58 protein-coding genes (2 of these 58 running past the window's edge) are annotated in these 56649 nt (G+C 63.5%); 40 read left to right on the forward strand and 18 right to left on the reverse strand.

Features of this window, described 5'->3' with window-relative positions; genetic code table 11:
• The 3 genes from mmsB to chvE form a co-directional block, all read right to left on the reverse strand.
• A protein-coding gene (gene mmsB / locus ACSQ3E_RS04320; protein WP_310322116.1) for a multiple monosaccharide ABC transporter permease crosses the window boundary here: on the reverse strand, positions 1–927 show its 5' portion. It extends 288 nt beyond the left edge of the window; 927 of the gene's 1215 nt are visible here — the first part of the coding sequence; the start codon lies at positions 925–927; its stop codon lies off the left edge, out of view.
• Positions 924–2462, reverse strand: coding sequence for a multiple monosaccharide ABC transporter ATP-binding protein (mmsA, locus tag ACSQ3E_RS04325; RefSeq protein WP_436121744.1), 1539 nt, complete (start codon positions 2460–2462; stop codon positions 924–926). The genes mmsB and mmsA overlap by 4 nt, the downstream gene beginning before the upstream one ends.
• A gap of 227 nt (positions 2463–2689) precedes the next feature.
• Positions 2690–3706 carry a multiple monosaccharide ABC transporter substrate-binding protein gene (gene chvE / locus ACSQ3E_RS04330; RefSeq protein ID WP_436121973.1) on the reverse strand — a complete coding sequence of 339 codons (1017 nt, stop codon included), beginning with the start codon at positions 3704–3706 and terminating at the stop codon, positions 2690–2692.
• A 337-nt stretch (positions 3707–4043) separates the two neighbouring features.
• Between chvE and ACSQ3E_RS04335 the strand changes: the two genes are divergently transcribed.
• Positions 4044–5030, forward strand: a complete 987-nt coding sequence (locus ACSQ3E_RS04335; RefSeq protein WP_436121745.1) for a LysR family transcriptional regulator — start codon at positions 4044–4046, stop codon at positions 5028–5030.
• A gap of 107 nt (positions 5031–5137) precedes the next feature.
• Here the strand turns inward: ACSQ3E_RS04335 and ACSQ3E_RS04340 are convergent, their stop codons facing one another.
• The 8 genes from ACSQ3E_RS04340 to ACSQ3E_RS04375 all read right to left on the reverse strand — a co-directional run bounded on the left by ACSQ3E_RS04340 (position 5138) and on the right by ACSQ3E_RS04375 (position 14419).
• Positions 5138–6316, reverse strand: a complete 1179-nt coding sequence (locus ACSQ3E_RS04340; RefSeq protein ID WP_436121746.1) for a serine hydrolase domain-containing protein — start codon at positions 6314–6316, stop codon at positions 5138–5140.
• Positions 6317–6344: 28 nt separating this feature from the next.
• Complete coding sequence (locus tag ACSQ3E_RS04345) at positions 6345–7541, reverse strand: serine hydrolase domain-containing protein (RefSeq protein ID WP_436121747.1); 1197 nt, start codon at positions 7539–7541, stop codon at positions 6345–6347.
• 65 nt (positions 7542–7606) lie between these two features.
• Positions 7607–8641, reverse strand: coding sequence for an extracellular solute-binding protein (locus tag ACSQ3E_RS04350; RefSeq protein WP_436121748.1), 1035 nt, complete (start codon positions 8639–8641; stop codon positions 7607–7609).
• A 112-nt stretch (positions 8642–8753) separates the two neighbouring features.
• Complete coding sequence (locus tag ACSQ3E_RS04355) at positions 8754–9788, reverse strand: ABC transporter substrate-binding protein (RefSeq protein ID WP_436121749.1); 1035 nt, start codon at positions 9786–9788, stop codon at positions 8754–8756.
• 17 nt (positions 9789–9805) lie between these two features.
• Positions 9806–10606: an ABC transporter permease gene (locus ACSQ3E_RS04360; RefSeq protein ID WP_436121750.1), complete on the reverse strand. Its 801-nt coding sequence runs from the start codon at positions 10604–10606 to the stop codon at positions 9806–9808.
• A complete protein-coding gene (locus tag ACSQ3E_RS04365; protein ID WP_436121751.1) occupies positions 10599–11519 on the reverse strand; it encodes an ABC transporter permease in 921 nt (306 codons plus the stop codon). The genes ACSQ3E_RS04360 and ACSQ3E_RS04365 overlap by 8 nt, the downstream gene beginning before the upstream one ends.
• Positions 11520–11522: 3 nt before the next feature.
• Positions 11523–12617: an ABC transporter ATP-binding protein gene (locus ACSQ3E_RS04370; protein ID WP_436121752.1), complete on the reverse strand. Its 1095-nt coding sequence runs from the start codon at positions 12615–12617 to the stop codon at positions 11523–11525.
• A 125-nt stretch (positions 12618–12742) separates the two neighbouring features.
• Positions 12743–14419 carry an amidohydrolase gene (locus ACSQ3E_RS04375; protein ID WP_436121753.1) on the reverse strand — a complete coding sequence of 559 codons (1677 nt, stop codon included), beginning with the start codon at positions 14417–14419 and terminating at the stop codon, positions 12743–12745.
• Positions 14420–14679: 260 nt separating this feature from the next.
• Here ACSQ3E_RS04375 and ACSQ3E_RS04380 point away from each other — a divergent pair, with 260 nt between their 5' ends.
• Both ACSQ3E_RS04380 and ACSQ3E_RS04385 read left to right on the forward strand, forming a co-directional pair.
• Positions 14680–15333: a TetR/AcrR family transcriptional regulator gene (locus ACSQ3E_RS04380; RefSeq protein WP_436121754.1), complete on the forward strand. Its 654-nt coding sequence runs from the start codon at positions 14680–14682 to the stop codon at positions 15331–15333.
• Positions 15334–15350: 17 nt separating this feature from the next.
• Entirely contained in the window at positions 15351–16382 is a 1032-nt protein-coding gene (locus tag ACSQ3E_RS04385) for a histone deacetylase family protein (RefSeq protein ID WP_436121755.1), read from the forward strand.
• A gap of 92 nt (positions 16383–16474) precedes the next feature.
• Here the strand turns inward: ACSQ3E_RS04385 and ACSQ3E_RS04390 are convergent, their stop codons facing one another.
• A complete protein-coding gene (locus ACSQ3E_RS04390) occupies positions 16475–17662 on the reverse strand; it encodes a TMEM43 family protein (RefSeq protein WP_436121756.1) in 1188 nt (395 codons plus the stop codon).
• A 413-nt stretch (positions 17663–18075) separates the two neighbouring features.
• Here ACSQ3E_RS04390 and ACSQ3E_RS04395 point away from each other — a divergent pair, with 413 nt between their 5' ends.
• Positions 18076–18777, forward strand: a complete 702-nt coding sequence (locus tag ACSQ3E_RS04395) for a helix-turn-helix transcriptional regulator (RefSeq protein WP_310322152.1) — start codon at positions 18076–18078, stop codon at positions 18775–18777.
• A complete protein-coding gene (locus ACSQ3E_RS04400) occupies positions 18774–19529 on the forward strand; it encodes a helix-turn-helix transcriptional regulator (protein WP_436121757.1) in 756 nt (251 codons plus the stop codon). The genes ACSQ3E_RS04395 and ACSQ3E_RS04400 overlap by 4 nt, the downstream gene beginning before the upstream one ends.
• 34 nt (positions 19530–19563) lie before the next feature.
• Here the strand turns inward: ACSQ3E_RS04400 and ACSQ3E_RS04405 are convergent, their stop codons facing one another.
• From ACSQ3E_RS04405 to motA, 6 genes are read right to left on the reverse strand one after another with little or no spacing between them, the layout of a single operon-like run.
• The gene (locus tag ACSQ3E_RS04405; RefSeq protein WP_436121758.1) at positions 19564–20007 is read right to left on the reverse strand and encodes a hypothetical protein; all 444 of its coding nucleotides are present in this window, start codon (positions 20005–20007) and stop codon (positions 19564–19566) included.
• On the reverse strand, positions 20004–21080 hold the full coding sequence (flhB, locus tag ACSQ3E_RS04410) for a flagellar biosynthesis protein FlhB (RefSeq protein WP_310322159.1): 1077 nt from the start codon (positions 21078–21080) through the stop codon (positions 20004–20006). Before flhB ends, ACSQ3E_RS04405 begins: the two co-directional genes overlap by 4 nt.
• Before the next feature lie 26 nt (positions 21081–21106).
• On the reverse strand, positions 21107–22120 hold the full coding sequence (locus ACSQ3E_RS04415) for a flagellar motor switch protein FliG (protein WP_310322161.1): 1014 nt from the start codon (positions 22118–22120) through the stop codon (positions 21107–21109).
• A gap of 44 nt (positions 22121–22164) precedes the next feature.
• A complete protein-coding gene (gene fliN, locus ACSQ3E_RS04420) occupies positions 22165–22569 on the reverse strand; it encodes a flagellar motor switch protein FliN (protein WP_310322163.1) in 405 nt (134 codons plus the stop codon).
• Between the two features lie 45 nt (positions 22570–22614).
• On the reverse strand, positions 22615–23547 hold the full coding sequence (locus ACSQ3E_RS04425; RefSeq protein ID WP_436121759.1) for a FliM/FliN family flagellar motor switch protein: 933 nt from the start codon (positions 23545–23547) through the stop codon (positions 22615–22617).
• Between the two features lie 36 nt (positions 23548–23583).
• A complete protein-coding gene (gene motA, locus ACSQ3E_RS04430; protein ID WP_067958601.1) occupies positions 23584–24459 on the reverse strand; it encodes a flagellar motor stator protein MotA in 876 nt (291 codons plus the stop codon).
• A gap of 154 nt (positions 24460–24613) precedes the next feature.
• Here motA and ACSQ3E_RS04435 point away from each other — a divergent pair, with 154 nt between their 5' ends.
• The 35 genes from ACSQ3E_RS04435 to ACSQ3E_RS04605 form a co-directional block, all read left to right on the forward strand.
• Positions 24614–25738 carry a DUF1217 domain-containing protein gene (locus ACSQ3E_RS04435; protein ID WP_310322175.1) on the forward strand — a complete coding sequence of 375 codons (1125 nt, stop codon included), beginning with the start codon at positions 24614–24616 and terminating at the stop codon, positions 25736–25738.
• 7 nt (positions 25739–25745) lie between these two features.
• Positions 25746–26468 carry a flagellar basal-body rod protein FlgF gene (gene flgF / locus ACSQ3E_RS04440; protein ID WP_436121760.1) on the forward strand — a complete coding sequence of 241 codons (723 nt, stop codon included), beginning with the start codon at positions 25746–25748 and terminating at the stop codon, positions 26466–26468.
• On the forward strand, positions 26469–27869 hold the full coding sequence (gene fliI, locus ACSQ3E_RS04445) for a flagellar protein export ATPase FliI (protein WP_436121761.1): 1401 nt from the start codon (positions 26469–26471) through the stop codon (positions 27867–27869).
• Positions 27853–28479: a hypothetical protein gene (locus ACSQ3E_RS04450; RefSeq protein ID WP_436121762.1), complete on the forward strand. Its 627-nt coding sequence runs from the start codon at positions 27853–27855 to the stop codon at positions 28477–28479. The genes fliI and ACSQ3E_RS04450 overlap by 17 nt, the downstream gene beginning before the upstream one ends.
• Before the next feature lie 71 nt (positions 28480–28550).
• The gene (flgB, locus tag ACSQ3E_RS04455) at positions 28551–28931 is read left to right on the forward strand and encodes a flagellar basal body rod protein FlgB (protein WP_310322181.1); all 381 of its coding nucleotides are present in this window, start codon (positions 28551–28553) and stop codon (positions 28929–28931) included.
• A 5-nt stretch (positions 28932–28936) separates the two neighbouring features.
• Positions 28937–29353, forward strand: a complete 417-nt coding sequence (gene flgC, locus ACSQ3E_RS04460) for a flagellar basal body rod protein FlgC (RefSeq protein WP_067958576.1) — start codon at positions 28937–28939, stop codon at positions 29351–29353.
• The gene (locus ACSQ3E_RS04465) at positions 29353–29667 is read left to right on the forward strand and encodes a flagellar hook-basal body complex protein FliE (protein WP_436121763.1); all 315 of its coding nucleotides are present in this window, start codon (positions 29353–29355) and stop codon (positions 29665–29667) included. The genes flgC and ACSQ3E_RS04465 overlap by 1 nt, the downstream gene beginning before the upstream one ends.
• A gap of 11 nt (positions 29668–29678) precedes the next feature.
• The gene (gene flgG, locus ACSQ3E_RS04470; RefSeq protein WP_310322188.1) at positions 29679–30467 is read left to right on the forward strand and encodes a flagellar basal-body rod protein FlgG; all 789 of its coding nucleotides are present in this window, start codon (positions 29679–29681) and stop codon (positions 30465–30467) included.
• A 5-nt stretch (positions 30468–30472) separates the two neighbouring features.
• Positions 30473–30946, forward strand: coding sequence for a flagellar basal body P-ring formation chaperone FlgA (flgA, locus tag ACSQ3E_RS04475; protein WP_436121764.1), 474 nt, complete (start codon positions 30473–30475; stop codon positions 30944–30946).
• Positions 30943–32220: a flagellar basal body P-ring protein FlgI gene (locus ACSQ3E_RS04480; protein WP_310322191.1), complete on the forward strand. Its 1278-nt coding sequence runs from the start codon at positions 30943–30945 to the stop codon at positions 32218–32220. The genes flgA and ACSQ3E_RS04480 overlap by 4 nt, the downstream gene beginning before the upstream one ends.
• A gap of 3 nt (positions 32221–32223) precedes the next feature.
• Positions 32224–32817 carry a MotE family protein gene (locus tag ACSQ3E_RS04485; protein WP_310322192.1) on the forward strand — a complete coding sequence of 198 codons (594 nt, stop codon included), beginning with the start codon at positions 32224–32226 and terminating at the stop codon, positions 32815–32817.
• Positions 32814–33518 carry a flagellar basal body L-ring protein FlgH gene (gene flgH, locus ACSQ3E_RS04490; RefSeq protein WP_067958564.1) on the forward strand — a complete coding sequence of 235 codons (705 nt, stop codon included), beginning with the start codon at positions 32814–32816 and terminating at the stop codon, positions 33516–33518. The genes ACSQ3E_RS04485 and flgH overlap by 4 nt, the downstream gene beginning before the upstream one ends.
• A 9-nt stretch (positions 33519–33527) precedes the next feature.
• Positions 33528–34037, forward strand: a complete 510-nt coding sequence (locus ACSQ3E_RS04495; RefSeq protein WP_436121765.1) for a flagellar basal body-associated FliL family protein — start codon at positions 33528–33530, stop codon at positions 34035–34037.
• On the forward strand, positions 34034–34765 hold the full coding sequence (gene fliP, locus ACSQ3E_RS04500) for a flagellar type III secretion system pore protein FliP (protein WP_436121766.1): 732 nt from the start codon (positions 34034–34036) through the stop codon (positions 34763–34765). The genes ACSQ3E_RS04495 and fliP overlap by 4 nt, the downstream gene beginning before the upstream one ends.
• A gap of 292 nt (positions 34766–35057) precedes the next feature.
• Complete coding sequence (locus ACSQ3E_RS04505) at positions 35058–36050, forward strand: flagellin (protein ID WP_310322201.1); 993 nt, start codon at positions 35058–35060, stop codon at positions 36048–36050.
• A gap of 257 nt (positions 36051–36307) precedes the next feature.
• The gene (locus ACSQ3E_RS04510; protein WP_436121767.1) at positions 36308–37405 is read left to right on the forward strand and encodes a flagellin; all 1098 of its coding nucleotides are present in this window, start codon (positions 36308–36310) and stop codon (positions 37403–37405) included.
• Positions 37406–37695: 290 nt separating this feature from the next.
• The gene (locus ACSQ3E_RS04515; RefSeq protein ID WP_436121768.1) at positions 37696–38787 is read left to right on the forward strand and encodes a flagellin; all 1092 of its coding nucleotides are present in this window, start codon (positions 37696–37698) and stop codon (positions 38785–38787) included.
• A 295-nt stretch (positions 38788–39082) separates the two neighbouring features.
• Positions 39083–40066: a flagellin gene (locus ACSQ3E_RS04520; protein WP_310322210.1), complete on the forward strand. Its 984-nt coding sequence runs from the start codon at positions 39083–39085 to the stop codon at positions 40064–40066.
• A gap of 289 nt (positions 40067–40355) precedes the next feature.
• Entirely contained in the window at positions 40356–41333 is a 978-nt protein-coding gene (locus tag ACSQ3E_RS04525; protein WP_436121769.1) for a flagellin, read from the forward strand.
• 327 nt (positions 41334–41660) lie between these two features.
• Entirely contained in the window at positions 41661–42662 is a 1002-nt protein-coding gene (locus ACSQ3E_RS04530) for a flagellin (protein ID WP_436121770.1), read from the forward strand.
• Between the two features lie 178 nt (positions 42663–42840).
• On the forward strand, positions 42841–44490 hold the full coding sequence (gene fliF / locus ACSQ3E_RS04535; protein WP_310322217.1) for a flagellar basal-body MS-ring/collar protein FliF: 1650 nt from the start codon (positions 42841–42843) through the stop codon (positions 44488–44490).
• Entirely contained in the window at positions 44490–45116 is a 627-nt protein-coding gene (locus ACSQ3E_RS04540) for a hypothetical protein (protein ID WP_436121771.1), read from the forward strand. The genes fliF and ACSQ3E_RS04540 overlap by 1 nt, the downstream gene beginning before the upstream one ends.
• On the forward strand, positions 45113–46450 hold the full coding sequence (locus tag ACSQ3E_RS04545; RefSeq protein ID WP_436121772.1) for a MotB family protein: 1338 nt from the start codon (positions 45113–45115) through the stop codon (positions 46448–46450). Before ACSQ3E_RS04540 ends, ACSQ3E_RS04545 begins: the two co-directional genes overlap by 4 nt.
• Positions 46447–47817, forward strand: coding sequence for a chemotaxis protein MotC (locus tag ACSQ3E_RS04550; protein WP_436121773.1), 1371 nt, complete (start codon positions 46447–46449; stop codon positions 47815–47817). The genes ACSQ3E_RS04545 and ACSQ3E_RS04550 overlap by 4 nt, the downstream gene beginning before the upstream one ends.
• Positions 47814–49109: a flagellar hook-length control protein FliK gene (locus ACSQ3E_RS04555; RefSeq protein WP_436121774.1), complete on the forward strand. Its 1296-nt coding sequence runs from the start codon at positions 47814–47816 to the stop codon at positions 49107–49109. The genes ACSQ3E_RS04550 and ACSQ3E_RS04555 overlap by 4 nt, the downstream gene beginning before the upstream one ends.
• 13 nt (positions 49110–49122) lie before the next feature.
• Positions 49123–49629 carry a transglycosylase SLT domain-containing protein gene (locus ACSQ3E_RS04560; RefSeq protein WP_310322230.1) on the forward strand — a complete coding sequence of 169 codons (507 nt, stop codon included), beginning with the start codon at positions 49123–49125 and terminating at the stop codon, positions 49627–49629.
• Positions 49630–49841: 212 nt separating this feature from the next.
• Positions 49842–50510: a response regulator transcription factor gene (locus ACSQ3E_RS04565; RefSeq protein ID WP_436121775.1), complete on the forward strand. Its 669-nt coding sequence runs from the start codon at positions 49842–49844 to the stop codon at positions 50508–50510.
• Between the two features lie 65 nt (positions 50511–50575).
• Positions 50576–51829: a flagellar hook protein FlgE gene (locus tag ACSQ3E_RS04570; protein ID WP_310322232.1), complete on the forward strand. Its 1254-nt coding sequence runs from the start codon at positions 50576–50578 to the stop codon at positions 51827–51829.
• Between the two features lie 36 nt (positions 51830–51865).
• Positions 51866–53320, forward strand: coding sequence for a flagellar hook-associated protein FlgK (gene flgK, locus ACSQ3E_RS04575; RefSeq protein ID WP_310322234.1), 1455 nt, complete (start codon positions 51866–51868; stop codon positions 53318–53320).
• 4 nt (positions 53321–53324) lie between these two features.
• Entirely contained in the window at positions 53325–54368 is a 1044-nt protein-coding gene (locus ACSQ3E_RS04580; RefSeq protein WP_436121776.1) for a flagellar hook-associated family protein, read from the forward strand.
• Positions 54369–54394: 26 nt separating this feature from the next.
• Positions 54395–54742: a flagellar biosynthesis regulator FlaF gene (gene flaF, locus ACSQ3E_RS04585; RefSeq protein WP_310322239.1), complete on the forward strand. Its 348-nt coding sequence runs from the start codon at positions 54395–54397 to the stop codon at positions 54740–54742.
• Complete coding sequence (gene flbT / locus ACSQ3E_RS04590) at positions 54739–55179, forward strand: flagellar biosynthesis repressor FlbT (protein ID WP_436121777.1); 441 nt, start codon at positions 54739–54741, stop codon at positions 55177–55179. The genes flaF and flbT overlap by 4 nt, the downstream gene beginning before the upstream one ends.
• Complete coding sequence (gene flgD / locus ACSQ3E_RS04595) at positions 55179–55589, forward strand: flagellar hook assembly protein FlgD (protein ID WP_436121778.1); 411 nt, start codon at positions 55179–55181, stop codon at positions 55587–55589. Before flbT ends, flgD begins: the two co-directional genes overlap by 1 nt.
• Positions 55586–55852, forward strand: a complete 267-nt coding sequence (fliQ, locus tag ACSQ3E_RS04600; RefSeq protein ID WP_067958500.1) for a flagellar biosynthesis protein FliQ — start codon at positions 55586–55588, stop codon at positions 55850–55852. The genes flgD and fliQ overlap by 4 nt, the downstream gene beginning before the upstream one ends.
• 384 nt (positions 55853–56236) lie before the next feature.
• Positions 56237–56649: the 5' portion of an MFS transporter gene (locus ACSQ3E_RS04605; protein ID WP_436121779.1), read on the forward strand. It continues 1231 nt past the right edge of the window; only the first 413 of its 1644 coding nucleotides appear in the window; it begins with the start codon at positions 56237–56239; its stop codon lies off the right edge, out of view.

Raw genomic sequence — 56649 nt, forward strand, 5'->3', positions numbered from 1 at the left:
CGCGCCCATGATGGCGAAGATGTAGAATGTCAGCCGCTCGGTGTGGATGCCCGAGAGTGCGGCCGCCTTGACGTTGCCACCCATCGCATAGATGCGCCGGCCAAAGGTCATGCGCTTGGTTACGAAGACGAACACGGCGATGAGCACGCCCATCACGACAAGCACGTTGGGCAGGCCGCGATAGGAGGCCAACATGTAGAGCAGGAAGAGCACAATGCCTGCCATGACGACGTTCTTCAGCACGAAGAAGCCGAAGGGCTCGGCGTCATAGCCGTGGCTCTCGCGGTTGCGCCGGCTTTTCAGCGCCGCGTAGAGCATTCCCGCCACGATCAACAGGGCGATGACGATTGTGGTCGCATGCAGCTTGACCCCACCGATGGTCCACGGGCCGATCGGGTCGGGGATGAAGCCCGCTGACAGCATCTGGAATTCCGGCTGGAACGGGCCGACCGAGCGGCCGCCGAGCAGCCACAGTGCCAGTCCCTTGAACACCAGCATGCCGGCCAGCGTGACGATGAAGGACGGGATTTTCATGTAGGCGATGAAGTAGCCCTGCACACCACCAATGACGGCGCCGACGCATATGCATATCAGTCCGGCAAGAAACGGATTGAAGCCGAAATCGACCATCAGCACGGCTGCCACCGCCCCGATGAAGCCGGCCACCGAGCCGACTGACAGATCGATGTGCCCGGCGACGATGACCAGCAGCATGCCAAGCGCCATGACAATGATGTAGGAGTTCTGCAGGATCAGGTTGGTCAGGTTGACCGGCTTGAACAGCACGCCGTTGGTGGTGAACTGGAAGAAGATCATGATGGCGATAAGCGCCAGCACCAGCCCGTATTCGCGCAGGTTGGCCTTGATCGCATCCTGCGCCGTCGCCTTGGCGGAACTGACAGTCGGGGCAGCTGTCTCCGTGCTCATGCTGCTTTCTCCTCGCCGCGGACGATCGCCCGCATGATCTTTTCCTGGCTCGCCTCGCTGGCGTTCATCTCGCCGACGATGCGTCCCTCGTTGAGCACATAGATGCGGTCGCAGATGCCGAGCAGCTCCGGCATTTCCGACGAGATCACCAATATGCCTTTGCCCTCGTCGGCGAGCTTGTTGATGATCGTGTAGATTTCATACTTGGCCCCGACATCGATGCCGCGCGTCGGCTCGTCGAGGATCAGCACGTCCGGATTGGCAAACAGCCACTTCGACAGCACCACCTTCTGCTGGTTGCCGCCGGAAAGATTGCCGGTGATCTGGTAGACGCTGGACGAGCGGATGTTCGTCTTCTTGCGATATTCGTTGGCGGCCCGGATCTCGGCATTGTCGTCGATGACACCCGACCGCGACGACACGGCCAGCAGGTTGGCGACGGTCACATTGTGCTTGATGTGGTCGATCAGGTTGAGCCCGTAGACCTTGCGGTCCTCGGTGGCATAGGCGAGGCCTGCCTTGACCGCCTTGCCCACCGAAGAGGTGTCCGCCGGCTTGCCGTGCAGCAGCACCTCGCCCGAGATGTTGGTGCCGTAGGACCGGCCGAAGACGCTCATCGCGAACTCGGTACGCCCGGCTCCCATCAGCCCGGCGATGCCGACGACCTCGCCCTTGCGCACCGACAGGTTGACGTTCTTGATGATCTGCCGCTCCGGATGCAGCGGGTGATGGACCGACCAGTTCTTCACCTCGAAGATGGTCTCGCCGATGTTTGGTTCGCGGTGCGGATAGCGGTTCTCGAGGCTGCGGCCGACCATCGAGGTGACGATGCGGTCCTCGGTGATGTCTGCCTTGTCCATCGTTTCGATCGACTGGCCGTCGCGGATGATGGTGATCTGGTCGGCGATGCGCTTGATCTCGTTGAGCTTGTGCGAAATCATGATCGAGGTCATGCCTTGCGCCTTGAACTCGACGAGCAGGTCGAGCAGCGACTGACTGTCCTTCTCCGACAACGAAGCCGTCGGCTCGTCGAGGATCAGCAGCCGGACGTCCTTGGCAAGCGCCTTGGCGATTTCCACCAGTTGCTGCTTGCCCGTGCCGATGTTGGTGATCAGCGTGTCGGGGTCCTCGCGCAGGCCAACCTTCTTCAACAACTCGGCGGCGCGGCGGCGCACCTTGTCCCAGTTGATGATGCCGTTGGTCGCCTGTTCGTTGCCCAAGAACATGTTTTCGGCGATCGACAGCATAGGCACCAGCGCAAGCTCCTGGTGGATGATGACGATGCCGCGCTTTTCGGAATCGTGGATGCCGTTGAAGCGGCATTCCTGGCCTTCGTAGCGGATGTCGCCGGAATAGCTGCCGAACGGATAGACACCCGAGAGGACCTTCATCAGCGTCGACTTGCCGGCGCCATTCTCGCCGCAGATGGCGTGAATGTCGCCGCGCCTCACCTTGAGATTGACGTTCTCGAGCGCCTTGACGCCCGGGAAAGTCTTGGTGATGTCGCGCATTTCCAGAATGATGTCGTCACTCATGGTCCCTCGCTCGAAGTGGCGCCCCGCCCGTCCGGGAAAATGACCCGAAAACGGAGGTAGCGTACTCTCTTTGGAACGGAGCTCCACCCCCTCTTGCATGCGTCTCGGCGCACGCCCGCGTCCGGCATTGGCTGCCTTCGGCGTTGATGCCGGAAGCCCCCTCAAGGGGGCGTCCGGTGCCTTGAACCGCTCCCCGCCATGAGACGGAGAGCGACAAGGCGGGAGGCTTACTTGATCTCGTCGGCCTTGATGTAGCCGGAGTCGACCAGGACCTTCTGGATGTCGTCCTTGACCACCGACACCGGCACCAGCAGGTAGGACGGAACCACCTTGACGCCGTTGTTGTAGGTCTTCTCGTCGTTGATCTCGGGCTTGCCGCCGGAGAGCGCCGCATCGACAAGGTTCGCGGTGACCTTGGCCAGTTCGCGGGTGTCCTTGAACACGGTCGAATACTGCTCGCCGGCAATCATCGCCTTGACCGAAGGCACTTCCGCGTCCTGGCCGGAGATGATGGGCCATGGCTGTTCGGCAGTGCCGTAGCCGACGCCGCGGAGCGACGAGATGATGCCGCGCGACAGGCCGTCATAGGGTGCGAGCACCGCATCGACGCGGCTGCCGTCGGAGTAATTGGCCGACAGGATGTTGTCCATGCGGGCCTGCGCCACCGCCGCATCCCAGCGCAGCGTGCCGACCTTTTCCATCCCCATCTGGCCCGACTTGACCACCAGCGTGCCCTTGTCGATCAGCGGCTGCAGCACCGACATGGCGCCGTCGTAGAAGAAGAAGGCGTTGTTGTCGTCGGGCGAACCGCCGAACAGCTCGATGTTGAACGGACCCGGCTTGTCGGGATAGCCGAGGCCCTTGAGCAGCGAGTCTGCCTGCAGCACGCCGACCTTGAAATTGTCGAAGGTGGTGTAATAGTCGACATTGCCGCTGTCGCGGATCAGACGGTCATAGGCGATGACCTTGACGCCCTTGTCGGCAGCCTGCTGCAGCACCGCCGACAGCGTGGTACCGTCGATCGATGCGATGATCAGCGCCTTGGCATCCTTGGTCACCATGTTCTCGATCTGGGCGAGCTGGTTCGGGATATCGTCCTCGGCATACTGCATGTCGATGGTGTAGCCCTTGGCTTCCAGAGCCGCCTTGAGCGCGTCGCCGTCATTGATCCAGCGCAGCGACGACTTGGTCGGCATGGCGATGCCGATCGTCCCCTTGTCCTGGGCGTGGGCCTGATAGGACATGGCGGCGAGGCCGACCGCGAGGGCGGCTACGAACGTCTTGATGATCTTCACCTTCTCTCTCCCTTGTGAAGTGCCGTCGCGCGGACGCAAGCGCTCGCGCGTGGCCCCGCCATGAACGGCGCGGCAAAGCCAGATTATGCGTATTCCTCCCAAAAGGACGCGAGCCCTGCGTTTCCTCCGCTCGATGCTCCAGCGCCCGGCTGGCAAACATCGAACTCGCGACGGCCTCAACGTCAGGGAATGTGGCATAACAGTCAAATGCAAAATCGGCTGCACGGCATATCATTTCTGATATGCTTAGAGCCAATTTCCAAGGCTGCGCGGGAGGAGAGACGCGATGGTCGAGATCCGGAATGACGCCAGGGTGAGCGGCTCCAGCCTGCGCATCAACGACAACGAGACCCTGCTGCGCAGCGGCCTCAAGCTGCGCCATATGCGCATGGTGGTGGCGCTGGAGGATCACGGCCAGATCAGTGCTGCGGCCCAGGTCATGAACATCTCCCAGCCGGCCGCCTCACGCATGATCTCCGAGATCGAGGACATTCTCGGTGTCCAGGTCTGCGAGAGGCTGCCGCGCGGCATCCGGCTCACGCCGTACGGTGCCGCCCTTGCCCGCCGTGGCCGCGCCATCCTGCTTGAGATGCAGCAGGTCGACCGCGAGATATCCGACCTCAAATCCGGCAAGGGCGGCTCGGTCGCCATGGGTGCTGTGACCGCACCGGCAATCGAACTTGCGGTGCCCGCCATCCGCAAGATCCGCGAGCGCTACCCGCGCATCGAGATCAGCGTGCAGATCGAGACAAGTGCCGTCCTGGCGCGCGAACTTCTGGCCTCGCGCCACGATTTCATCGTTGCCCGCGTCCCCGACGATCTCGACCCGCGCCTGTTCGAAAGCCGCATCATCGGGATCGAGAAAGCCTGCCTCATCGTCCGCCGCGGCCATCCATTGGCCGGGTCCGGCACTGTGCCGCTCGAACGCCTCGCCGAATTCGACTGGGTGTTCCAGCCCGGCGGCTCGCTGCTGCGCCAGACTGTGCAGGGCATCTTCATGAGCCGCAACGTCCGCATGCCCGACCGCATTCTCAACACCAGCTCGCTGCTATTGACGCTGGTGATGGTGGCGCAGTCGGACGCCATCGCCCCCATAGCCACGGATGTCGCCAACTTCGTCAACGCCAAGAGCGGCTTGGACGGCACCATCGAGATCCTGCCGATCGCCTTCGAGATAAACGTCCAGCCCTACAGCCTGATCACCGTGCGCGGCCGCACGCTATCGCCGACGGCACAGTTGCTGCACGACCACATCCTGCGCGAGATCGCGTAGCAACCCGACAGAACTGGGTTCCTCGCCCCCACAAAGTGGGGGAGAGGTGGCACGGCGAAGCCGTGACGGGGGGGGGGTATTCGGCCGAACTCGAAAGCCCGACGCCCTCAAATCCTGGCGCAGATCGCCTCGAAGAACGCCACATTGTCGAGGTCGAGCGGATCGTCGACCGGCAGCGCCTGCGACGACATCTTGGAGATCACCACCTCGGCCTTGGGGTCGATGTAGAGCCACTGGCCGTGAATGCCGATGCCGCAATAGGCTTGGGCAGCGTTGGCGCTCTGGTACCACTTGTTGCGATAGCGCCCATGCGCGAACAGGTTGGTCATCGTGCCGCGCTGCCAGGCTTCGGCGTCGCCGCCATGGATGGTGTCCTCGACCCAGGCCTGCGGCACGATCCGCCCGCCTTCGCCGACACCGCCCTGCCGCATCATCTCGCCGACGCGCGCAAGGTCGCGCACTGCGACCGACACGCCGCCGGCCGCGCGTGCCGAGCCTTCCGCATCGACGCTGACGAAACCGTCGCGCACCGCGCCCAACGGCTGCCACAGCTTCTCCGACATCAGATCGGCATAACGCTGGCCCGAGGCGCGTTCGACGATGATGCCGAGCAGGTCGGAGTTGGGCGAACGGTAGCGGAAGGTTTTTCCGTGCGGCTCGTCCAGCTGTTGCAGGGAGACGAGGAACTCGCGCAATGTCTCCGACCCGCCGCCAGGGTTCCACATCGTGGCGCGGCGATAGCGCGCGAACAGGCTTTCGGGATCGAGATAGGCCTCCTCGAAATCGAGGCTGACGGTCATGTCGAGCACGTGCCGCACGGTGGCGCTGGCATAGACCGAGCCGGCAGCCTCGGGCACGTAGTCGGTCACCGGCGCGTCCGGGTCGAGCTTGCCCTCGCCTTCGAGCGCGCCGGCAAGGATCGCCGTCAGCGACTTCGAGATCGAGAAAATGATGTGCCGCGCCTCGGGCCGCATCGCAGGCGCGAACCAGTCGCCGACGAAGCGCCCTTTCTTCATCACCGCAAGTGCGTCCGTCGACGAGCGCTCGAGGAAGCCAACCACCGTCTCGTTTCGGCCATTGATCGCAACCGTTTCCGCCAAAAGCCCGCCGAGCTCGACGGGCGCGCTCTCGACCTTGCCCTCGCCGGCCGGGATCCGCGCGCTGCGCACCATCTCGCCGACATTCTGGAAAGCCCAGCGGTTGAACGGCTGCTCGCGCCAATTGCCGAGCGTCACGTCCTTGCGCGCAAAACCGAATGCCTGCTCGAAGGCGTTTGATGACGTCATGATATGTCCTTGCTGCTGTATGTTCCGGTCAGGCGAGTGCGGCTGATATCGCGTGCACGGCCTTCAGGGTCGCCACTGAATAGGGCACCGAGGTGAAGTCGGGCCAGGTCGACAGTTTCACCGTCACCATCCTTGTGTCCCAGTCGATGTGGATCAGTTGCCCGAACACGCCGCGGCACATCAGCGCCCGCGAGCGCGGATTCTCGATCCAGAACTGGTTGCGGTAGCTGGCCTCCGGCATCGAGGTGCTGAAGTTCGGACCGTGCGTGCCTCGGCGCGTCTCGGCGATCCAGTCGGCCGGCACGATGCCGGCGCCGTTTTCAAGAATCGTCTGGCCGAAGCGGGCATAGTCGCGCAGCGTCGCGTTGAAGCCTCCGTCGGCAATGGCGTAGCCGGCGCTGTCGACGGTGAAATGGGCGCTCTCTTCGGCGCCGATCTTCTGCCACAACTCTTCCGACACCAGCTGCGGCAGCCGCTTGCCGGTCGCCCGTTCCATGATGAAGGCAAGCACGTCTGTTTCAATCGAGCGGTACTCGAAGGCAGCGCCATGCGGCCGCGTCGTTTCGGTCAGGCGCTGGATCAGCTCGAACATATGCTGCGGCCAGTGGAAGTCGGGGTCGGTGTCAGCGGGGACCGGCTTCCAGCCGCCGGCGACATCGACCTGGCCGATATCCGAATAGAGATCGGTATAGGCTTCGCTGAAGCGAACGCCCGTGGTCATGTCGAGCACCTGCTGGACTGTCGCTCCCTTCCAGCCGGTCGTCGCCAGTTCCGGCAGGTAATCGGTCACCAGCTTTTTCGGGTCGACGATGCCGCGCCCGGCGAGGATGCCGAACGTCGCTCCCGTCACCGATTTCGCCACCGACTGCGACAGATGCGGCGTGCGCGCCGTCATGCAGTTGAAATAGCGCTCATAGGCGATCTTGCCGTCCTTGAGCACAAGGAAACCGTCGGTGTAGGTCTCGTCGAGCAGGCCCGACAACGTCGTCGGCTTGCCCTCGCTGTCCACGACATCAAGCCCGTCGAGATTCGTCTTCAGGCGCGGCAATGCGCGCACCGGCCCCTCGCCGCGCCACACCTCCGCCGTCGGCACGATCTCGCGCACATGCTGGAACGCCCAGCGGTTCCATGGCGGCATGTCCCACTCAGCCTTCGGCACCGGCATCGCTGGTGGCGAGCCCTGCATGATGGGGGGTGGCACATCGCTGTTGCGGTAGGAACTCATGGCATCTTCCTCACGCGTTGGGCGCGATAGGGCCCGGCGCGTGCGCCGGACCCCGCTGTCAAAGTTTACTTCTGCAGGTCGGTCCAGATCTTGGTGTAGATCGCGTCCGCCTCCGCCGAGCACATCAGCGCCATAGTACCATGCGGCTTGCTGGCCTCCGGAACGACGATCTCCGGCGCATCCTTCATATCGGCGGGCATGAACGCATCCGAGCCGGCGATGCCGTTGGCATAGCGGTGGAAGGCCGAAAGCTCGCCCGCGATTTGCGGATCCATGATGAAGTTCTGGAACAGCTTGGCGTTCTCGACGTTCTTGGCGTCCTTGAGCACGACGGCGTTGTCGCTCCAGTAGGTGAAGCCCTCCTTCGGATAGCCGTAGTGGATTTCAGGACGTGCCAGCCGGATGCGCAGGCCAGCTCCGTTCCAGGTGCTGGAAGCCATGAAGTCGCCGGCCTTCATCTTGTCGATGGCGCCAAATTCCATGGCAACCCAGTTCGGCTTGGCCGCCACCAGCAGGTCGCGCGCCTTCTTCAGTACTTCCTTGTCGGTCGTGCACTGCTCACCGCCGACATAGCGGACGGCAGCCGTGATCACGTCCTTCATCTCGGGAACGACGTTGACCTTGCCCTTCAGCTCGTCAGGCGTTTCGAAGAGGATCTTCCAGCTGTTGATGTCGCCCTTGTAGGTGTTGGTGTTGACCACGACACCAAAGGTGCCCCAGGCCCACGGCACCGAATACTTGCGGCCGGGGTCGAATTCCGGGTCGGCCCATTCGGGCGCGATGTTCTTGGCATTTTCCATGCCGCCCGGGTTGGTCTCGAGCAGCAGGCCTTCCTTGATCCAGATCGGCAGGTGCGTCTGCGAGGGCATGGCGATGTCGAAGCCACTGCCGCCCTGGCGCACCTTGGCGAGTGCGGTGTCGTTCGAGTCGTAGTCGGTGATCGTCACCTTGACCTTGTACTTTTCCTCGAACTTCTTGATGACCTCGGGATTGGTGTAGTTGCCCCAGTTGTAGATGTTGAGCTGGCCTTCGGCACGGGCTAGGCCAGTTGCGGCCAGCAGCGCCAGGGCCGCGGTGGCCGCGGACAATCTCGAGTTCATGGCAGAGCTCCTTTTCATTTCATGTAATGTTTTCTGCCAGCGGCAGATGAGACGCTGGTGACAGCCGGGATCGATTTTCGTCGACCCCGGCCGCAATGGTTAGCGCAGAAGCTTACTTCTGCAGTTCGGTCCAGATCTTGGTGTAGAGTGCGGTCACTTCAGGCGCGCAGGTCTGCAGGATCTCGCCGTTCTTCTTGAACTCCTCCGGCACAACGACCTCAGGAGCCGAAGTCATGTCGGCCGGCATGAACTTCTCCGAACCGGCGATGCCGTTGGCATAGCGGTGGAAGGCCGAGTTCATCGCCGCGTTTTCCGGATCCATCATGAAGTTCTGGAACAGCTTGGCATTCTCGACGTTCTTGGCTTCCTTCAGCACCACGACGTTGTCGGACCAGTACTGGAAGCCCTCGACCGGATAGCCGTAGTGGATCGCCGGGTTCTTCAGGCGCTGGCGCAGCGCCGAGCCGTTCCAGTCGCTGGTTGCCTTGAAGTCGCCGGCGCCCATCTTCTCGATGGTGTTGTATTCCATGGCGATCCAATTCGGCTTGGCCGCCACGAGCACGTCGCGCACCTTCTTCAGCACTTCCTTGTCGCCGGTGCACTGCTCGCCACCGACATACTTGATCGCGGCATGCATGACGTCATTCATTTCAGGAACGACGTTGACCTTACCCTTCAGCTCGTCAGGCGTGTCGAAGACGATCTTCCAGGTATTGATGTCGCCCTTGTAGACGTCGGTGTTGACGACGACGCCGACGGTGCCCCAGGCCCACGGCACGGTGTACTTGCGGCCCGGATCGAAGGCCGGATTGGCCCATTCGGGCGCCACGTTCTTGAAATTCTCCATGCCGCCGGGATTGGTCTCGAGCACCAGCCCTTCACTGATCCAGATCGGCACATAGGTCTGCGACGGCATGGCGACGTCGAAGCCGTGGCCGCCCTGGCGCACCTTGGCAAGTGCGGTGTCGTTCGAGTCGTAGTCGGTCACGGTGACCTTGACGCTGAACTTCTCCTCGAACTTCTTGATCATGTCGGGGCTGATGTAGTTGCCCCAGTTGTAGATGTTCAGCGCGCCTTCGGCCGAGGCGAGGCTGGTCGATGCCAGCAGCGCGACGCCGACCGCCATCGACATGGATTTCAGGTTCATCATTTCACTCCCGTTGATTAATCCCGTTTCCTGCTCAAGAAGAAGAACAGCGTGACGATGACGACCGACAAGAGCAGGAAGACGGTCGAAATCGCATTGACCTCCGGCGTGATGCCGCGGCGAATCTGCCCCAGCATGTAGGTTGGCAACGTGTCCTGCCCGCCCGACTTGACGAACTCGGTGATGACAACGTCGTCGAGCGAGATGACGAAGGCGAGCATCAGGCCGGCGATGATGCCCGGCCATAGCAACGGCAGCGTCACACGGCGGAACGCCTTCCACGGAGTGGCATATAGATCGGCCGCGGCGCGTTCGAGCGTCAGGTCCATATTCTCGAGCCGCGCCCGGATTGGCAGGTAGGCAAAGGGAATGCAGAACGCCGTATGCGCTGCGATCAGGTAGCCCAGGCCGTTGTAGCCGCTGGCGATCTTGATCTGCGCGAAGAAGATCAGCAGCGCCACGCCGGTGACGATTTCCGGCACCATCAGCGGCTGGTTGATGAAGGCATATTTGAACGTCAGCCCGCGATAAGCCCGCGTCCGCGTCGTTGCCAACGCCGCCATGGTCGCCGCGATGGTGGCGATGATAGCCGCCGACGAAGCGATCTGCAGCGAACGCAGCGACGCGTCGATCACCTGTACGTTGGACCAGGCGGCGACGAACCAGCGCAGCGAGAAGCCACCCCAATCGGACACCGAGCTCGACTCGTTGAAGGCGTAGACCACCAGTACCGCGATCGGCAGGTAGAGCAGTGCGAAACAGGCGCAGGCGATGGTCGTGAAGCCGGTCTGATGCCTGATCGAGAAGCGCTTAGCCATGACGCACCTCCGAGCCCGAGGTGTTGCGGACATAGACCAGCAGCGCCACCATCACGATCGCCATGACGGTGATCGAAAGTGCTGCCCCCAGCGGCCAGTTGCGCCCCTGCCCGAACTGCAGCTCGATCAGGTTGGCGAACATCATGTTCTTGCCGCCACCCAGCACGCTCGGCGTCACATAGGCGCCGATGGCGGGGATGAACACCAGGATCGAGCCGGCGACGACGCCGGGCCTGACCAGCGGGAAGATGATGCGCTTCAGCACCTGCCAGCGCGTGGCGTAGAGGTCGTAGCCGGCCTCGACGAGGCGGAAGTCGAGCTTCTCCATGCTGGCATAAAGCGGCAGCACCATCAGCGGCAGGTAGACATAGACCATGCCGACCATGATGGCGAAGTCGGTGTAAAGCATCTGGATCGGCTGATCGACAATGCCGAGATTGATCAGCGCGGTGTTGATCAGGCCTTCGTTGCGGATCACCTGCAGTACGGCAAAGGTGCGGATCAGAAGGTTGGTCCAGAACGGAATGGTGATCAGGAACAGCCAGATGTCGCGTGTCCGCTCCGGCCGTGTGGCGATGAAATAGGCGGTCGGGAAGCCGAAGATCAGCGTGGCCACCGTCGCCATGATGGCGAGCTTCAGCGAACGCCAGAAGATGGTGAGGTGCGCGCTGGCAAAGGACAGCGTGTCGTCGAAGATGTCGCGTTCGAGGAAGACCGAGACCCAGCCTTCGGTCGAGAATTTCCACTGAACGTCGCCATAAGGCCCGGGCGTCAGGAACGAGTAAAGGAGCACGATCAGCAACGGGCCGGATGCGGCCAGGAGGATGATGATCAGCGCCGGCGCCGAGAGATACCAGCGGTTCCTGATCTCCCGAGCCTCTGCCTGTTTTTCGATTTCGGCTGCGGTTGCCATGGCTCAGTCCTTCAGGATCTGGGCCGCATCGTCGCCGAGGACGATGCCGACGCGCTCGCCGCGCTCGAATTCCACCATCGCGCCGCGCGTATTCTGCAGGCGCACGGTGAAGCTCTCACCGTCATCCAGCTTCACATGCACATGCGTGTCGGTGCCGAAATAGACGACGTTCTCGACCACGCCGGAAATGTCGCCTTTGCCCTTCACCGCCTTGGCATGCTCGGGCCGGATGACGACAGTGGCGTCGCCGTCGGGCTTGAAGCCATCGGCCACGGTCGCCGAAATCGTCGCCCCCGACTTCAGCGTCACCTTGGCCTTGCCGCCATCGATGCTGTCGATGCTGGCGTCGAGGAAGTTGGTCTCGCCGATGAAGTCGGCGACGAAGCGCACCGCCGGCCGGTCGTAGATGTCGCGCGCCGAGCCGACCTGCAGAATCTTGCCCGACGACATAACCGCGATGCGGTCCGACATGGTCAGTGCTTCTTCCTGGTCGTGGGTGACGAAGATGAAGGTGATGCCGGTCTCGTGCTGCAGTCGCTTGAGCTCGATCTGCATTTCCTTGCGCAGCTTGTAGTCGAGGGCCGACAGCGGCTCGTCGAGCAGCAGCACCTTGGGCTGCGGCGCGAGTGCGCGGGCGAGCGCCACGCGCTGCTGCTGGCCGCCGGAGATCTGGCTGGTGCGGCGCTTTGCGAGCTTTTCCATGCGCACCAGCTTCAGCATCTCGGCGACGCGCGCGTCGATCTCGGCGCGCGGCTTACCCAGCATTTCGAGCCCGAAGCCGATGTTCTCGGCCACCGTCATGTGCGGGAACAAGGCGTAGGACTGGAACACCGTGTTGACCGGCCGCTTGAACGGCGGCAGCGGCGCGATATCGCTGCCATAGAGCAGGATTTCACCTTCCGACGGGAAATCGAAGCCGGCGATCAGGCGAAGCAGCGTGGTCTTGCCGCAGCCGGAAGGTCCAAGCAACGTGAAGAACTCGTTTTCCCTGATCGAAACCGAAACGGTATCGAGCGCTGCGACCTGCGCCTCCCCCGTCCCGAATACTTTACGAACCCCACGAACCTCGATCGCATTCTTACCCGGTGTATCCGGCACGCAGACGCCCCATTGTTTCGCCCACCTTCACAGTGGAACTTTTTTCCCCGTTCAATTGTCACCACACGCCGTCAGGCTTGGCAACAACGGCTCGCAGTCATGTCGCCAGGCGCTTGCCATGCGGCTCACGCCTGGTAGGTCACCCGCCCCCCGCAGATGGTCGTCACCGGCCGCACCTCGAGCAGCACGGCCGGATCTGTTGCCTCGATGTCGGCAGAAAGCACCACCAGATCGCCGAAATAGCCCGGCTTCAGCTGGCCTTTCCGGTCTTCCTTGAACTCGGCATAAGCGCCTTCGACGGTGTAGCCGGCCAGCGCCTGGTGCAGCGAAACGCTCTGGTCGGGCATGTCGTCCGCCCATGGCTTGCGCAGCATCGCCGCCTGCATGCCCTCAATCGGATCGATCGGCGCCACCGGCCAGTCGGAGGCAAACACCACATGCGCACCGGCCTCGATCAACGTCCGGGTCGGATAGGCATAAGGCCAGCGCTCGCGGCCGATGCGCGACACCGTCGGCTCGAGCGGAAAGCTCATTGCGCCCGGCGGGTGTGGAGGCTGCATCGAGGCAATGACGCCTAGATCGACGAAGCGCTGGATGTCGCTGGCGGTGGTCAGCTCGACATGCTCGACCCGGTGGCGGCTGTCACGCTTGCCATTGGTCTGAGCGGCGGCTTCGTAGCCGTCGAGCACGGCGCGCGTCGCGCCGTCGCCGATCGAATGCACGGCAATCTGCAGGCCGCGCCGGTCGATCTCGACGGCGATGCGCTTGAACTCTTCGGGCGAAAACAGCGGCTCGCCGACCCAGTCCGGACGATCGGCATAAGGCTCGATCATCACGGCCGTCCAGGAGTCCAGCACGCCGTCGTAGAACATCTTGACCAGGCCCGACGACAGCCAGTCGTCGTCATAGCGCTCGGCCATCGTGGATGCCTTGTTCAGCGCGTCGAGCGTCATGAAATTCTTGTAGTGGAACGGGATCTGCACCCGGCAGATCAGGTCGCCCTCGGCCTGGACTTCCGACAGAAGCTCAAGCTGGTAGAAATTGCCGTCCATGTTCTGGACAGACGTGATGCCGTGGCGCGCGCACCAGTCGAGGCCACGGCGCATGATGCCGCGGTCGCCGGCGCGCTCCTCGGCATCGGGCATCGGGTCGGGCTCGCCGCCGGTCGACAGGCCGAGTCGCACGCGCTCCTCGCCGGCAAGCTTGAGCACCGGGTTGAACGCCTCGTTCTCGCGCAACTCGCCTTCGGCCAGGCCGTCGGCGCCCATGACGATCTCGTTGCCGGGCGTGAGTTCCCGCCCGCGCAGCACGTCGGCCATCTCGAGCGCCTTGGTGTTGGCCCAATAGGTGTGATGGTCCGGTGCCGCCATGATGAATGCCCGGTCGGGCAGGATGGCGTCGAGGTGATGCCGCGTCACGCGCTCGCTGCCCAGGATGGTGTAGTCGGCACCCTGGCCGACCAGCATGCGCTGGTTCGGACGTTCAGCCGCATACGCCAGCACTGCCTCGCGCAATGCCTCGAAACCGTGCACGCCAGCAAGCTGCAAATGCGCCAATTCGGCAGCGCCGGAGAAAAGGTGCATATGCGCTTCGATGAAGCCCGGAACCACCGAGCCGCCGCGCGCGTCGATGATCTTGGTGTCGGGGCCGCGCAGTGCTTCGATGGTGGCATTGTCGCCGACAGCTGCGATCAGGCCATCCGTGACGGCCACCGCTTCGGCAGCAGGCCGGGTCGAGTCCATGGTCAGCACGCGGCCGTTGATGACGATCAGATCGGCATTGCGAACCGTTTGGACAGACATCGCGACTCCGCGCACTTGACTGACTGAGACCCGTCCACACCCGCACCAGCTGCCCCTTCCCAAGGAGTGGCGCAACCAGACAGCAGGCTGAGGCCGGTTCGCTGTCCCAAGGAATTCCTCTTGTTTCCCTAAAGACAGCGTCGAGAAAAAATGCGACTAATTATTCGCGTTTGTCAATATGCGGGTTTCCCCGGGGATGCGTTGTGGAGGACGCCTCTCGTGTATGCTGGCAAACGAGCAGGGAGCGAGAAGTTCAGTCCGTGAAGAGCAGTCTCACCAAGAAGGCCACGACGGCGCTTAGCCCGCGCAAGCAGCCGCGTCAGGAACGGTCGAGCAAGGTTGTCGACAGGATTCTCGACGCCGCCCTGATCCTGACCAGGGAACAGGGAACCAAGACGCCGACGACGCTTGCCATAGCCCAGCGCGCCGGCCTGTCGGTCGGTTCGGTCTATCAGTACTTCCCCAACAAGGAAGCCATCCTGCTCGACCTCGCCCGGCGCTGGCTCGGCGCCTTTCCCGAGGTCATCGCAAAGCGCATCGCCGCTCCCCGCCCGACAAATCGCGACGAATTCCAGCAGGAGGTGGACAAGCTTTTCGTCGACACCTCCCGGCTCTATCTCGACAACGCCACGCTGATGCCTGTCATCGAGGCCATCACCGGCAACCCGGACCTCAGGCCGATCCAGAACGAGTACGATGACCAGATCATCGCGCTTTATGCCGCCTGGCTGCAGCATGTGAACCCGGCCCTTGAGGACGGCATCGCCAGCCGGCTCGGCGTGGTGATGATGGAAGTTGGCCACGTCTGCCGCCTCGTCGGGCTGAAGCGCGACCGCAGGGCCTTCGATCTCATTCAGGACGACGTCAAGACCATGTGGCTTGCCCTCGTCGACCCCTATCTCGACCTCAACTAGAACCAGGAAGGATTTTCATGAAGACAGTCTTTTCGCCGCTCCACGCCGGCCACAGCGGCCAGATGGAGCTTGTCGCCGGCGCCATCGTGCCCGGCTTCGAAAAACCCTCGCGGGCCGAGATCATCAAGGCGCGGATCGAAAACCAGAAGCTGGGCGAAATCCTTGCTCCCGAGGTGCACGATCTGACCGCCGCCAAACGCGTGCACGCGGCTGACTACATCGACTTCCTGCCGACCGTCTGGCCGCAATGGGAAGCCGCAGGGAAGACCGGCTCGGCCATCCCGTTTGCCTGGCCGACACGCGGCCTGCGCGGCGACGTGCGCCCCAAGACCATCGAAGCACTGCTCGGCTACTATTCCTTCGACGGCGGCGCGAGCTTCGTGAAAGGCACCTGGGATGCCATCAAGTCGTCCTATGACGTCGCGCTGACCGCGGCCGAGCTCATCAAGGCTGGCGAACGCGCTGCCTTCGCGCTCTGCCGTCCGCCGGGCCACCATGCCGGTGCCGCCTTCATGGGCGGCTACTGCTTCATCAACAATGCCGCCGCCGCAGCGCAATGGTTCCGCGACCAGGGCGCCAAGCGCATTGCCGTTCTCGACGTCGACTACCACCATGGCAACGGCACGCAGGAAATCTTCTACGACCGCCCCGACATCCAGGTCATCAACCTGCACGGCGATCCGCTGACCGAGTATCCGTTCTTCCTCGGTCATGCCGACGAACGCGGTGCCGGCGAAGGCGAAGGCTTCAACCTCAACTACCCGATGCCCTTCGGCACCTCGTGGGAGAAGTGGAACGACGCGCTCGAGGATGCTTGCCAGAAGCTCGCCGCCTATGCGCCAGACGTGGTTGTTGTCTCGCTCGGCGTCGACACCTTCGAGAAGGATCCGATCAGCCACTTCAAGCTGACCAGCGCCGATTATCCGAAGATCGGCGCCCGCATCGCCAAGCTCGGCTTGCCGACATTATTCGTCATGGAAGGCGGCTACGCCGTCGACGAGATCGGCGTCAACGCTGTCGGTGTTCTGACCGGCTTCGAGGGACGATAGTCCTCAGCACTTCCTTCTCCCCGCTCGCGGGGAGAAGGTGCCCCGAAGGGGCAGATGAGGGGCAGCGCTAACGCTGCCCAGCCATTCTCAAATTACTGCGCCGAAACCGTTCCCGCAGCCGCCGGCGCGGCAGCCTTCTTCCGTCCGAATCTCGTCAGCAGGTAAGCGACCGCTAGCCCGCTGACGGCGATGCCTATCGCCAACAGCGGCCGGTACCAGAACCAGGCGACCGCGATCGTCGCCGTGCCGACCAGCAGCGCCAGCACGAAGGCGACGAGCCCGGTACCCATGCGCACGATAGAGCCAACGAACGGGATAACATCGGCAATCACGCCGAGCGGTGCCAGCAGCAGCCCGAAGCCGATCGCCAGCAGCAGCAGGCAGCCGGCACGCACCAGCCAGGTGATGATGGTGTTGGCGCTGACCGCGTCGGCGAACATCTTTTCGGCAGCCACCCTGCCGCTGTCGACAAGCAGCAGCTCGTCGCCGGCGACCGTCTGGTAGGGCGCGAACCGCTCGCCCGTCTGGCGGCCGATGACACTGATGTCGCCGAGTGGCACCAGCCGGTATTCAATGCGGTAGTCGCCGATGGCAGGCGATGTCGGGTTGGCGCCGAGATAGATGCGCCCGTCGACTACATTGACGCGCTCGGTGCCGGGATAGGCGGCGGCAATGTCCGGCAGCTGGCTCGGCGTGATGGTCAGCGGATTGCTGTCGCCAATGCGGTCGAACACCGGTTCGTCGAGCGTGAACGCCCCGAGCTTGCCCTCATGGATCTGGAACGTACGCGAGCCGAGCGCCATTGATGGGTTCTGGTGGTTGGCCGGCTGCTTGAACTCGGCCGAGTCGATCGGTCGGTCCTGCCATTCCTTGGCGTAGTTGTAGGTGGTGACAGTTTCCTCGCCGCCGCCCAGCTTGGTGTTGGTCTCCGACTTGGAATTCTCCACCCACTGGAACATCTCGACGGTGCGCACCAGGCGCACGCCCTTGGCCTCGATGGCGAAGTCCGGATCGCTGACCTCGTCCGCTGTCGTCACCGGACCGGTGGTGTGCACCAGCTCGCCCTCGTTGGCGGCGTCGATCTTGTCGACGGGCACCGACACCACGGCGCCGGCGCCCTCGGCCAGCGAGCGCGCGGTGGTCACTGCCCGGCCCTCGTTCCAGAACAGCACGGCGATCATGGCAAGGACGAGGACGAGCCCGACCAGCACGCCGCCGACCGAACGCCTGATGCGCCCGAACCACGACACGCTTGTCACTTCACGAAACTGATCGCTCATCACACTCCCCTGCCCCAGGCGACGCAGCGTTAAGCCGAATGGGCCGAGCGATCAATGGCGATTCTCGCGAAGCTTTCCCGAAGGTTTCCGCAGGGTTTCCGGCTGCCTTGAGTCTGTCGAAGGACTCTGAATTAACTTTTTGTCAATTCTGTTTGCGGAGCGATTCGCGAGGGGTTAAATTGAACCCGAATCAGCCGGTCCTCGGGGGGCGCGGCGAGCCACCAACTCTCTGAAATACCGGGATTTTTCCTCGGTTGAGAGCGCGTCAGGTTTCGCGCGACCCGCACGGATTCGGCCGATGGATGCCTCAGGCGTCCGCGTCGCGTTTCTAGCGTCATAGTCACGAGTTTTTCGACCGGTTCGGGCGCCGCCCGAACCAGGTACCCTTATGGATTCCGGCAGAAGTTTCTGAAATGACCGCCCTCGCCGCTCGCAACGAACAGACCACCGTCGCAGCAAGGCTCGCATCCAGAAGCGATCTCACCGCCTTTTTCATGAACCTGACCGACGAGATCGGCGCCGACGGCTATATGCTGGTCGCCATCGCCCAGGATCAGGAGCGCGACAATCTCCAGATCATCGCCTCGAACTGGATCTACGACGCCATCCAGCTCGCCGGCCATGCGCTGATCGCCGGCCTCGCCCAGGGTCCGTTCGCCAGCGCGCCGGGCGCACGCCCCCAGAGCCTGCTGGCCTCCCAGGCGCCCGCCATCCTAGGCGGCGAGGAAGCCCGCCTGCTCGACGTGCTCGGCCATGCCGAAATCTTCGCGCTTCGCCTGCATGTCGGTCGCCAGCGCCTGTTCGTCCTGTTCTCGGCGGCCGAGGCTGGCCGCATCGACCCGAACGTCATGCCACGCACCCAGCTCGAATGCTGTTATGCGCTATCACAGGCTCCCAGCGTGCTGGCCGCAGCGACGATGCAGGATCCGCTGTCGGACCGCGAGCGCGAATGCCTGTTCTGGGTTTCCGAAGGCAAGACCACCGACGAGGTGGCGCTGATCCTTGGCGTTTCGTCCAACACCGTCAACAGCTACATCACCCACGCAATCCAGAAACTGTCGGCTTCCAATCGCGCCATGGCGATTGCGACCGCAATCAGGAGCGGCATCATTTGAGCTACGCCCAGGCAAAGCAGCTGAGCCGTGCAGCCGATTGCGAACAGGATGCTCCGTCCGCTCCTCACCCGGTCGGCCTGCACGCCGTAACGCTTGCCGACGCCGCCAGGCGCTGCCGTTGGATTTCTGTCGATCTCGGCGCTCGCGATTTCGCGTTGTGCCTGGCAGGCCCATCCGCCGACACCGGCCGGCTGACGCCATGCTTTGATTCCGACTATCCCGGCACCATGTCGGCTGCCCGCCTGCTTGGCGGCGGCATCGGCGAACACCTGATGCGCCATGCACGCCAGTCGACGGCGCCATGCTGGTGGGCCGATGACACAGACGCCTTGCAGACCTTTTCGGCGCTCACCTGGACCAGCCGCATCGAACCGCTTGCGCAGAGCGGCCGCGGTATCGCATTCCCGGTCTATACCGATCGTGGCCAGGTCGGCCTTTTCATCTTCGGCGGCCCGGAGCTTTCACCCAACCCGCAGACGCTGCACGACCTGCATGGCCGCTGCTTTGCGCTGTTCGACGCGGTGTCGCGCATTGTCTCGACCCAGTCGCGCGACCTGCCGTCGATGTCGCGCCGCGAGATCGAGTGCCTGAAGCTGACCTCGCGCGGCTACACCAGCGAAGAGATCGCCAAGCTGCTCAAGCTTTCGGTGCACACTGCCAACCAGTACCTCACCCAGACGACGCAGAAGCTCAACGCCGTCAACCGCATGCACGCGGTCGCCAAGGCGCTACGGCTGGGTCTGATCGACTAAGCTGTATTGAGCCTCAGGTCGGGTCGCCTGAATCCTAGGCCGCTTCGGCCTGCGGTGCCTCTGTCCGCCTGATCATCGCCTGCTGGATCGCGGCGGCGAGATATTCGGTGTTCTTTTCGGGCTCCGGATCCGGCTTCTCGAACGAGACGTAGTGGACTTCCACCGACGCATTGGTCGCCGTCATCGACAGCTGGAAATAGACCACCGCCCCTTCCGGCCTGAGCTCGAGATCGAGAACGATCCGCGGAGCGCCCGTCCAGCTGACATGCGCCTCGCCGCCCAGCCCGAGGCGCAGCGCGCCCGGCATGAAATAGAGCTCCGCCGCTGAATCGACCAGATCGGCCACGTTGGCGAAATGCTCGAGCCTGATGAAGGCGATGTAGTCGGCCAGGTCGACGAGGCGCAATTCGCGCACCACCGGCTGGATCGCCGTTGCAACAAGTACTTCACGGGTCGAAGCGTACTGCTGATTTTTCATGACGGATTGCGCTGAGCCTTGTTTCCGTAAACGATCCGCACCAGTTCGGCGACGGCCTGGTAGAACTGTGATGGAATGACACTATCCACCGAAACTTGCTTGTACATGGAGCGAGCGAGAGCCACGTCCTCGAATACCGGAATGCCGTTCTGTTCGGCGATTTCGCGGATCTTCAGCGCCACCAGGTCCTGCCCCTTGGCGAGCACGACGGGTGCCGCATCCTGGTCGCGGACGTAGCGTAGCGCGATGGCAAAGTGGGTCGGGTTGGCGATCACCAGCGTCGCCTGGGGCACCGCCGTCATCATGCGCTGGCGGGCGCGGTCGCGGGCGATCGAGCGCAGGCGGGCCTTGACGATCGGATCGCCTTCCGACTGCTTCATCTCGTCCTTGACCTCCTGCTTGGTCATGCGCTGTTCCTGGAACCAGTGGAAGCGCGACCACACGATGTCGGCGACGCCGATCACCCCCATGACGAAGACGATCGCCACCAGGATGTCGACGGTGATGCTGCGGATGACGTCGCCAAAGGCGACCGGATTGGTGATCATGCCGGCCAGCAGCCGGCGATGATCGTCCGACAGGACGAAGTAGAGCACGATCATGACGAAGCCGAGCTTGCCCAGCGACTTCAGGAATTCGACCAGGCCCTGTGCGCCAAACATGCGCTTCCAGCCCTTGGTCAGCGAGATCCGCTCGGCCTGCGGGCGAATGCGCTCGCCGACGAACTGCGGCACGTTCTGGATCAGCGATGCGCCGACACCGGCGACGATCAACATCAGGAACAGGCTGGCCACCGCGCGGCCGATCTCGACCGCCACCGCCTGGTAGAGTTCGATGACGTCGCGCTCGGTGCCGAGCGGCCAAGCTTCGGGCTTTTCGAGAAAGTTCGCCAGGAAGACGCCAAGTTCGGCGACAGACGAACTGGCGAAGAACACGGCATAGACCATAATCGCCAGGAACGAGGTGAAGATCGCGACTTCCTTGGAGACAGGCAGCTTGCCCTTCTCCATCGTGTCGCGGATTTTCTTCTCTGTCGGCTCTTCTGTTTTGGAGTCTTTATCCTCGTCCGACATTGTTCAGCAGACCGCGTCGGGAAAGATCAGGCGGCGTCTTGCGCGGATGGCAATTCGAGGAGGCCCTCGCTTGACATGCGCAAGGCGGTTGAAGCGATGGTCTTGCGGGCGCGCAGGATGTCGGCCGGCTGGATGCCTTCCGACCCCTGGCTTAGCTCGGATTCGATCATGCGGCGCGAACGTGCGCTGATCGACGACAGTACGGCCTCGGCCAGCGGCAGGGCCGTACCGCGGAGCGCCATGGTGATGAGCTCGGTCGACAGCCCGTCGAACAGCGCCACACGCGCCTTCTGCGCCATCGATGGAATGTCCTCGAAGGAGAACAGGCGGGCGCGAATGGCATCGAGATCGGCCATGCCGACTTCCCGGAGGTCGCTCATCACCTCTTCGAGCTGCGACTTGTCCAGTTCGTTGAGTACGCTGGCGACGCGCGTCTGGCCGACCGAGGTATCCTTCTGGGCGCTTTCGGTCAGCACGTGGTTGCGCAGCTGCTGTTCGACCAGCTTGGTCGCGGCTTCCGGCACGTTGGCCAGCTCCATCATGCGCTTGATGATCTCGCTGCGTGCCGGCTTTTCCATCGACAGCACCACCCGCGCCGCATAGGTCGGCGCCAGGTTGGACAGGATCATCGCCGCAGTCTGCGGATGTTCGTTGGCGAGGAAAGTGCCAATCTGTGTTGCTTCGAGCCGTTCGACCTGCGGCCACACCGGCGGCAGGTTGTCCTTGATCGCCAGGGGCTCGCCATTGCCCATCAGCGCGTTCATTTCTTCCGGCGACAGCGACTCGTTGAGGATCGTGTCCATCTTGTCGGCCGAGTCGAGCAGGCCGGCACCTTCAGTGAACTCGGCCTCGAACTCGGCGACGATCCGTTCGAGATCGGCCTGCGGGATGGTGCGCAGCAGCCGCGCACCTTCGATAAGCGCCTTGAGCTCCTCTTGCTTGAAGAACTTCAGCAGACGGCTGGCCGAGGGCTTGCCCATTGCCACCAAAATAGCCGCAGCCTTCTGTGGCCGCGTCAGCGACGCCAGCGACGTGGTCATGCGGAGGCCTCTCTGGAAGCAAGGGTAAGCAAGGTCAACAGTCCTCAGGCGCTCTTCGTCGCCGCTACGATTTCAGTGAGACGGATGCCGAAGCGCGACGGATCGCTTTCAAGTACCGTGATTTCGCCGCGCGCGATACGCCTGCCGTTGACCACGACATCGACGGGTTCGCCGATGCGGCGGTCCAGGGCAACCGTCGAGCCCTTCTGCAGCGCCATCAGTTCGGAGACCGGCATTTCGGTGCTGCCGAGCACGATCTGGACCTCGACCGGAATGCCAAAGATCACGCTGTTGTTGCCGGCCGCAGCAGAGGCGCTGCCCGCGCTCGGGCGCTTTTCCTCTTCGCTCAGGACGCCGCGCAATTCTTCGATGGCACGGTTGAGCTGATCGTCCTCGACTTCTTCGATCTCGGGCTTTTCGACGTCGGGCTTGGACTGCGCCTTGCTCATCGGTGTTCTCCAGTTCTGTCGTTCGCGGTGGCTGCCAGGCAGCGCTCAACCCGCGACGATCCCTTCAATTGTTTCTTCGGTAGAGTCGAACGGACGCCGGATGCGTACTGTGTAATTCTGGCCAAGCTTGCCGAACTCGCAGGCAAACAATGTCTTGCCGCGGGCAGCGATGATCGCGTTGGACTGGGTGTTCTCGGCGAGCTCGATGACCTGCCCAACCTCGAGCCCTGTCAGCTCGCCAAGCGTCATCCGCCCGATCGGCATCGAGGCTTCCAGCTTCACGGTCGAGCGCATCAGCTCGTCGGAGAAGCGCGAGCGCCATTCGGTGGTGGGCGCTGCACTCGTCTCGACCTCGGCCGGGCGGCGATCCGACACCAGCACGCGCTGCGGCAGCGTCAGCGTCAGCGTGCCGCGCGAAGCCGTCGTCGAGACCGTCAGCACGATGCGTGCCGAAGGTCCGTCGCGAAACACATGCTTCTTCATTGTCGCGCCAGTGATCGCTTCGGGCGCCGGCAACTTAACGCCGAGCCCACCGTCCGGGCCTTGCGAATTCATCGCACGCGCCACGTCCTGGATCAGCAATGAGACAACACTGAGTTCGATCGACGACAGATCGCGGTCGATCGGGGCGATGTCGCGGCTGGGCTCGCCGCCGAACATCAGGTTGACCAGGATGGCGATCGCCTGCGGATCGAACGTCATCACCAGGCCATCGGGCGAAAGCCGGGTCGGGGCGACGGTCATCGCCTGGTTGCCCTTGCCTGCCTTGGCATCCGTCATGCGACCGAGCTTGACCTCGCCGACTTCGACGAAGACAGACGTCGGCAGCGCCTGGTTGATGGCTTCGGCGACTGAGGTCGCCGCGCGCTCAGCCAGGCGGCGCGCAGCGGCAAGCACCTTCTCCGGTTCGCCTGTATCGCCCAGCAGGCGCTCGATGACGACATCCCGCGGTTCCGCTGGGCTTGCGGTGGTATTCATGACTTGCGATGCCCTTTGTCAGCGTCCCGCATTGGCTCAGGCGGCCTTCTTTTCGACGATGGCCGTATTCAGCGTGCTCTGCTCCACCGAATCGATCGACGGACGATCATAAGACGAGATCGTCTTGCGGCCGAATTCGATCGCAACCTGCGGCAGCGAGCCGTTCATGTAGGCAAGCAGCGTCTGCTTGACGACGATGTAGAGGCGGTTCTTCTTCTCGCGCACCGTCTTGATCTTGGTAGCGATCGGCGCGACCACGGCATAGGACAAGAAGATGCCGAGGAAGGTGCCGACGAGTGCGGCACCGATCAGGCCGCCGAGGATTTCGGGAGACTGGTCGAGCGCGCCCATCGCCTTGACGACGCCGAGCACCGCAGCAACGATGCCCAGAGCCGGCAGGCCGTCACCGACGGCGATCAGCGCGTGATAGGACTTGAGCTTGTCGGCGCGGATGGTCTGGATTTCTTCGTCCATCAGCGCCTCGATCTCGTGCGAGCGGGCATTGCCGATGATGATGATGCGGCAATAGTCGCAGATGAAATGCGTCAGGTCGTAGTTCTTCAACACCAGCGGATAGGCCTGGAAGATCGGCGAGTCATCGGGGTTGTCGATATGCGCCTCGACCTCGGAGCGGGTCTTGGTGCGCAGCTCGCGCATCAGCGAATGCAGCACGCCCAGCGTCTCGAGATAGTCCTGCTCTTTCGGCACCGCCTGCTTCAGCGCTTCGACGATCGCCTTGCCGGTATCCTTGACCGTGGCCATCGGGTTGGCGACCAGGAATGTACCGAGGGCTGCACCGCCGATGATGACAAGCTCCCAAGGCTGCATCAGGACGTCCAGGTGTCCACCCATCGCCATGAAACCGCCGAGCACACAGCCCAGCGTCACGACGAGTCCGATCAGAATGCCCACAGCAGGTCCTTCCGCACATTCAAAGCAACATACAGGCACAGATAGCGGCCGTGCCTTGTGTGAGGCTTGAAGGATCATCGCAAAACCATTCAGCCTCGCGCAAGCAATTGGGCGTAGCCTTCCCCGTCTATGCTGCGGCGGAAGGGCTGTTGTCGTGCTCAATACCTATACAAGCTACCACCTGATCGCGCGGGATCTCGGCAAGGCTCTGGATCGCGTGGAGAACCAGCCCACGGTCGAGCGCGACACCGAGTACTACCTCAAGAACATCACCAAGGTGAAAAGCATCGACGAGTTCGTCAAGAACGACCGTCTGTTCAAATACGCCATGAAGGCGCACGGCCTGGAGAGCATGTCCTACGCCAAAGCCTTCATGGTCAAAGCCTTGAAGGAAGGCGTGGCCAAGGAAGACAGCTTCGCCAACAAGCTGACCGACAAGCGCTACGCCGAATTCGTCAAGAGCTTCAACTTTGCCGAGCTCGGCGACAAGGCCACCGTCTACACCAAGGCGCAGCAAGGCGCGGTCGACAAATACCTGATCCGGGTCAAGCTGGATGGCGTCGACCCCAACTCCGAAGCGGTCAAGAAAGAGGTCAAGTACTACCTCGACAACATCGTCAAGGTGAAGTCGGCCAAGGACCTGATGTCCGACACCAGGCTCTACACTTTCGCCATGAAATCCTTCGGCATCGAAGGGTCGATCCCCAACAAGGAGATGATGGAAAAGGTTCTGGCCGGCGGCGTTCGCGATCCGAAGAGCTACGCCAATCAGATGACGGACAAGCGCTACGCTGCGTTTGCCAGCACCTACAACTTCGAAGCCCTCGGCAAGGATGCGACGACCTACAATGCCGCGCAGCGTCCATCGGTCGACAAATATGTCCGCCAGACGCTGGAAGAGAATGCCGGCAAGGACAATGAGGGCGTGCGGCTCGCGCTCTATTTCCAGCGCAAGGCCCCCTCGATCACCAGCTTCTACGAGGTGCTCGCCGATAACGCCCTCGCCAAGGTCGTGCGCACCGCACTCGGTCTGCCTGAATCCTTCGCCTCCGCCAACATCGACCGCCAGGTCAAGCTGTTCGAGGACAAGCTCAAGATCGATACCTTCTCCAATCCCAAGAAGCTCGACGAGTTCCTCAAGCGCTTCACCAGCCTTTGGGAAATCAACAATCCGTCCTCCCCGGTGCAAGCCTCCGTCGGCACCCTGTTCGGCTCTTCGTCGCCGGCATATGGCGTTTCGACCGACGTGCTGTTTGCCATGCAGAAACTAAGGTTCTGAGAACATCATGCAGAACGGTCTTTACGTCGCCCTCTCCGCCCAGGTCGCGCTGGAAAAGCGCCTCAACACCATCGCCGACAACGTCGCCAACGCCTCGACCGTCGGATTCCGCGCCACTGGCGTGAAGTTCGAGGATGTGGTTTCCGGCCTCGGCCCGAAATCCGTCTCCTTCACCTCGCCTGGCGACACCTACCTGTCGACCCAGCACGGCGCCATGCGCGAGACCGGCAATCCGTTCGACTTCGCCGTTCGCGGCGACGCCTGGTTCGGTATCGAGACACCCGCTGGCGTCGTGATGACACGCGACGGCCGCTTCGAGATGACCGCAGAAGGCCAGCTCGTCACCGTCGAGGGCCATCCGGTGCTCGACGCCGGCGGCGCGCCGATGCAGGTCGATCCGCGTGCCGGACCGCCGACCGCCGGCGCCGACGGCTCGCTGCGCCAGGACGGCAAGTTGGTAGGAGCGATTGGCCTCTACGAATTCAACCCCGGCACCAACTTCGTCCGCTACGGCAACTCGGGCGTCATCCCGCCGACGGCGCCCGAACCGGTCGTCGACCGCATGGATGCTGGCATCGTCCAGGGTTTCGTCGAGGAGTCCAACGTCAATCCGATCAAGGAGATGACCAAGCTCATCATGGTGCAGCGCGCCTTCGAGAACACCGCCGCCCTGATGCGCCAGACCGAAGCCTCGTTCTCCGACGCGATCAAGACACTTGGCTCGAAGTAAGTGAGCACCTCGCTGGCCAACATCCGCAACGAGCCCCAGGCGGTCCACGACAATCGGCTCGAAGCGCTCGAGCGGATCCAGCACCGCTTCGCCGACGACCGCCTGCTGGTCCGGCGCGGCGGCCAGGTGACGGAAATCGCACCGACCCATTACAAGGTCGGCGGCCTGTCCTCGAGCGCGCGCCTCGGCGACATCGTCGAGCACCGTGGCCATGGCCGCAACCGCCGCGGCGAGATCGTGCAGATCGGCCGCGACGAGGTGCTGGTCGCACCCTATGAAAGCAGCGGCGAGGTTGGCGTTGGTGACGCCGTCTTCACCCGCGGCCCGATCGCCATCACGCCGCACCCGAGCTGGCGCGGCCGTGCCATCGACGCGCTTGGCCGCCCGATAGACGGCGGCGCGGCGCTGGTCCGCAGCGCAAAGAACGATGCCACCGAATCCATTCCGCCAGCGGCACTTGCCCGCCAACGCGTCGAAACAGGCTTTCAGACCGGTGTGCGCGTCATCGACATCTTCACTCCGCTCTGCTTCGGCCAGCGCATGGGCATCTTCGCCGGTTCCGGCGTCGGCAAGTCGACGCTGCTTGCCATGCTCGCTGGAGCGGATGCCTTCGACACAGTCGTCGTCGCCCTGATCGGCGAACGTGGCCGCGAGGTGCGCGAATTCCTCGAAGACACCATCGGCGCGGCATCCATGGCCAAGACCGTCGCTGTCGTCGCCACGTCGGACGAGAGCGCGATGATGCGCCGCCGTGCGCCTGATACCGCGATGCGTGTCGCCGAGCATTTCCGCGACAAGGGCCACCGCGTCCTGCTCGTGCTCGATTCCATCACCCGCTTCGCCCACGCCCTGCGTGAGGTCGCCATCGGCGCCGGCGAGCCGCCGGTAGCGCGCGGCTATCCCGCTTCGGTCTTCACCGAATTGCCCAAGCTGCTCGAACGCGCCGGCCCCGGCATGGAGGGCACCGGCTCGATCACCGCCATCATCTCGGTGCTCATCGACGGCGACGACCACAACGATCCCGTCGCCGATTCCGTCCGCGGCATTCTCGACGGCCACGTCGTGCTCGACCGTTCCATCGCCGAACAGGGCCGCTATCCGCCGGTCAATCCGCTGGCCTCGATCTCGCGTCTTGCCTCCAAGGCCTGGACGCCGGAACAGCGCCAGCTCGTCAGCAAGCTCAAGGCGCTGATCTCGCGCTTCGAGGACACGCGCGACATCCGCCTGCTCGGCGCCTACCAGCCCGGCGCCGACCCCGATCTCGATCTCGCGGTGAAGCAGGTTCCGGTGATCTACGAAGCGCTCGGCCAATCGCCTGCCGACGGGCCCTCGCTCGATCCGTTCTCCGACCTCGCACGCCATCTGAAATCCAAGGATAGATCCCATGTTCAGGCGGAATGACCCGGCAAGCGAATTCCTGGAGATGATCGGCTCCAAGGACCAGCCGCGCACGCTGATGCAGCGGCTCGGCCTGAAGCGCAAGCCGCTGACCATCACGCCGAAGCACGAAAAGCGCAATCACCGCAGCGACTTCGTAATCGCCGCGCTCGGCATCGCACTTGGGCTCACCTGCGCGCTGTTTCCCTGGTACATCTTCTTCAACCAGGACAAGTTCGGCATCCGGGCGATGAAATTCTCCGGTGGTGGCCAAAATGACCAAGCGCCGCCGCTGGTCATGGGCCAACCGGTCGAACGCGTTGGCGCGCCGATGTCGGTCGAAGACATTCCGCCGATGAAGCTCGATTTGTTCGCCACCGGCTCGCTGCGCCCGGCAAAGGATGAAGCAGGCGTTGCCGGCATTGCCGAGCAGCCCTTCCCCGGACCGAAGATCGATTTCAAGCTCGTCCACATCGCCAACGGGCGCGCCATGGTCGAGGACGACGCCGGCGTCTGGGTCGTCCAGCTCGGATCGGTCCTGCCCGATTCGAGCCGGGTCGCCTCGATCGAACAGCGCGATGGCAAATGGATACTCGTCACCTCGCGCGAAGAGGTCTTCCAGGTCGCGAAGTAGCGGCCTGGGCCCCGCGCAAGGCCCGCGCAAGACTGAGGCCATAGTGTTTGGAAATCTGCTCGGAGATTTCCATGGACCCCGTCAACCTGTTCGATCTGGCCGCCCAGCAGGCACGCTGGCTCTCAGTGCGCCAGAACGCCATCGCCGGTAACGTCGCCAACGCCAACACGCCCGGCTATCGGACAAACGACATCGAGCCTTTCGACAAAGTGCTCGACCGCTCGCGTGTCGCCATGGCCTCGACCCAGACCGGCCATCTCACCGGCGGCGCCACCGAAGCCGGCTACGCCATCAGGCCCGAGGATCCCAAGCACGCGGTCCTGCCTTCCGACAACACGGTCGCGGTCGAAGACGAGCTCATGAAAGCCGGCGAAGTCCGCCGCTCGTTCGAGCTCAACACGGCCATCGTCAAGGCCTTCCACCGCATGATCATGCTGAGCACGAAGGCCTGACCGGGATGGATCCGCTCGTCGCCGCCCTCAAGGTCGCCGGTTCCGGTCTCGGAGCTCAGTCAGAACGCCTGCGCATCGTTTCGGAAAACCTCGCCAACGCCCAGTCGACCGGCAACACGCCGGGCGCTGATCCCTATCGCCGCAAGACCGTCAGCTTCGCCGCCGAGCTCGACCGCGCCACCGGCGCCTCGACGGTCGAGATCGCCTCGATCGGCCACGACCAGACGGCCTTTCCGCTGGAATTCCAGCCTGGCAACGAGGCCGCCGACGCCGCCGGTTTCGTCAAGATGCCCAACGTCAATGTCATCATCGAAATGGCCGACATGACCGAGGCCAACCGCTCCTATGAAGCCAACCTGCAGGTCGTCAAGCAGGCGCGCGAACTCATTTCCATGACCATTGATCTTATGAGGAATCAGTAATGATCGGCTCCATCAGCCCAGTCGGCACCCAGCTACTGTCCAAGCCGACCAGCGTTGCGCCCGAGGCTGGCGCCGCCGCCGCTGGCGGCGGTGTCGCGTCGTCCTTCGCCGCCGCCCTCGCCGACGCAGCGACCGAAGCGCACAACACCTTGCGCCAGGCCGAGCAGCTGTCGCTCTCCGGGCTCCAGGGCAAGGCCGACACGCGTGAGGTCGTCGATGCGGTGATGAGCGCCGAGCAGGCCCTGCAGGCCGCCGTCGCCATCCGCGACAAGATCGTCACGGCCTATCTCGAAGTCAGCCGCATGGGCATCTGAGGAACATCCCGATGAAAGCACTTGCCATCGCCGCCACGGGCATGAATGCCCAACAGACAAATCTCGAGGTGATCGCGAACAACATCGCGAACATCAACACCACCGGCTACAAGCGCGCCCGCGCCGAGTTCTCCGACCTGCTCTACCAGGTCGACCGCACCCAGGGCGTGCCGAACCGGGCCAATTCGGCGATCGTGCCGGAAGGCGTCTCGATCGGTCTCGGCGTCAAGACGGCAGCAGTGCGCAACGTCCACATCCAGGGCGGCCTCACCAGCACCACCAACGAGTTCGATCTGGCGCTGTCCGGCAAGGGCTGGTTCCAGATCGAGGGCGCCGACGGCCAGACGCTCTACACACGCGCCGGTTCGTTCAACAAGAACGGCACCGGCCAGCTGGTCACCGTCGATGGCTTCAACGTCATCCCGGCGATCAACGTGCCCCAGGACGCCGTCGAGGTCATCGTCAACAATTCCGGCCAGGTCTTCGCCCGGCTCGACAACCAGACGGCCCTCCAGCCGCTCGGTCAGCTGACGCTTGCCAACTTCGCCAACGAGGCTGGCCTCGCGCCGCTCGGCGACAATCTCTTCGCCGAGACCGAGGCCTCGGGTGCCGCCAATGTCGGCATCCCCGGCGATCCCGGCTACGCCACGATCAAGCAGGGTTACCTGGAAAACTCCAACGTCGACCCGGTCAAGGAAATCACCGAGCTGATCTCGGCGCAGCGCGCCTACGAGATGAACTCCAAGGTCATCCAGGCGGCCGACGAAATGGCCGCCGTCGTCTCCAAGAACATCCGGTGAAGACTATGCGGCGACGGAACGCCCTCCTCCACATCCGCTCGACAGTCCTTGCGTTCGCCATGCTTGGCGGCGCAGCGCAGGCTGCCGACCAGGAGGTCGTGCTCGTCCCCAACCGCGTCATCTATCCAGGCGAGACGATTGCCTTGTCCTCGCTCAAGGAAGTCACTCTCAAGCCGGGCAAGGTGCGCCCCGATTCTGTCGCCACGCTCGCCGACGAGCTCGACGGCCGCATCGCCAAGCGCACGCTGCTGCCCGGCCGATATGTTCCGATCACCGCGCTGCGCGAGGCCTGGCTGGTCGACCGCGGCGCCTCCGTTCAGGTCGTCTTCGCCTCCGGCCCGCTGATGATCTCGGCTGCCGCCGTGACGCTCGAGCCTGGTGCCGCTGGCGACGTCGTCAAGGTCCGCAACCTCGACAGCGGCAAGGTCTTCACGGGCACGGTCATGGCCGACGGCTCGATCCGCGTGGGTGCTATATGATCCGTAGACTGTTGCTTGCCGCAATCGCCGTATTCGGCCTGCAAACCGCTTATGCAGACGGCCCCGACGGCGTTCCGGCCGGCCAGCTGAAGGCCGGCGGCAAGGCTGCTGCCGGCGGCTATGCCGCAACGGACCTTCGCGGCGGCAATGGCGGCGACGGCGACTTCATCGCCACCTCAGGCGATGGTGGCCGCCAGACGACGCTCAATTCGGGCACCGGCGCCAATCTCGTCAATGTCCGCATCAAGGACGTCGCCTCGCTCCAGGAAGCCCGCGACAACCAGGTCGTTGGCTACGGTCTCGTCATCGGCCTGAACGGCTCGGGCGACAGCCTGCGCAACTCGCCCTTCACCGAGCAGTCGATCCGCGCCATGCTCGAAAATCTCGGTATCGCTTCGGAAGACGGCCGGGCGCGCGTCCGCAATGTCGCCGCCGTCATCGTCACCGCCAACCTGCCGGCCTTCGTCCAGGCCGGTGCGCGCATCGACATCAACGTCTCCTCGCTCGGTGATGCCTCGTCCCTTGCCGGCGGCACGCTTGTCATGACCCCGCTCAAGGCGCCCGACGGCGAGATCTACGCCGTTGCACAAGGCTCGGTGCTGGTCTCCGGCTTCAACGCGCAGGGCAAGGCCGAGCAGGTCACGCAAGGCGTGCCCACCTCGGGCCGTGTGCCCAACGGCGCCATCGTCGAGCGCGAGGTCAAGGCGCGCTTTGCCGACGAGAACGTGCTCACCCTGCAGCTGTTCAATCCCGATTTCTCGACCTCGGTGCGCATCGCCGACGCCATCAACGACTATGCCCGCCATCGTTTCGGCAAGCGTGTCGCCGGCGAGCAGGATTCGCGCGTCGTCGTCATCCGCAAGCCGGAGGGCGTTTCGACCGCGCGCTTCTATGCCGAGCTCGAAAACCTGATGATCATGTCTGATGTACCCGCCCGCGTCGTCGTCGACGAGCGCACGGGCACCATCGTCATCGGCAACGAGGTCAAGATCTCGCGCGTCGCCATCAGCCACGGTACGCTCACCGTGCGCATCACCGAGCAGCCGCGTGTCGTCCAGCCCGAGCCGTTCTCGCGCGGCGAAACCGCGGTCGAGGACGCCACCGTCATCGAGACGGAAACGCCAACCTCGAAGCTCGCTTTGCTCGACGGTCCCGACCTGCAGACGCTGGTCGCCGGCCTCAATCGCCTCGGCGTCAAGCCGGATGGCATCATCGCAATCCTCCAGGGCATCAAGTCGGCAGGCGCGCTGCAAGCCGACCTGGTGGTGCAGTAAGCCATGGCCATGACCAACGCGCTTTCCCACTTCCGCCGCCACGCCCTTGCCGCGGCAGCGCTCGGCATCGTGTTCGCCGCCTCGGCTCATGCCGAGCAGGCCGCGCCGAAGACCCCTGTGGTCCAGGGCACGCCGACGCGGGTCATCGAGCGCGAGGAAGCCCCGGCAGCCCCCGTCGAGGCAGCCGTTCCTCCGGTCGAGCAGAGCGAAGTCGAGCGTTTCTGCTCCAACATCGCCGACGCCGCCCGCGACCGCCGCTATCAGCTGCAGGCCGAAGAGCTGAAGAAGCTGCAGGCCGAGGTCGACAAGCGCATCGCCCTGCTCGAGGAGCGCAAGACCGAATACGAGACATGGCTGAAGCGTCGCGAGGTCTTCCTGGCCCGCGCCGAGGAAGGGGTGGTCCAGATCTATTCGCGCATGAAGCCCGATGCCGCCGCCGAGCGCCTGGCGGTGATGAACGTCGATCTTGCCGCCGCCATCATGATGAAGCTCGACGCGCGCAAGGCCAGCGTCATCCTGAACGAAATGGAAAGCAAGGTCGCGGCGGAACTGACCCGCATCATCGCGAGCGCCGCACGCCGGGAAGACCCCACATGATCAGAAAAGCCCTCCTCGCCGCAGCAATGGCCAGCCTCGCCGGCTGCGGCTCCAACCTCAAGGAAATCGGCAAGGAGCCGACAATGTCGGCCGTCGGTTCCGGTATCGAGGACGGCAGCTCGTCGATGTACCGCTATCCTGAATCGCCTGCGGCACCGCCCAAGCGCTTTTCGCTGTGGCAGGACAAGCAGAGCCGCATGTTCACCGACCCGCGCGCGCTGCAGCCGGGCGACATCCTGACCGTCAAGATCGAGATCGACGACAGGGCCCGCTTCCAGAACGAGTCCGAGCGCAACCGGGTCACCAACCGGACCATCGCCGCCGGCCTCAACGTCGAGTGGGATGGCGCCAAGACCGGCGGCAAGGGCGACGGCAGCGCCGGCTCCAAGTCGATCTATTCCGGCGACGGCGCCACCACCCGTTCCGAAAAGCTCAACCTGCTGCTCGCCGCCGTCGTCACCGACGTGCTGCCCAACGGCAACATGATGATCCGCGGCTCGCAGGAAGTGCGCGTCAACGCCGAACTGCGCGTGCTGACCATCGCCGGCATCGTGCGTCCGTCCGACATCGGTCCGGAAAACACCATTCCTTACGAGCGCATCGCCGAAGCCCGCATCTCTTATGGCGGTCGCGGCCGCATCACCGAGGTCCAGCAGCCGCCCTACGGCCAGCAGTTCCTCGACCAGGTCCTCCCCTTCTAGGCCCGGGACATGTCAGACATAGATCAGTTCCTCCCCCAGAAGCCCGGCCCCTCGCTGGTCGTCCAGCTTGGCATCCTGGCGGTGCTGACCGTCGGAGCCATCGGCATGGGCTGGCTGTCGGGCGGTTACCTCAAGGCCGAAAGCACGCCTGTCGAGCAGGCCGAGGCAGAGGCACCCAAGGCGCACGCTCCTGCCAAGGACGCGGCGGCCGAGCAAGGTCCGGCCAGCGAAGCCGCTGGCACGCTGGTCCAGCTGCCCGCCATCACAGCCAATCTCGCCGCGCCCGACACCATGTGGATCCGCCTCGAGGTGTCTTTGGTGCTCGACGCGCCGCAATCCGCAGACCTCGCCGAGCGCGTCCACCAGGACCTGCTCGCCTACGTGCGCACGCTTAGGATCCACCAGGTCCAGGGCGCCAGCGCTTTCCGCCACCTCAAGACCGACCTCGACGAACGCGCCGCCATCCGCAGCGACGGCCACGTCAAGGAAGTGCTGATCAGAACGTTGCTCTTCGAATGAAAAAGTTCCTGGCCACTGCAGCCATCCTCGCTGGCGCCATCGCGCCGGCGAGCGCCCAGCAGCTCGACCTGAGCCAGCTCGGCAATACCGATGGCGCCACCATCGGTTACATCATCCAGATGTTCGGCCTGCTCACCGTGCTGTCGGTAGCACCGGGCCTGCTCATCATGGTGACGAGCTTCACCCGCTTCGTCATCGCCTTTTCGATCCTGCGCACCGGCATCGGCCTGCAGTCGACGCCGGCCAACCTGATCCTGATCTCGCTGTCTTTGTTCATGACCTTCTACGTCATGGCGCCGACCTTCGATCAGGCGTGGCAGAACGGCGTCAAGCCGCTGATGGACAACCAGATCACCCAGGTACAAGCGATCGACCGCATTTCGGATCCGTTCCGCACCTTCATGATGCGCAACGTCCGCGACAAGGACTTCAACCTGTTCGCCGACCTCGCCCGCGAGCGCGGCCAGACGGTGTCGGAAGACAAGGTCGACCTGCGCATCCTGGTTCCGGCCTTCATGATCTCCGAAATCCGCCGCGGCTTCGAGATCGGCTTCCTGATCGTGCTGCCCTTCCTCGTCATCGACCTGATCGTTGCCACCATCACCATGGCGATGGGCATGATGATGCTGCCGCCGACGGTTGTGTCCTTGCCGTTCAAGATATTGTTCTTCGTCCTCATCGACGGCTGGAACCTGCTCGTCGGATCCCTCGTGCGATCTTTTACCTAGATCACCGCGCGTCAGCTTGCGGGCGCGCCATAACAGCTATCCAGTCCATTGGCCGCAGCCCGCCTCGCGCGTGCTGCGGCCAATGCGTTTTGGTACTCACACAAATCCCGGGAAAAGCAGCAGGTTAATGCTGGTTAACCATACCGCTTAGACCTTTGGTAGCTTCTATCGTGGAGATTGCCCGGCATGGCGGGTGATCCTCACGGAGAGATCATGGGCATGATGCCGCTCCGCCATACCGGTCGGTCCGGTATGTCCCTGTACCATCGCATATCTTAGGGGCGTAATTCCCATGTCCAGCATCAACACCAACGCGTCAGCAATGACGGCGCTGCAGACCCTCGCAGCCACCAACAAGTCGCTCAACGTCACCCAGGGCCGTATCGCCACGGGTCTCCGCGTCGCCGAAGCTTCCGACAACGCCGCCTACTGGTCGATCGCCACCACGATGCGTTCGGACAACAAGGCCCTCTCGACGGTCCAGGACTCGCTCGGCCTCGGCGCTTCGAAGGTCGACACCGCCTACACCGGCATGAACAAGGCCATCGACACGCTCAACGACATCAAGGTCAAGCTTGTCGCTGCCAACGGCGCTTCGGCTGCCGACAAGGAAAAGATCGACACCGAAATCAAGGCGCTCCAGGGCCAGCTCAAGGCCTATGCCGACGGCGCGACCTTCTCGGGTTCGAACATGCTGTCGGTCAACACAACGACCGGTCACGCCGTCGCCGGCACCGCCGACGACGTCAAGATCGTTTCGGCCTTCAACCGCGACGCCGCCGGCACCGCCTCGATCTCGACCATCGACGTCAAGGTCCAGGACATCAAGCTGTATGACGGCTCGGCTGCCACCACCGGCCTGACCAACGGCATCCTCGATGCGTTCCGTCTCGGCACCGGTGCCCGCACCGCGACCGCCTCGGCTCCGACGGCCGGCGCTGCCGCTGTCGGCACCGACACCTACACCGTGGCCTCGCTTTCGGTTAAGGGCTTCAGCGACACCCAGATCGGCGCCATGCTCGGCGTTGTCGAAGGCGCGCTGAAGGAAATGACGACCGCCGCAACCAACCTCGGCGCCGCCAAGAGCCGCATCGAGCTGCAGAAGTCGTTCACCTCGAGCCTGATGGACTCCATCGATCGCGGTGTCGGTCAGCTCGTCGACGCCGACATGAACAAGGAATCGACCCGCCTGCAGGCCCTTCAGGTCCAGCAGCAGCTCGGCATCCAGGCGCTGTCGATTGCGAACGGCAACTCGCAGTCGATCATGTCGCTGTTCCGCGGCTGATCGAACCGTCTCAGGCATCTTGTATCAGGACGGGCCGCACCTCAGGTGCGGCCCGTTTTGCGTTTGCCGGGCGCATTCAAAATAATTCCCAAGATTATCTGCGATGTTTCTAACACTTAGCGATTTGGTAGGGAGTATCGTGGAGATTACCCGGCATGGCGGGTGATCCCACGGGATCATGGGCATGATGCCGCTCCGCCATACCGGTCGATCCGGTATGTCCCTGTACCTTTGCATTTCTTAGGGGCGTAATTCCCATGTCCAGCATCAATACCAACGCGTCAGCAATGACGGCGCTGCAGACGCTTGCAGCCACCAACAAGTCGCTCAACGTCACCCAGGGCCGTATCGCCACGGGTCTCCGCGTTGCAGAAGCTTCCGACAACGCCGCTTACTGGTCGATCGCCACCACCATGCGTTCGGACAACAAGGCGCTTTCCACCGTTCAGGATTCGCTCGGTCTCGGCGCATCCAAGGTCGACACGGCCTATACCGGCATGAACAAGGCCATCGACACCCTCAACGACATCAAGGTCAAGCTGGTCGCCGCCAACGGCGCTTCGGCTGCCGACAAAGCCAAGATCCAGACCGAAATCAAGGCGCTGCAGAGCCAGCTCAAGGCCTATGCCGACGGCGCGACCTTCTCGGGTGCCAACTACCTCTCGGTTTCTTCCGACAAGGACGCCGCCGGCGCCGCGGCAGCCGCTGGCACGGGTGTCCAGGCTGATGCCAAGATCGTCTCGGCCTTCAACCGCGACGCCTCCGGCACGGCCTCGATCTCGACCATCGACGTCAAGGTCGAAGGCCTGAAGCTCTATGATTCGGGCGCAGGCACGCCGGCCAACGTCAAGAACGCCGGTATCCTCGACCGTCAGACCGCAATCTGGAGCTCGGCGGCTGCGCAGTCGGCCTACGACAGCGCCTATGCTGCCTCGGTGGCAGGTGGCGGCGCCGACACGGCGGCAGCGACGGCAGCCGCCACAGCCGCTGCCGCGGCAGACGGCACTGCCACGTCCATCGCTGGCGTTTCCGTTGCCAACCTCGACATCACCGCTTCGGGCGTCACCGACGCCTTCATCGGCTCGATGCTGAGCAAGGTCGAAGGCGCGCTCAAGTCGATGACAACTGCTGCAACCAACCTCGGCGCTGCCAAAAGCCGTATCGAGCTGCAGAAGGCCTTCACGTCGAGCCTGATGGACTCCATCGATCGCGGCGTCGGCCAGCTCGTCGATGCCGACATGAACAAGGAATCGACCCGCCTGCAGGCCCTCCAGGTCCAGCAGCAGCTCGGTATCCAGGCGCTGTCGATTGCCAACGGCAATTCGCAGTCGATCATGTCGCTGTTCCGCGGCTAATCGAACCGTCTCAGGCACTTCGCAATAGATCAGGGCCGCACCTAAAGGTGCGGCCCTTTTTCATTTCAGAACCCACTTATATTTAAACAAAAGAATATTCGAATACTGACAAAGAATACTCAAGATCACCTCGCAGCTTTGCTGACAATTATACTTTTAGAAATTTTTGTATGAGAAGCGTAGCGGCCATGGCGGGTGATCGACAGCGATCATGGGCATGATGCCGCTCCGCCATACCGGTCGATCCGGTATGTCCCTGTACTATCGCATTCCCTAGGGGCGTAATTCCCATGTCCAGCATCAATACCAACGCATCGGCAATGACGGCACTGCAGACCCTGTCTGCAACCAACAAGGCTCTCAACACCACCCAGGGCCGCATCGCGACCGGCTTCCGCGTCGCTGAAGCTTCCGACAACGCCGCTTACTGGTCGATCGCAACCACCATGCGCTCCGACAACAAGGCACTGTCCACCGTGCAGGATTCGCTCGGCCTCGGCGCTTCGAAGGTCGACACCGCCTACACCGGCATGAACAAGGCCATCGACACGCTCAACAACATCAAGGTTAAGCTGGTCGCTGCCAATGGTGCTTCGGCCGCCGACAAGGCCAAGATCCAGACCGAGATCAAGGCGCTGCAGAGCCAGCTCAAGGCTTATGCCGACGGCGCGACCTTCTCCGGTTCGAACATGCTGTCGGTCAAGTCCGACAAGGACGCTGCCGGTGCTAACGCCGCCGCCAACACCGGCGTGCAGCAGGACACCAAGATCGTCTCGGCCTTCAACCGCGACGCATCCGGCACCGCCTCGATCTCGACCATCGACGTCAAGGTCGAGGGCATCAAGCTGTTCGACAGCGGCACGACCGCCAACCTGAAGAACGCCGGCATTCTCGACCGTTCGACGGCGATCTACAGCTCGGCCACCGCACAGGGCGCCTATGAGGCCAAGCTTGCCGAGCGCGTCGCCGCCGGCGATCACGACGTCGACGCCAAGACTGCCGCGGCGACGGCCGCAACGGCAGCAGACGCGACGGCAACGGTTGTCGTGACCAAGTCCGTCCACGACCTCGACATCACCGCTGCCGGCGTCACCGACGGCGTCATCGGTGCAATGCTGAGCAAGGTCGAAGGCGCGCTCAAGTCGATGACGACGGCCGCCACCAACCTCGGCGCCGCCAAGAGCCGCATCGAGCTGCAGAAGTCGTTCACCTCGAGCCTGATGGACTCCATCGATCGCGGTGTCGGCCAGCTCGTCGATGCCGACATGAACAAGGAATCGACCCGCCTGCAGGCCCTCCAGGTCCAGCAGCAGCTCGGTATCCAGGCGCTGTCGATCGCCAACGGCAACTCGCAGTCGATCATGTCGCTGTTCCGCGGCTGATCGAACCGTCTCAGGCACATCACAGGAAAATGGGCCGCACTTTGGTGCGGCCCATTTTTATTTCGGATCTTCTTCCGCTCGACATTTCACCAGGCAGCCCAGCCAGCCGATTATTCTACAAATCGGCGTTGGTTAACCGGCTATTTCCACGAAAGTTAGAGGTTTAGAAATGTCTATATGAGAATGATGCGTCATGGCGGGTGATCGACAGAGGTCATGGGCATGATGCCGCTCCGCCATACCGGTCGATCCGGTATGTCCCTGTTTTTTGTTGTTTTTTCGGGGCGTATTTCCCATGTCCAGCATCAATACCAATGCGTCGGCAATGACCGCGCTGCAGACCCTGTCTGCCACCAACAAAGCTCTCAACACCACCCAGGGCCGTATCGCAACGGGTCTCCGCGTCGCGGAAGCTTCCGACAACGCCGCCTACTGGTCGATCGCCACCACCATGCGTTCGGACAACAAGGCGCTGTCGACGGTTCAGGACTCGCTCGGCCTCGGCGCTTCGAAGGTCGACACTGCCTACACCGGCATGAACAAGGCCATCGACACCCTCAACGACATCAAGGTCAAGCTGGTCGCCGCCAATGGTGCGTCGAACGCCGACAAGGCCAAGATCCAGACCGAAGTGAAGGCCCTGCAGGACCAGCTCAAGTCCTATGCTGACGGCGCCACCTTCTCCGGCACCAACATGTTGTCGGTGAACAGCGGCGCTGCCGCGGCTCCGGACGTCAAGATCGTCTCGGCCTTCAACCGGGACGCTTCGGGCACCGCTTCGATCTCGACCATCGACGTCAAGGTCGAGAGCATCAAGCTCTACGAAGCCGGCGCCGGCGTTGCCACGACCGGCAAGGGCATCCTTGACTCCGAGCGCACTTCCGCTGGCGTCGAAGGCGCGGCTAACGCCGTTACCCTCGGCACCTACGACGCCGCCGACACCTTCCAGGTCGCCACGATGAAGCTGACCGACGGCACGCTGTTCGCCAACGACCAGCAGCTCAGCCAGATGCTCGGCGTCGTCGAAAGCGCGCTCAAGGACATGAACACGGCTGCCACCGACCTCGGTGCTGCCAAGAGCCGCATCGAACTGCAGAAGACCTTCACCTCGAGCCTGATGGACTCCATCGATCGCGGCGTTGGCCAGCTCGTCGATGCCGACATGAACAAGGAATCGACCCGCCTGCAGGCCCTCCAGGTCCAGCAGCAGCTCGGTATCCAGGCACTGTCGATCGCCAACGGCAACTCGCAGTCGATCATGTCGCTCTTCCGCGGCTGATCGAACCGTCTCAGGCATATCTTGGAGAACGGGTCGCACTTCGGTGCGGCCCGTTTTCGTTTGGCACGGGGCTATCTCAGTCGTCTCGCCTAAACGCAAAAAATTTATATATTTCAAATCTCTAACAAACACATTCGGCGCAAATCTTAGCAGTTCGGTAAGGTTAAGATGCGATTGTTCTCGTCATGGCGGGTGACCCCTTCTTGGCGATCATAGGCATGATGCCACGCCGCCATACCGGTCGATCCGGTATGTCCCAGTATTGCTTTTTCCGAGGGGCGTAATTCCCATGTCCAGCATCAACACCAACGCGTCGGCAATGACGGCGCTGCAGACGCTTAGCGCCACCAACAAGTCGCTGAGCGTCACCCAGGGTCGCATCGCCACCGGTCTCCGCGTCGCCGAAGCTTCCGACAACGCCGCCTACTGGTCGATCGCAACCACCATGCGTTCGGACAACAAGGCTCTCTCGACGGTTCAGGATTCGCTCGGCCTCGGCGCTTCGAAGGTCGACACCGCCTATACGGGCATGAACAAGGCCATCGACACACTCAACGACATCAAGGTCAAGCTTGTCGCTGCCAACGGCGCTTCGGCTGCCGACAAGGAAAAGATCGACACCGAGATCAAGGCACTGCAGGGCCAGCTCAAGGCCTATGCTGACGGCGCGACCTTCTCCGGCACCAACATGCTCTCGGTCAAGAGCGGCGCTGCGGCAACCGCTGCCGACGACGTCAAGATCGTTTCCGCCTTCAACCGCGACGCGGCAGGCGCTGCCTCGATCTCGACCATCGACGTCAAGGTCGATGACATCAAGCTTTTCGAAACCGGTGGTGCTGCCGCTATCAAGACGGGCATCCTGGACGGCCAGCGCCTCGGCACGACAGGTGTCCGTGCAGCAGTGTCCGCCCCTACCCCAGGCACCGATGCCGCCACCGACACCTACTCCGTCATGACCGTCTCGGTTAAGGGCTATTCCGACGCCCAGCTGACCAAGCAGCTTGGCGTTGTCGAAGCCGCGCTGAAGGAAATGACGACGGCTGCCACCAATCTCGGCGCCGCCAAGAGCCGCATCGAGCTGCAGAAGGCCTTCACGACGAGCCTGATGGACTCCATCGATCGCGGCGTCGGTCAGCTCGTCGATGCCGACATGAACAAGGAATCGACCCGCTTGCAGGCCCTCCAGGTCCAGCAGCAGCTCGGCATCCAGGCGCTCTCGATCGCCAACGGCAACTCGCAGTCGATCATGTCACTGTTCAAGGGCTGACGCTTCGGCACCAAGACAGCTGCAGTCATGAAATCGGGCCGTACCCAATGGGGTGCGGCCCGATTTCACTTTCCCATGCCGCCGCCTTTTCCCCTGGCTGGCGGCGCGGGTTAGCCTCGCGCAAGTTACGGCGAGCATAGATTCCGCCACGTAACGGTAAATGCGAAGGCCTGTCACTGCGCGGTCCTTAATCTGCCGTTAACCATAAGTTCGTAGTTATGGTTAACCAATTGCTATGACGGTTCGGCTGCCGCAGGCAGAACGTACGGCATCCGCAACCGGTTCGCAGCGGCAGAACGCGCGGCTCTGACAGAGGGGGTTATTTCGATGTCCAGTATCATGACCAATGCTTCGGCGTTGACGGCGCTTCAGAGCCTCAACACCACCAACAAGGCGCTCAACACAACCCAGGCCCGCATCTCGACCGGCTACCGTGTCGCAGAAGCGTCCGACAATGCTGCCTACTGGTCGATCGCCACCACCATGCGTTCCGACAACAGGGCGCTCTCCACGGTCCAGGACGCGCTCGGTCTTGGCGCCTCGAAAGTCGACACAGCCTACACGGCGATGCACAAGTCGATCGACACCCTCAACGACATCAAGGTCAAGCTTGTTGCCGCGGCCAACGGCTCGGACGCCGACAAGAACAAGATCGATGTCGAGATCAAGGCCCTGCAGGCACAGCTGAAGAGCTACGCCGACAGCGCCAGCTTCTCGGGCGCCAACTGGCTTTCGGTGAATTCGACCACTGCCGCCGGCCATTCGGCCGCCGGCGTGCACAACGACGCCAAGATCGTTTCGGGCTTCATCCGCGACAATTCGGGCACCGTCACGCTGGCAACCATCGACATCAAGGTCCAGGGCGTAAAGCTCTATGACGCTGCTGCCACCACCAACGTCAACAAGGGCATCCTCGAAGGCCTGCGCCTCGGCACCACAGGTGTCCGCGACAACACCGCGGCTAATCCCACGACCCCCGGTGCCGTACCAGCCGCCACCGACGGTTACGCCGTTGCGACCCTGTCCGTGAAGGGCTTCAGCTACGACCAGATCCTCCAGATGGTGAAGGTCGCCGAAGTCACCCTGGCCGAAATGACCGACGCCGCCACCACGCTCGGCGCGGCCAAGAGCCAGATCGACCTGCAGAAGACCTTCACTACCAGCCTGATGGACTCCATCGATCGTGGTGTCGGCCAGCTCGTCGACGCTGACATGAACAAGGAATCGACCCGCCTGCAGGCCCTCCAGGTCCAGCAGCAGCTCGGCATCCAGGCGCTGTCCATCGCCAACTCGAACTCGCAGAACATCCTGTCGCTGTTCAAGAGCTGACGCTTAGGCCCCGAAAGCCGGTCTCGACTTTCGGAAGCGCCTGAAATCAGGCGGCAATTCAGCAGCAACAATCCCGACGAAATGCCATGGGCCGCGCATCTTGCGCGGCCCATAACATTTTCGCACAAGCTTCGCGGGCTAGGGTCTCTCCGGAAAGTATTGCGGGGAACTAACGCACGTGCCCGAACAGCTACAGAGCATCGTCGCCAATCTCAGGAGTTTCGGCCCACGCCGTCTCGCCATGCTGGGTGGTATCGCAGCACTGGTGATCGCCATCGTCGGCGTGGCATCCGTCTATCTCAACCGTCCAGCCTACGAGACGCTTTATGTCGGCCTCGAACGCTCCGACGTGAACCAGATCGGCATGGTGCTCGGCGAAGCGGGCATCGGCTTCGACGTCGCCTCCGACGGCACCACCGTCCTGGTCCCTGCCGGCAGTACCGCACAAGCCCGCATGCTGCTCGCCGAAAAAGGCCTGCCCACCAGCGCCAACGCCGGCTACGAGCTGTTCGACAATGTCGGTTCGCTCGGCCTCACCTCCTTCATGCAGCAGGTCACCCGCGTCCGCGCATTGGAAGGCGAGATCGCCCGCACCATCCAGTCGATTTCGGGCATCAAGGCCGCCCGCGTCCACATCGTCATGTCGGAGCGCGCCAACTTTCGCCGCGACGAGCAGAAGCCCTCGGCCTCGGTCGTCATCCGCGCCGCCAGCATGGATGCCGACAAGAGCGCCATGTCGATCCGCCACCTCGTTGCCGCCGCGGTGCCAGGCCTCGATGCCGAGCGCGTGACGGTCCTCGATTCGAGTGGCAACCTGCTTGCATCAGGCGACGATCCCAACAATTCAAGTGCCGCCCGCTCCATCGGAGTCGAGCGCACCGTCGAAACCCAGATCGAAGACAACATCCGCCGCGCGCTCGCCGCCTATCTCGGCCCGGACAATTTCCGCGCCAGCGTCAAGGCCGACGTCAACACCGATTCGCGCCAGACCGAAGAGACGATCTTCGATCCGGAATCGCGGGTCGAGCGTTCCGTCCAGGTCGTTCGCGCCAACGAGAACTCGAACCAGAAGCAGTCGTCGACGCCAGCAACCGTCGAGCAGAACCTGCCCGATGCCGAGGCCGCCGCCACCGACGGCCCGCAGTCTACCTCGGCCAGCGACCGCAAGGAAGAGATCACCAACTACGAGATGAACTCCAAGCGCATCGCCACGGTTTCGAATGGCTATTCGGTGACCAAGATGTCGATCGCCGTCGTCGTCAATCAGCAGCGCCTCGCTGCCATTCTTGGCAAGGACGCAACGCCCGAGGCCATCGCCGCTCGCGTCGCCGACATCCAGAAGATGGTGACCTCGGCCACCGGCTTCGATGAAAAGCGCGGCGACCTGATCAACGTCTCGGCGGTCGAGTTCATTGACGGTCTCGACGGCGAGGTCATCGAAAGCCCCGGCATCATGGCCTCGGTCGGCCAGCACGCCGGCACGCTGATCAACGCCGCAGCCTTCATCGTCGTCGTCTTCCTCGTCGCCTTCTTCGGCCTGAGGCCGATGGCGGCAGCGCTGTCGGGTTCGTCCGCGGCACCTGCCCTGCCCACCTTCGCCGGCCCGAGCTTCGAGGAGATGCAGCGCGCCTTGCCGAACGCCGACGGCATGGCCTCCTTCGAGGAGGAGCCTGTCGCCCTGTCCGACCAGCGGCCGCATGCCATGGATGACCTGCGCAACAAGCTGCGCCCTGCCCCGCAGGACCGTCTCGCCCGCATGGTCGACATCAATGAAGAGCGTACCGCGCTGATCCTGCGCAAATGGGCCGGTAACGAGGTCGCCGCCTGATGTCGATCGCAGCGCTTTTCGAACGGCTGACCGACTTCGCGCCGCTCGCTCCGCATCCCCACAATAGTGCCGAGCCCGAGGCTCCGGTCGCGGAATATCCCAAGGCCGTTCCTGACCTGGATATCCCTGCGATCGTCGCCGAAGCCGTCGCCAGGGCCGAAGCAGACCTGACCACGCGTCTCAGCGAGGAGTATGAACTGGTGCTCGAGGCCGAGCGCCAGCGCCACGCCGAAGAGATCGCTGCTCTTGGCGCCCGCTTCGGCACCGAGGCCGGCGAGGTCATCGCCACGCGCATCGCCGAGATGGAGACACGCGTCGTCCACCTCACCACTGACGCCGCCGCCCGCGTTGTCGCCACGCTCGTCAGCGACGACATCCGCCAGCGCTCCATCGACTCGCTGTCGACGGCCATCCTCGCCGCCTGCGCCGACCGCGAGGCGGTGCGCATCAAGGTCAGCGGCCCGCAGTTCCTGTTCGACGCGCTCGCCGCCGCCATCGGCACACGCATCGACAATGTCGACTTCGCCGAGGCCGTCGGCTTCGACCTCAGCGTCGCGATTGACGACAACCTGTTCGAGACCCGCCTCGGCGAATGGTCTTCGGCGCTTTCCGAGACCTTGCCATGAACGGTCCTGACGGCCCCGAGCCACGCCACGAGATCGTCATCGTCAGGCGTGCCCATTCCGATCACGACGACGGCCACCATGGCGGTGCCTGGAAGATCGCCTTCGCCGACTTCATGACGGCAATGATGTGCTTCTTCCTCGTCATGTGGCTAATCAGCGCTGCCAATGAGCAGACAAAGGCGGCTGTCGCCAGCTACTTCAATCCCGTCAAGCTGGTCGACCGCAACGCTAGCCGCAAGGGCCTCGAAGAGCTCGGCGACGGCCCCAATTCGGTCGGCCTGACCGCCGAGAACCCACAGGAAGCCAGCGCCAAGGCCGGCTCCGACGGCCGCGGCAATGCCGGTCCATCGACGGAAAAGAACTCCGCGGACGCCAGCCCGGCCGCCAACCGCTCCGATGAACACCTGTTTGCCGACCCCTACGCCGTGCTCGCCGAAATCGCCCAGGACACCGGTACCAAGGCCAACATCTCGGAACGCGGTGAAGGCGGCGTCCAGAACGCCGGCCCGGCCAGCGGCGCCTCCGGCGGCGAAGCCTATCGCGACCCGTTCGCGCCCGATTTCTGGACCGAGCAGGTCGCAACCCCGGCCGCCGAGGCAAGTGCCGAGCGCGCCGCGATCGAAGGCGAACCGGCAAAGCCCGGCGAAAAGACCGAGCGCTCCGCCAAGTCCGACCCGGTCAAGGCGCAGCAACAGCAGGCCCCGGAACCCCAGGCAAAACTCGCCGAGCAGACCCCTCCGGCTCAGCCCAAGCCCGCCCCGTCGGCGCGCGAAACCGCCGCCAAGCCGGGCGACGCCCCGAAGATCGATACAGCGGAAGCTGAGGCTATGGCCGAGGCACCAAAGCCCAAGAACGAAGCGCCGACGCGCGAAACCATCAACGACGCCGACGCCATCCGCCGCGAACTCGCCGAGGCGATCAAGTCGGGCGGCGCCCTCCCCGACGGCCTCTCGGTCGTCGCCACCGACAAGGGCGTCGTCATCTCGGTCACCGAGCAGTTCGACTTCGGCATGTTTGAGATCGGCTCGGCCGTGCCGCGCAAGCAGCTCGTGCTCGCCATGGAAAAGATCGCCAAGACGCTTGCCACCCATGAGGGCAACATCTCGATCAACGGCCACACCGACGCGCGCCCGTTCCGTGGCGGCGGCTATGACAACTGGCGCCTGTCCACGTCACGCGCCCATTCCGCCTACTACATGCTGGCCCGCGCCGGGCTCGACGAAAAGCGCATCGTCGAGGTCGCCGGCTTCGCCGACCGCAAGCTGAAGGACAAGGCCGAGCCGTTCTCGGCCACCAACCGGCGTATCGAAATCCTGCTGGAGCGCGCCGAATGAGGCTCGCGGCGACCCTTTCCGGTGCCGCCCTCATCGCCCTGCTGGTCGCGGGCGTGCCCGGCCGCGCCGTCGCCAGTGAAGCGCCGGCGCTCGAGCCTTACCAGCTCGTGCGCTGCCTGCAGCTTTTGCAGGACCGTATCGCCTCCGGCGACCAGGCCTCGCTGCCACTGCAGCGCCGGCTGCTCGAAATGACCGACGAACGCATGCGCACCGCCGATGTCGATGCGTTCAAGGATCCCAAGAATTTCCGTGCCCTGCTGATCTACGCGATGAGCGGCGGCAACCCCTTGACCATCGAGCAGGTGGTCTCGCGGCTGGAGCTTGAAGAGGCCGATCAGAAGCTGGCGCAAGGCGTCATCGACTATCTCAGGGGCAAGCCCAAGAGTACCATCGAGGCGCTCGCCTCGATCGATCCGCTGACGCAGATCTCCGAGCTCGGTGCCTTCCTGGCGCTGGTCAAGGGTTCGGTCAGCATCGCCGACCAGCCCGAGCAGGCAATGAAGCTGTTCGACCAGGCCAGGCTGCTCAGCCCCGGCACGCTCGTCGAGGAAGCCGCCCTGCGCCGCTCGGTGGCACTTGCGAGCCGGCTCGAGGATGGCGGCCGCTTCATGCGCAACTCGACGCAATATGTCCGCAACTATCTGCGCTCGCCTTATGCCAGCCAGTTCGCCGACGCGTTCGTCGCCGGTGTCGTTACCCTGCACAGCTCGATCAATCTCGACACGCTCGCCGAAATCACCGCAATGATGGATGCCGAGCAGGAGAAGGTCGTTTACCTCCGCATTGCCCGCCGTGCCGCCATCGACGGCCTGGCCGAACTCTCCGCCTTTGCCTCCGCCAAAGCCGAGAAGGGCCGCGATGGAACATCGGGAACCGCCGACCCGCGTGCCCAGCTCTATTCCGGCCTGTCGTCGGTCACCTCGGGCACGGCAGCCGACATGCTCGGCAAGCTCGGCGGCATCGATCGCGACAAGCTGTCCAAGGGCGACCGCGCCTTGCTGGACGCCGTTGAAGCGGTGGCATCGGAGCTCACCTCAGCCGTGCCGGCAACACCTGCTGGCACGTCGAAACCGCTCGACATCGAAGACCTGCCGCCGGCGCCGATCGATATAGCGCCGCCAGCGGATCCGATGATCCCCGACGCTGTCGAGGCGCCGAGCCCTGCCCCGTCTGCGCCCGCCCAGTCGGCTGCGCCGGCAGCACCCGCCGCTCCGGCGGCTGAGCAGCCGGCGGTCGCGGCAGCGCCAAGGGTCGTGCCTTTGACCCAGCAACAGCCGGAACCAGCGGAACCGGAAGACCCCAAGATCACCGAAGCGCGCCGCACGCTTGAATCCATTGACGAACTGCTAGGAGGCTCCCCCAAATGACCGACGCAATCAGCGCGGCACTGGTGAGCCCGCTCGCCCGCCATTCTTCGGGTCACGAGCGCAATGCCCTCGCCAACGACGACCAGCCCGATTTCGGCCAGACCCTGGCTTCGCCGCACAAGGGCGAACCAAAATCGAAGGGTCATGCCGCCGATCACGATGCCCCGCGTCCCAAGGGCCTGAACAAGCTTGCCGAGCGGCTTGCCGAGCGCAACGCGCTCGCCGACACCGAGGGCGAGACGCCCAGGACCGGCGAAGCCGTAGAGGGCGAGACGCTTGAAGTCTCCGAGCCGCAGCAGCCCGATGTGAAGGCGAAGGAAGTCAAAGCCGAAAAGACCGACGAGACTGCGTTGCCGCTGGTGCTTGCCTTGAGCGAGCTGCGCAAGGCAGGCGCCCAGCCGGCGAAGGCTGGTTCCGCCGACGCGGCCGAGGTCCAAGCCACCGATGTCGGCGCACAGCCAGACGCGGCGGGCGACGGATCCGAGGCGGAACTCGCCGCACTCGTCACCAACGGCAAGGCCGCGCGCTCGGCCGCCACCGGTTCCGCGCCACAGGCCGCGGCGCCTGTCACGACACCCGCAACGGCGCCCGAGGCACAGCAGGCATCACAGGCTGCAGGCCCGGAAACGGGAACCGCCAACGACACCGCTGCCAGCACCGACAAGCCGTCGCGGCCGGCACCCGTCCGGCAGGCCGAACAGCCCTCCGTCGGCAACACTGTCACCGTCATGTCGGAGCAGTCGATCCCGGCTCCGGCGAACACTGGCGCAGGCAGCACCGCGGGCGCACTCGCCCTCGACATCGCCTCAGCCGCTCCGCGCCACGTCGCTGCCGCATCCTCGGTCCAGCAGCTCCAGAACAGCGCCTCAAACACGCCTGGCGTACAGGTTCTCAAGATCCAGCTGCGCCCCGTCGAATTGGGCATGGTCACGGCCAATCTCCACCTCGCCGGAGAGCAACTTTCGGTTGAAATCGAAGTTGAGAACGCCGAGGCCTACAACAGGCTTTCGTCTGATCGCGAGGCGATCAACAGCGCCCTGCGAGGCCTCGGTTTCGATGTCGACCGGGTCACCATCCTGCAGCCCCAGTCATCGAACGCACGCGCTGACGGCGGCGCCTCCTCCGGTTTCGCAAGCCGCGACCAGGCCTCCGCCCAGTCGGGCGGAACGGGTGGTGAAGGGACAAATTCCGGCAATGGACGTCAGAGTGGGAACGCGGCAAATGATGACGGCAATTCACGCAACATCTCGTCGTCTAACGCTGATCGCCCTGGCAGCAGCCGCTATATCTAGCGTCGCCACCGGTATGGCTGCGGCTGCGGCCAATCCGTGCGAGCCCGAGATCCTGCGCGCCGCCGATCGCTATGGCGTGCCGGTCGGCATTCTCTATGCCGTCGGCCTGACCGAGACCGGAAAGAAAGGCAGCTTGCAGCCTAACGCCTTGAACATAGAAGGAAAAGCAGTGTTCCCTCGGAACGAGGCCGAAGCCATCGCCGCCTTCGAGACGGCCCGTGGCGAAGGCAAGACGCTGATCGACCTCGGCTGCATGCAGATCAATCACCGCTACCACGCTGCCGAGTTCCGTTCGGTGCGCGACATGCTCAATCCGCGCCTGAATGTCGACTATGCAGCGCGCTTCCTCGTCAGCCTGCATTCACGTCACGAGTCCTGGTCGATGGCGGTTGCCCGCTATCATGCCGGCCCCAACAACGACCCCGCCCAGAAGCGCTACGTCTGTCGCGTCATCGCCAACATGGTCGCCACCGGCTTCGGCCGCTGGACCGAAAACGCCCGGACCTTCTGCAACCCATAGGCGTCTTCAGCCGAACCAAAACGGAAACGGGCCGCTCTCCCGCCCCTCACGACAGGCTCGGGCAAGGATGCACGCATATCGTGCAACCTGCTCAACCCATGCGATTCCAGACTCCCTAAAAAATAGCGGCAAGAATTCACGATTGGTCGCCTTGGTCCCGACCCATTACCGAATGGTTAACAGGGCATTTTTACTGATTCGGGGGCGGGATCATGATCGTAATCGTGGATGAGCGAGAGCTCGTCACCAACGGATATAATTCACTCTTCGACAGGGAAGGTGTGGCGTGCGCGGGCTTCCGTTCGACCGAGTTCGGCGAATGGGTCACCAGCGCTCCCGACGAGGATTTGCGCTCGGTTCGCGCCTTCCTCATCGGTGACTGCAACGAGGGCTCGATCTCGCCGCGTCAGCTGCGTGACCGCTCCAAGGCGCCGGTCATCGCGCTCAGCGAACAGAACAACCTCGAAAACACGCTCAAGCTTTTCGAGTCGGGTGTCGACGACGTCATCCGCAAGCCCGTCCACATCCGCGAAATTCTTGCCCGGATCTCGGCCATCCGCCGTCGCGCCCAGGAAGACACCGGCTTCGCCCAGATCGGCGCGATGCGCATCTTCATGGATGGCCGCGACCCCGAGATCGATGGCCAGCCGATGCCCTTACCGCGCCGCGAGCGCCGCATCCTTGAGTATTTGGCAAGCAACAGCGGACGCCGGGTCACCAAGACCCAGGTCTTCAACGCGATCTACGGCGTCTTCGATGAAGAAGTCGAAGAAAATGTCGTCGAAAGCCACATCTCCAAGCTGCGCAAGAAGCTGCGCGAGCGTCTTGGCCACGACCCGATCGATTCGAAGCGTTTCCTCGGCTACCGGCTGATCGTCTGACCAGCCTCGCGCAAGACATGCCACGTAACTTCACTAGCGTGGCATGAGATTTGAGGAGACCACCGATGAGCCTTTACGGAATGATGCGAACGGGCGTTTCGGGCATGAACGCCCAGGCGAACCGGCTGTCGACGGTCGCCGACAACATCGCTAACTCGAGCACGACCGGCTACAAGCGCGCCTATACCGAATTCTCGTCGCTGGTCCTGCCCAGCACGCCCGGCGCCTACAACTCCGGCGGCGTCACCACCAAGGTGCTGAACGCCATCGCCAAGGACGGCACGCTTCAGTACACCACGTCAGGCACCGATCTCGCGGTCCAGGGCAACGGTTTCTTCGTCGTCCAGGATGCTTCCGGCTCGCCCTACCTCACCCGCGCCGGCTCGTTCGTGCCCGACGGCCAGGGTCGCCTCATCAATGCCGCCGGTTACCAGCTGATGGGCTACAGCTACGCCAATGGCGTGCCTGCCGCCACCGCCAACGGCTTCGACGGCCTGGTGCCCGTCCAGATCTCGAGCTCCGAGCTCACCGCGCTGCCGACCAAGAACGCCACCTTCACGGCCAACCTGCAGAGCGACGCGGCCGTCGTGACCGGCCCGCTCCCGAGCGGCAACGCTGCCGGCGCGACCTACACGTCCAAGTCGTCGATGGTCATGTATGACAATCTCGGCGCCAAGAAGATCGTCGACATCTATTACACCAAGACCGGCGCCAACACCTGGGACGTCGCCGTATTCGACCAGTCCAAGGCAGCCCCCGGAACGTCGTTCCCCTATGCCGCAGGCGGTCTGCTCACCAACAGCACCATGACTTTCGACGGTACCACCGGCAAGCTGACCAGCGCGGGCAGCCTCAGCTTCACCGTGCCAAACGGTGCAGCGGTGAGCCTCGACATCTCCAAGATGACGCAGCTGGCCTCGCCCTACACCGTGACCAAGGCTGTCGCCGACGGCAACGGGCCGAGCACCATCGAGCGCGTCGAGATCGACACCGACGGCACCATGTATGCCCAGTACGCGGACGGCTCGATGAAGCCGCTGTACAAGATCCCGCTGGCCGACGTGGCGAGCCCCGACCGTCTCAACAGCCTTTCGGGCAACGTGTTCCGTGAAAGCGCCGACTCCGGCCCTGTCCAGATCGGCTTCGCCGACTCCGGCGGCCTCGGCAAGATGATCTCGGGCGCGCTCGAAAACTCCAACGTCGACATCGCCGAGGAACTCACCGCGATGATCGAGTCCCAGCGTAACTACACTGCCAATTCCAAGGTCTTCCAAACCGGAGCGGACCTGATGGATATCCTCGTCAACCTGAAGAGATAGGACTGACGGGCTTATCGCCCGCTGGAAAAACATAGCATGTCGCTGTCGTCTGCCATCAGCATAGCCCAATCTGCGCTTCGCAACACGTCGCGCCAGACAAGCACTGTTTCCCGCAACGTCGCGGATGCATCAAACCCTGACTACGTGCGCCGCACGGCGGTGCTCGCCAGCACCGGCCCCGGGGCGCGCGTGGTCGAAATCCAGCGTGCAACCAACGAACTGCTGTTCCGCCAGAACCTCTCTGCTTTGGCCGATTTCACCGGCCAGAACACCCTCCTCGAGGGCTTGCAGAAGCTGTCGCTCGACGTCAACGGCTCGGAAAACAAGAGCTCGGTCGCGACCCAGCTCGGCAAGTTCCAGCAGGCGCTGCAGCTTTATGCTGCGGCCCCTTCGAACCAGAACCTCGGCACGGCGGCGATCGACGCCGCCCGCCAGGTGGTGCGTTCGCTCAATGACGGCAGCGATGCCATCCAGCGCATCCGCACCGAGACCGATGGCGAAATCGCCACCACTGTCGATGACCTCAACAGGCTGCTCGCCGATTTCGAGCAGGCCAACAAGCTGATCATCCAGGGCACCCGCGCCGGGCGCGACGTCAACGACTCCCTCGACCAGCGCGATGCCATTCTGAAGAAGATTTCCGAGATCGTGCCGATCTCGACCTTCAAGCGCGGCGACAACGACATGGTCATCACGACAGGTGATGGCACCACCTTGTTCGAGACCATCCCACGCGCGGTCACCTTCACGCCACTGGCTGGCTATTCAGCCGGTGTCACCGGCAACAAGATCCTCATCGACGGCGTGCCGCTTCAGCCCGGCATGGGCGCCAACACCGACGCCGGCGGCAAGCTCGCCGCCATGATCCAGGTTCGCGACAGCGTCACCACCACGATGCAGGCGCAGCTCGACGAGATGGCGCGCGGCCTGATCACCGCCTTCTCCGAAACGGCACCCGCACTTGCCGACCAGGCCGGCCTGTTCACTTGGTCAGGCGGCCCGGCGGTCCCGCCGGCTGGCGTGCTGGTCAACGGCCTGGCGCGCTCGATCAAGGTCAATCCCGCTGTCGACCCGCAAGTCGGCGGCAATCCCAAGCTTTTGCGCGATGGCGGCATCAATGGCGCGGCCTACGTCAAGAACCCTGCCAACAATGCCTCCTATGCCGACCTGCTGATCTCCTACGGCAACCGCATCGACCAGACGATGACCTTCGATCCGGCCGCCGGCATCGCCACCAATTCGAGCCTCAGCACCTTCTCCACCAATTCGATCGGCTGGTTCGAAGGCATGCGCAAGCAGGCCGACACCGCCGCCCAGACCAAGGAAGCGCTGGCCGTCCGCACCGCCGAGGCCCTGTCCAACGACACCGGCGTCAACGTCGACATCGAGATGTCGAAGATGCTGGAGCTTGAGCAGTCCTATCAGGCCACGGCGCGGCTGCTGAAGGCGGTCGACGACATGTTGGCCGCCCTTCTCGGCGCGGTGAGGTAGCGCGATGAAAGCGACGTTCGTTTCCTCCTCCGCCGTCACCAGCGCCCTGCGCTACTCGATGCTGCGGCAGCAGTCCGAGCTGATCAAGGCGCAGAAGGAGGCTTCCTCCGGCTTTGTTGCCGACACCGGGCTGGCGCTTGGCGCCCGCACTGCGCAGTCGGTCACGCTCCACCGCGACCTCGAGCGCCTCGACGGCATCGTCGACTCCAACGGCCTGGTGTCGTCGCGCCTGTCGGCAACGCAGAAGTCGCTCAACGAAGTCGGCAAGGCAGCGCAGACCTTCCTCGCCAGCCTGACCAGCAGCTCGTCCGGCGACGCCGCCTACGCGCTGACCCAGAAGGCTGCGCGCGGCACGCTCGACACGCTGACCTCAGTGCTCAACACCAGCCTCAACGGCGAATACCTGTTCGCCGGCACCAACACCGACGTCAAGCCGATCAACGAGTTCAAGGCCGGTTCACCGGCCAAGGCGGCATTCGACACAGCCTTCCAGACCCATTTTGGCTTCACCCAAAACGATCCGGCGGCACAGTCCATCTCGGCCACCCAGATGAACACCTTCATGACCTCGGTCGTCGAGCCGATGTTCCTCGGCGCCGGTTGGCAGGCCAATTTCTCCAACGCCACCGACCAGGGCATCACCAGCCGCATCACGCTCAACGAGACCACCGAATCCTCGGTCAGCGCCAACAATGCCGGCATCCGCAAGGTCGCCATGGCCGCTGCCATGGTCAGCGACCTGCTCGACTCGAATGTCGGTGCTGCTGCGCGCGGCGCGCTGGTCACCCGCGCGGTCTCGATCATCGGCACCGCAATAAGCGACATCGGCCAGTTGGAATCGCAGACCGGCATCATCGAACAGCGCGTCACCAACGCCACCGATCGCATCAAGATGCAGATGGACCTGTTCGAGCGCCACATCATCAACACTGAGGGCGTCAACCCCGAAAAGGCGGCGACGCGCGTCAGCGACCTGATCTCGATGATCGAGAGGTCCTACGCATTGACGGCACGTATCCAGAAGCTCAGCCTGATGAATTACCTCTGACCTGAACGGCAACAAACGGGACGCATATGTATCAATTCTCCTATGCCGACATTCAGACCGACTCCGTCGCCGATGCGCGGGATCGCGAACGTCAGCTTCTCAGCCGCTCGATCGACATGCTGGTCAAGGCCAGCGAAGCCGGAGCCAATTCCAACGAGGCGATCGCCGCGCTGAACTTCACCAACCGCGTCTGGACCTCGCTGATGGACGATCTCGGCAATCCCGAGAACGCGCTCCCCAAGGAGCTGCGCGCCAACCTCATCTCCATCGGCCTTTGGCTGCTGCGCGAGGCCGAGGACATCCGCCAGGGCCGCTCCGACAGTTTCGAAGGCCTGATCGAGGTCTCGCAGATCATCCGCGACGGCATCCAATGAAAAACACCCTGAAGATTTCGCTGAAGGCCAACGAGAAGATCTACATCAACGGTGCCGTGGTGCGTGCTGACCGCAAGGTCTCGCTCGAACTGCTCAACGATGTGCAGTTCCTGCTCGAAAGCCACGTGCTCCAGCCGGAGCAGGCCTCGACGCCGCTGCGCCAGCTCTACTTCATCCTGCAGGTCATGCTGGTCGACCCGATCGGCGCGGTCCAGGCACGCGACATGTTCCGCCGCTCACTGCCGCTTTTGCTCGCCACCTTCGACAATGCCGAGATCCTGTCGAGCCTCAAGCATGTCGACCGGCTCGTTGCCGAAGACCATGTCTACGAAGCACTGAAGACGATCCGTTCTCTCTACCCACTCGAGCAGCGCATCATCGCCGGCAACGATTCCCAGCCGGTCCAACGCGCCGTCGCAGCCGGAGGCAAATTCTGATGGCCATTGATTTCACCGCACCGGTCAACTCCAACACCAACGCCAACAAGGCAGCGACCGGCTCCAAGACCCAGGTCGACTACCAGTCCTTCCTCAAGCTGCTCATGGCGCAGATGAAGAACCAGGACCCGACCAAGCCGATGGAATCGACCGAGTATGTGGCCCAGCTCGCCACCTTCTCGCAGGTCGAGCAGTCGGTGCAGATGAACGCGCGCCTCGACCAGATCCTGCAGTCCTCCGCACTTGCCCAGGCCGACGCACTGATCGGCCGCAACATCACCTCGGCCGATGGCAAGACGTCGGGCACCGTCACCGAGGTCCGTCTCGCCAAGGACGGTGTCACCGCCGTGCTGGCCGACGGCAAGACCGTCGCTGTCGTCGCAGGCGTCAAGGTCAAGGCCGCCGCGTGAACGAAGCCGATGCCCTCGACCTCGTCCAGTTCGCTATCTGGACAGTCCTGACCGCCTCCGCACCCGCGGTGGCGGCAGCCATGCTCGTCGGCGTCGGCATCGCCCTGATCCAGGCCCTGACCCAGATCCAGGAAATCACGCTTACCTTCGTTCCCAAGATCGTCGCCATCTTCCTGGTGGTGGCGCTCACCGGCCCGTTCATCGGCGCCCAGATTTCCAGCTTCACCAACGTCATCTTCGAGCGCATCGAAAACGGCTTCTGACGGCATTCTTCATCTGAGCCCAGCGTTACGTTGGATTCAGGTCAGGCCGCGCCGAAAATGTTGGGTTCCGGGGTCGCTCTTGGGCGACGAGCGGAGCGTACATTTCGTACGTGAGCACCGGAAGCGGAGGAAGCCATCATTTGCAGGCCGGCCTCACCTGAATCCCCCCGTGGACCTTAGCCGCGCCGCCACTGGCCCATGCCGGCTTCATACTAATGGGTTCACCCCGCCCGCCGATCATGGTCTAGTCATTCCTGCATGATCGAAACCGATTCCCGGTCGCGCATCGACAGGAGGGCCACGGCGTCCTTTGCGCCTCCCGAAGGATGCGTGGCGCCGTAGCGGCAAATCACACGAGGGCACCCGGCTCAGCCGGCTTGGCGCATGGACGACGACCACCAGTACGAGCAAGGTTCGGCACTCGCGCCCTTCAAGCACGGCATTTTCCGTTCCGTCTGGTTCGCCAGCCTGGCCTCGAATTTCGGCAGCCTGATCCAGTCAGTCGGCGCCGCATGGCTGATGACGTCCATCGCCACCTCGTCCGACATGGTGGCGCTGGTCCAGGCCTCGATCTCGCTGCCGATCATGCTGTTCTCGCTCGCCTCGGGCGCATTGGCCGACAGCTACGACCGCCGCCGCGTCATGCTGACAGCACAGTGCTTCATGTTCGCCGTCTCGGCGGCGCTGACGCTGTTTGCCTATCTCGGCCTGATCACACCCTGGCTGCTGCTCACCTTCACCTTCCTCATCGGCTGCGGAACCGCGCTGAACAACCCGTCCTGGCAGGCTTCCGTCGG

The sequence above is a fragment of the Aminobacter sp. LjRoot7 genome (assembly GCF_964252895.1).
Taxonomy (GTDB): Bacteria; Pseudomonadota; Alphaproteobacteria; order Rhizobiales; family Rhizobiaceae; genus Aminobacter; species Aminobacter aminovorans_B.

Bases quoted from the DNA above. Each gene is read 5' to 3' on its own strand.
- mmsA (WP_436121744.1), bottom strand. From the start codon at position 2,462: ATGAGTGACGACATCATTCTGGAAATGCGCGACATCACCAAGACTTTC.
- chvE (WP_436121973.1), bottom strand. From the start codon at position 3,706: ATGTCCTATCAGGCCCACGCCCAGGACAAGGGGACGATCGGCATCGCC.
- ACSQ3E_RS04335 (WP_436121745.1), top strand. From the start codon at position 4,044: ATGGTCGAGATCCGGAATGACGCCAGGGTGAGCGGCTCCAGCCTGCGC.
- ACSQ3E_RS04340 (WP_436121746.1), bottom strand. From the start codon at position 6,316: ATGACGTCATCAAACGCCTTCGAGCAGGCATTCGGTTTTGCGCGCAAG.
- ACSQ3E_RS04345 (WP_436121747.1), bottom strand. From the start codon at position 7,541: ATGAGTTCCTACCGCAACAGCGATGTGCCACCCCCCATCATGCAGGGC.
- ACSQ3E_RS04350 (WP_436121748.1), bottom strand. From the start codon at position 8,641: ATGAACTCGAGATTGTCCGCGGCCACCGCGGCCCTGGCGCTGCTGGCC.
- ACSQ3E_RS04355 (WP_436121749.1), bottom strand. From the start codon at position 9,788: ATGAACCTGAAATCCATGTCGATGGCGGTCGGCGTCGCGCTGCTGGCA.
- ACSQ3E_RS04360 (WP_436121750.1), bottom strand. From the start codon at position 10,606: ATGGCTAAGCGCTTCTCGATCAGGCATCAGACCGGCTTCACGACCATC.
- ACSQ3E_RS04365 (WP_436121751.1), bottom strand. From the start codon at position 11,519: ATGGCAACCGCAGCCGAAATCGAAAAACAGGCAGAGGCTCGGGAGATC.
- ACSQ3E_RS04375 (WP_436121753.1), bottom strand. From the start codon at position 14,419: ATGTCTGTCCAAACGGTTCGCAATGCCGATCTGATCGTCATCAACGGC.
- ACSQ3E_RS04385 (WP_436121755.1), top strand. From the start codon at position 15,351: ATGAAGACAGTCTTTTCGCCGCTCCACGCCGGCCACAGCGGCCAGATG.
- ACSQ3E_RS04390 (WP_436121756.1), bottom strand. From the start codon at position 17,662: ATGAGCGATCAGTTTCGTGAAGTGACAAGCGTGTCGTGGTTCGGGCGC.
- ACSQ3E_RS04395 (WP_310322152.1), top strand. From the start codon at position 18,076: ATGACCGCCCTCGCCGCTCGCAACGAACAGACCACCGTCGCAGCAAGG.
- ACSQ3E_RS04405 (WP_436121758.1), bottom strand. From the start codon at position 20,007: ATGAAAAATCAGCAGTACGCTTCGACCCGTGAAGTACTTGTTGCAACG.
- flhB (WP_310322159.1), bottom strand. From the start codon at position 21,080: ATGTCGGACGAGGATAAAGACTCCAAAACAGAAGAGCCGACAGAGAAG.
- ACSQ3E_RS04415 (WP_310322161.1), bottom strand. From the start codon at position 22,120: ATGACCACGTCGCTGGCGTCGCTGACGCGGCCACAGAAGGCTGCGGCT.
- fliN (WP_310322163.1), bottom strand. From the start codon at position 22,569: ATGAGCAAGGCGCAGTCCAAGCCCGACGTCGAAAAGCCCGAGATCGAA.
- ACSQ3E_RS04425 (WP_436121759.1), bottom strand. From the start codon at position 23,547: ATGAATACCACCGCAAGCCCAGCGGAACCGCGGGATGTCGTCATCGAG.
- flgF (WP_436121760.1), top strand. From the start codon at position 25,746: ATGCAGAACGGTCTTTACGTCGCCCTCTCCGCCCAGGTCGCGCTGGAA.
- ACSQ3E_RS04450 (WP_436121762.1), top strand. From the start codon at position 27,853: ATGTTCAGGCGGAATGACCCGGCAAGCGAATTCCTGGAGATGATCGGC.
- flgB (WP_310322181.1), top strand. From the start codon at position 28,551: ATGGACCCCGTCAACCTGTTCGATCTGGCCGCCCAGCAGGCACGCTGG.
- flgC (WP_067958576.1), top strand. From the start codon at position 28,937: ATGGATCCGCTCGTCGCCGCCCTCAAGGTCGCCGGTTCCGGTCTCGGA.
- ACSQ3E_RS04465 (WP_436121763.1), top strand. From the start codon at position 29,353: ATGATCGGCTCCATCAGCCCAGTCGGCACCCAGCTACTGTCCAAGCCG.
- flgG (WP_310322188.1), top strand. From the start codon at position 29,679: ATGAAAGCACTTGCCATCGCCGCCACGGGCATGAATGCCCAACAGACA.
- flgA (WP_436121764.1), top strand. From the start codon at position 30,473: ATGCGGCGACGGAACGCCCTCCTCCACATCCGCTCGACAGTCCTTGCG.
- ACSQ3E_RS04480 (WP_310322191.1), top strand. From the start codon at position 30,943: ATGATCCGTAGACTGTTGCTTGCCGCAATCGCCGTATTCGGCCTGCAA.
- ACSQ3E_RS04485 (WP_310322192.1), top strand. From the start codon at position 32,224: ATGGCCATGACCAACGCGCTTTCCCACTTCCGCCGCCACGCCCTTGCC.
- flgH (WP_067958564.1), top strand. From the start codon at position 32,814: ATGATCAGAAAAGCCCTCCTCGCCGCAGCAATGGCCAGCCTCGCCGGC.
- ACSQ3E_RS04495 (WP_436121765.1), top strand. From the start codon at position 33,528: ATGTCAGACATAGATCAGTTCCTCCCCCAGAAGCCCGGCCCCTCGCTG.
- fliP (WP_436121766.1), top strand. From the start codon at position 34,034: ATGAAAAAGTTCCTGGCCACTGCAGCCATCCTCGCTGGCGCCATCGCG.
- ACSQ3E_RS04505 (WP_310322201.1), top strand. From the start codon at position 35,058: ATGTCCAGCATCAACACCAACGCGTCAGCAATGACGGCGCTGCAGACC.
- ACSQ3E_RS04510 (WP_436121767.1), top strand. From the start codon at position 36,308: ATGTCCAGCATCAATACCAACGCGTCAGCAATGACGGCGCTGCAGACG.
- ACSQ3E_RS04515 (WP_436121768.1), top strand. From the start codon at position 37,696: ATGTCCAGCATCAATACCAACGCATCGGCAATGACGGCACTGCAGACC.
- ACSQ3E_RS04520 (WP_310322210.1), top strand. From the start codon at position 39,083: ATGTCCAGCATCAATACCAATGCGTCGGCAATGACCGCGCTGCAGACC.
- ACSQ3E_RS04525 (WP_436121769.1), top strand. From the start codon at position 40,356: ATGTCCAGCATCAACACCAACGCGTCGGCAATGACGGCGCTGCAGACG.
- ACSQ3E_RS04530 (WP_436121770.1), top strand. From the start codon at position 41,661: ATGTCCAGTATCATGACCAATGCTTCGGCGTTGACGGCGCTTCAGAGC.
- ACSQ3E_RS04540 (WP_436121771.1), top strand. From the start codon at position 44,490: ATGTCGATCGCAGCGCTTTTCGAACGGCTGACCGACTTCGCGCCGCTC.
- ACSQ3E_RS04545 (WP_436121772.1), top strand. From the start codon at position 45,113: ATGAACGGTCCTGACGGCCCCGAGCCACGCCACGAGATCGTCATCGTC.
- ACSQ3E_RS04550 (WP_436121773.1), top strand. From the start codon at position 46,447: ATGAGGCTCGCGGCGACCCTTTCCGGTGCCGCCCTCATCGCCCTGCTG.
- ACSQ3E_RS04555 (WP_436121774.1), top strand. From the start codon at position 47,814: ATGACCGACGCAATCAGCGCGGCACTGGTGAGCCCGCTCGCCCGCCAT.
- ACSQ3E_RS04560 (WP_310322230.1), top strand. From the start codon at position 49,123: ATGGCTGCGGCTGCGGCCAATCCGTGCGAGCCCGAGATCCTGCGCGCC.
- ACSQ3E_RS04565 (WP_436121775.1), top strand. From the start codon at position 49,842: ATGATCGTAATCGTGGATGAGCGAGAGCTCGTCACCAACGGATATAAT.
- ACSQ3E_RS04570 (WP_310322232.1), top strand. From the start codon at position 50,576: ATGAGCCTTTACGGAATGATGCGAACGGGCGTTTCGGGCATGAACGCC.
- flgK (WP_310322234.1), top strand. From the start codon at position 51,866: ATGTCGCTGTCGTCTGCCATCAGCATAGCCCAATCTGCGCTTCGCAAC.
- ACSQ3E_RS04580 (WP_436121776.1), top strand. From the start codon at position 53,325: ATGAAAGCGACGTTCGTTTCCTCCTCCGCCGTCACCAGCGCCCTGCGC.
- flaF (WP_310322239.1), top strand. From the start codon at position 54,395: ATGTATCAATTCTCCTATGCCGACATTCAGACCGACTCCGTCGCCGAT.
- flbT (WP_436121777.1), top strand. From the start codon at position 54,739: ATGAAAAACACCCTGAAGATTTCGCTGAAGGCCAACGAGAAGATCTAC.
- flgD (WP_436121778.1), top strand. From the start codon at position 55,179: ATGGCCATTGATTTCACCGCACCGGTCAACTCCAACACCAACGCCAAC.